Raw genomic sequence first — 57,671 nt, 5'->3', positions numbered from 1 at the left:
GATCGATCATTTATTATTGTAAATCCGTTTGATTTTTATAAAGATTATGAATTTGAATTGTCTGAGGATAATCTCGGAGAATTAGGGATTTCCTCAAGCACTCAGGTAGGAGTAAGATGCATTGTAACTTGGCACACTAATTTTGAGAAAGCCTCTATAAATTTGTTGGCCCCTTTGGTGTTTAACCTGGAGTCTAAGCACGCAAAGCAGCTTGTTTTGCAAAATACCAAGTATACCACGAAGCATTCACTGTGGGATTTGAAAGGGGTTTCTGATAGCCAAGAGGGGGATGATAAATAATGCTGGTTTTATCTCGTAAAAAGGGCGAGTCGATCGTAATTCAGGATAATATCACTATAACTGTACTTTCTGTAGATGGAGACAATGTAAGGATAGGGGTATCCGCCCCTAGAGATATCGACATCTTTAGAAAAGAAGTCTATGAAGTAATCCTTCAAAATAATCAAAACGCTTTGGTAAAACCCGCAGATATGGAAGACATCATGCTGCAGATCGATAAAATGAAAAGATCTTAACGAATTTTCTATTTTTTTTATATTTCGCTATAAATAAAATTTTGGTATCTGACGATATATATTATTGTAGAGGTTTTCCTGGGCGGCCGACCTGCGAAAACTCCAATTTACCACATGGATGTGGGATATTATATTTCAGGGAGGAAATAATCAATGATTATCAATCATAACTTGCAAGCCGTAAATACTCACCGCAACATGGGACTTAACAGTGCAGCAACTAGCAAAAACATGGAAAAGCTGTCCTCCGGTCTTCGTATTAACCGTGCAGCTGACGATGCTGCTGGTCTTTCGATTTCCGAGAAAATGCGCGGTCAAATCCGCGGTTTGGAGCAAGCACAACGTAACGTTCAAGACGGTATCTCCTTCGCACAAACTGCTGAAGGCGCGATGAACGAAGTCAGCTCCATGCTGGGCCGGATGAAAGAACTGAACGTTCAAAAGAATAACGGAACTTATGCTACCGCAGACAAATCCAACATCAACGCTGAATTGAGACAGCTCGGCAAGCAAATCGACAACATTATGTCGAATACGAACTTCAACGGCATCAAAATTAAGGGAGCGGCCGGATCGAACGTTTCTATCCAAGCTGATGATAAGGCCTTTAAGATTGATATCGCTAAGGTCGTGACTACTGGTTTCTCCAACCTGAGTGCTGGGACTTCGCTGGACAACATTAGCGCAGCAATTGAGAAAGTTGCAACACAACGTGCTAACCTCGGTGCTATCCAGAACCGCTTGGAGTACACTTCCAACAACTTGGGAACCACTGTAGAGAACCTGACAGCTTCCGAATCCCGTATTCGTGATACTGATATGGCTAAGGAAATGGTTGCTCTGTCCAAGAACAACATCCTGCTTCAAGCTTCCCAATCGATGTTGGCTCAAGCCAACTCGGCTCCGCAAGGCGTTCTGTCCTTGCTTCGTTAATTCCAGAAGTAATATAGTCTTTATAAGACTCCGCTTATTAAGCGGAGTCTTATTTTTTTATCCAGATGGCATAAAAATTCCGGTTGTAAAACCGATATATAAACTAACAGCAACTGAGAGAAGCATGATGGCCGGAAAAAAGTAGACTAATTGGAGGTTGGCCATGGAATCTATAAATGTTACTCGAAGCGGGGGCGCGCACTCATTACACCAGTCCCAAATTGTGAAGAAAGTTGAAAACACAAACAGTGCTACAGCCGTACAACACGGCTCGCCTTCAGCATCAATAAGTATCTCCGAGATTCATCAGGCCCAAGAGGAAGCAATTAATGAATTGCAAAAAGCAATGGAGGCGATCCAAGGGCCGCAAAAAACATTACAGATATCCGTTCACGATAAAACGCAAGCCATTGTTATCAAGGTGCTGAATAAGGAAACCGGTGATTTGATTCGAGAGGTGCCCTCGGAAAAATTGTTGGATATCGTATCCAATATGATGGAAGTGGCCGGGATCATTATCGATAAAAGAGTATAAACGGGAGGGTTAGCATGGTTACCAGAATAACAGGTTTAGCATCAGGCATGGATATTGATTCGATCGTCAAAAATTTAATGAAGGCCGAAAGGGCGCCGCTGAATAAGCTGAACCAGCAAAAACAGCTGATGGAATGGAAGCGCGAAGGATATCGCGAAACAAGCACGAAGTTGGTATCATTCCTTCAGGACAAGCTCTCTAAGCTGAGCTCGAACGCGGTGTTGAATGCACAGAGTGCAAAGATAACGGGGGATACTTCGGCTGTAACGGCAGTTGCTTCGTCATCAGCCAGCGGAGTACTTGATGTGAAAGTAAATAAGCTCGCGACTACATCCACTGCAGTTTCGGATAGTGCTGCTTGGAAGACTATTGGAGCAGGAAAAACCACAATGGGTGATTTTGGGTTCGCGGATGGTAAAGTAAGAATTGGCATGGATGAGATCGATGTTCAAGCAACAGATACAGTCGAAGTATTCGTTGCAAAGATTAACACAAGTAAGACAGCCGGCGTCACAGCGATATACGATCCAGAGAATGGACTATCCCTGTCCAGTAAATCAACCGGTAAAGCAAACAGTTTCGTGACTGCCAGCACTGCTACGGCCGACTCAACCATGATTATAGCTGATGACATTGTAAATAAATTCAAACTTAAACTAACGGATGGGGAGGACGCAGAGGCTGTCATTAACGGCCTCACCGTAAAAAAATCCTCTAATACCTTCGATGTGAACGGTATTATGCTCACATTGAACTCTGCCACTCCAACGGGTGGAGTTGCTGCACATATCGAGGTTACCAAAAATACCGAGAAAATTGTAGAGGCCGTGCAGAGTTTTGTCGATGCTTATAACGATTTGCTCTCGAGTTTAAATTCCAAGGTCCGGGAAGAAAGATATAGAAAATATTCACCTTTGTCGGATGAGGAAAGGTCCGCAATGAGCGACGACGAAGCGAAATTGTGGACGGATAAAGCGAAAAGCGGCATGTTGAAAAACGATAGTATTCTCCAACAGACTATTACTGACATGAGAACGGCCATTATTCAGGGTGTGGATATCGGTAGAACGGTTAAAGAGAATGGGGTTGATGTTAACAAGCCATTGATGTTGACGGAGCTTGGGATAACGACCGGTGTGTATCAGACGAACGGCAAGTTGGAATTAGATGTGGAAAAATTGAAGCAGGCACTGGATAAGGATCCGAGCATCGTATCCAGCTTCTTTGGTCAAAATTATTCTGCTGCATTTTCTGATAACGAGTACAAGCCCACCGATGGCGTGTTTGCTAAGATGCTTAAAATTTCAAATGCTGCCTTGGAGCAGATGACCCAAACGGCGGGTACTTCTAAGGTTAGCAAAGATCTGACTGCAGCTTTCCAATCCAACAGTACGATGGGGACGGAGCTTACCAACCTTGATCGTAGAATTAGTGAAATGGTTGCCAAGTTGAACCGAATCGAAACAAATTACTTCAAACGATTTACAGCCATGGAAACGGCAATGAATAAATACAATAGTACGGCCTCCAGTCTTTTTGGGATGTCGTAATATTTGGGGGGATGGGAATTGGTTTACTCACCTTATCAGAAATATCAACAGGCACAAGCGCAAACCGCGTCCAAACCCAAGCTCTTAATCATGCTTTACGAGGGTGCAATTCGTTTTACCAAAGCGGGGATCGAAGGAATCGAATCCAGACATTACGATGTGGCAAACAATAACTTGTGCAAAGCACAGGCAATTATACATGAATTGATATCATCGTTAAACTTTGATTACGAGATCTCAGGTGAATTATTGCGGTTATACGAATATTTCTTACACTGTTTAATGCAATCGAATATTCAGAAGAACGCTAGCTTGGCTAAAGAAGTTCTCGGTTATTTGATTGAGATGCGGGAGACTTGGATTGAAGCTAGTCGCATTGCGGGAGTGGGCACATCATGAGAGAAGAGTTGGCGGGATTTGAAGAACTTCTCAATGAATTGCAGCGAGTTACGGATTTGGCCGTATCCCGGTTGGATCAAATGACTGAAGAGGAATTAACCTTCTTGGCCGATCAAAGAGAGTCATTGGTCAAAAGATTAGAAGAATCGGATAGAAGCGAATTGAACGATTCTCATAAGGTTCAAATCAGGTATATTTTGAGTTTTGATGAAGCCATTCAAGCTCGGATGCGTGAGCTAAAGCGGGAAGCTGAAGAATGGCTGCTTAGACAGCGGCAAATCCGTAACCAACAATCTGCGTATCACCAGAGCTACCTGATAGATGGCATGTTTATCGACCATCGTAAATAATAGATCCATGATGACGGAATAATCCAGTTTAAATAAACTGGATTATTTTTCTTATGTTATTTTTATAGTGCGAATGTTCATCTGCTCCTAAAAAGAGCCGATATAGTTAATATAGATAAAAGAATCGGATGGTGAATCAGGACTTGAATATCTTAGAGGCTAATTTGCGAGTGCTTGAGCATAAATTTCCTTCCATTGCCAAGAAGGTGAGTGAAGCAACAAATGTAGTCGACGTTAATGATCATCTTATATATATTGAACAGATCGAAAGGGATCAAGTATGGCTTCAAGCGGTAAAAGGATCCGTAGAAGATATGGAATGCATTTTTGTCTACGGATTTGGACAGGGACTATCCCTTTCCGACTTGCTGGATTTATACTCCAATCGCCTTCTATTTGTGTACGAGCCTAATCTGCATCAGTTTTATCATGCCATCTCAAATTATGATTTACGCCATGTTTTAGCTCATCCTAATTTGTACTATCTGGCCATTGAGGAGGATCAACTAAATAGTTTGTTCTACCTTACATCCGTGCATATGCAGAAAGAGCTGGCTTTTGTGGCTTTACGGTATTATCTAGAGAAGGAGATGGACGTTCTTCGAAAGATAAAGCATGATTTTGAAGAGTTTAACGTCATGTATAATTCGAACCAGAATACTCATCACTTTTTCAGAGAGGATTGGATCCGTAATAGTCTGTACCAGATACCAGGGATGCTATCTTCCGTGCCAATAGAGAAGATAAAGAACATATTTCCGGGGATTACTGCAGTCATCGTTGCTTCTGGCCCTTCCTTGCAGACAGACATGGAATGGGTTTCTCGTTTTGCACCACATGCTTTGATCATTAGTGCGGGATCCAGCATCCAAGCGCTAGTTAATCAGGGGATAAGTCCTCATTTAGCGGTGACGCTCGATGGCGGGCCGATTAATGGCAAGGTGTTTAGCGACCCGAGGACCTTGGAAGCCCCGCTGCTCTATGCATCAACCTCATATTATGAGATAACAGAACGCAAGGATCCTGAACAGACCATTCACGCAGTGATGAGTAATGATCCTATTTCTCAATATTATCTTGAGATCGTAAAGGAACAGACCGCGCTAACGCCGACTCCTACGGTCACCGGAACGGCCATTCAGGCAGCGGTTTGGATGGGGGCAAGGCAAATTATTTTAATGGGACAAGATCTGTCCTTTCCGGAAAATAAGTATTACAGCGATGGGGTTCAGCATATCGATGATGTTACCAATCTTGATATTGTAAATAGGGCTCCCCACCAAATATTAAACGTACACGGTACGTTCAATCGGACAAGTGACAGCTTTTTATATATGAAAGATTCGCTAGAGCAGTTGTTCGAAGCGCTACCAGGCGTGGAATTTATAAATGCAACACGCAATGGAGCTGCATTGAACGGGACGACCTGGATACCGGCGGAAGAGGTGTATGACTTAATCTCAGCAAAGACCGTGCCGAGTGATTTAGTGAAGTCTTTGTTGGAACAGGCTGTCGTCGAAAAAAACTGGGATTACATTCAACGCGTAAAATCGAAGCTGTCGAATACACTGGAAGACTTAGGGTTTTTGAACGCGGAGGTTAAACAAATAAAGAGGCAATTAAATTCGATCCGGGAATGGAGCCGCACCAAACCAGACAAATGCAGACGGTCCATCTATGAGATTGAACAGGCTTGGGGTAAAATCGTTAATCGAGCTTGGTTCCCGGTTATATATGAAATTGTTTTACCACGAGAAATCGCTGATTTTGATCGCCAGCAGCCATTGATGGCTATCGAACAAAACCTGATTCGCAAGTCTACAATGATTTACGAACATCTGGGAACGCTCCTTAACCATATAGAAAGTAAAGTCCCGATGCTAACGGCTTTATTTAAGGAAACTCTCCACAAACTTGACCAATTGCAAACTACAAAAAAGGAAGATACTATATGATAAATCATAATTATACAGGGAAGAAAATACTAATCATAGGCGGAACAGGTACGATTGGTCGCAGTCTGGTCAAGAGATTAATGGAACAAGAACCTAGCGTAATACGGATCTTCAGTCGTGATGAGCACAAGCAATATGAAATGTCTATCGAATTTAAAGAACAACTGCATCGTTTGCGATTTTTAATAGGTGACATTCGGGACCAGCAGCGGCTTGTACGTGCTATGGAAGATATTGATTACGTGTTTCACGTAGCTGCAATGAAGCATGTTCCTTCCTGTGAATACAATCCGTTTGAGGCAGTTCAAACTAATGTAATTGGCACACAAAACGTGATTCATGCAGCGATCCATAACAACGTAAAAAAAGTGATTTTCACTAGTACGGATAAGGCGATTTCTCCTACGAATACCTATGGGGCCTCCAAGTTAATGGCAGAACGATTAATTACCGCTGCTCAGCATCAGACGGGACCAAAAAAAACCAAATTTGCTGCTGTTCGTTTCGGTAATGTAATGGGGTCTCGAGGTTCGGTCATACCTTTGTTTAAACAGCAAATTCAAACACAGCGTAAAATTACTGTAACTTGTAGGGAAATGACTCGCTTCATGATGACATTAAAGCAGGCAACAGATCTTACGATTAAGGCGATGGATGTCGCACAAGGCGGCGAAACCTTCGTGCTTAAGATGCCTGTCGTGAGGCTGATGGACTTGGCGCATGCTGTTATTGAACGAACATCGAAGTCATTAAATATTGATCCGAACCAAATTCGAATCGAAGACATAGGTTTAAGGCCCGGAGAAAAAATGTACGAGGAACTGATGACTGAAGAGGAATCGGCATATGCACTGGAGACGGATGATATGTTCATCGTCCGCAATTCCTATCTCGAGTATCAGCAACAAGAGAATGCTTGGCCGGCAGACATTAAGAGCTATAGTTCTAATGAGGTAGAACCCATAGCAAAAGAAAAATTAAACAGCTTGCTTGATCTGTGAGATTGACAGATGATAAGAACCTTGGTAGGCGAGGGAATGGAGTTGAAGGAAATGAGGGCAATCGCTATTATACAAGCAAGAATGGGTTCGACGAGGCTCCCCGGTAAAGTCATGAAAAAACTTGGCGATAAGACGGTGCTGGAGCACGTGATCCGCAGAGTGAGCAACGTACCGGAATTGGACGGGGTTGTCGTCGCTACTACAACGCTAGAAATGGATGATGTGATTGCTCAGGAGGCTCAAACTTGCGGAGCTAAGGTCTACAGGGGAGAGGAACATGATGTCCTTGGCCGCTTTTATGGGGCGGCAGTTAACGAACAGGCTGATGTTATTGTTCGCATTACATCCGACTGTCCATTGATTGATAGTGGCATTATCTCCAGACTTTTGCAAATTTATCAGAGTCGACAATACGACTATGTAAGCAATACATTGGAGAGATCCTTTCCAAGAGGGCTGGATGCGGAGGTGTTTTCATTCGAAAGTTTGGAAATGGCTTATCAGTTTGCTCATGAGTCATCATTAAGAGAACACGTGACGCCCTATATCTATATGAATAAAGATCGGTTTGCATTATATAGCTATACCCATGAAGCAGATTGTTCTCGATACCGTTGGACTCTAGATACTGATGAGGACTGGCAGTTAATAGAAAAGATGTATAGCTGCTTATACGATCCTGAGGCGATATTTAAATGGCAGGACGCATTGAATTTAATGAATCTGCAACCCGAGCTTGCTAAGATTAATGAACATGTAGAGCAAAAGAAAGTCCAGGTAGACTAATGGTGCGTATCTTTATTAGAGCAGATTCCGCTGAAAGGATGGGAATCGGCCATATTATGCGTTGTTTGGCATTATGTGAGGTATTGGAACATAGAGCAAAAGAGATTGTATTCCTTTGTGCAGAAATTTCCGAGCCGCTATCTTCCTTGATCGTCTTACGGGGATACAAAGTTCTCCGTTTATTTTCTCCTTATGAAATTGGCAGCTTGGAAGATGCCGAATATATAATCCAGCATTTGTTTCAGGAGTTTGGCTCCGCGCCTTTGCAAGAAGATTACCTTATTATTGATCATTACGGAATCGATGCGGTTTGGGAGTCTGTGATGATGCGGTATCTTGCAAGAGTTCTTGTGATAGACGATCTGGCGAACCGACCCCATAACTGCCATCTGTTGCTTGATTCCAATCATTATGATGATATGGAAACTCGTTATAATAAGCTAGTATCGCCTAATACCATACAACTTTTAGGACCGGGATACGCTCTACTAAGACAAGAGTTTGGATGCGAAAGAAACCGGTTAAACATTCGATCCCCGAAAACGCATACCAACATCTTGGTTTGTTTCGGAGGGACGGATCCGACGAACGAAACACTTAAAGTGGTCAAGGCCCTGAGCGGCACGACCCAAAGTAATAAGAAGCCGATGTACCATTTAACCGTAATCTTGGGTGCGTCTAATCCGAATATTGGCATTATATCAGAAGTGTGTAAGGACTTGGATGGCATTCAGGTCTTGGTTCAGCCAAGATCCATGGCTGAGGAAATGAGAAAGGCGGACTTGGCCATCTGTTCGGCCGGAACCATTACTTGGGAACGATATTGTATGGGGCTTCCTGCTCTTCTTATTGCGATTGCAGATAATCAGGTGGCGGTGGCTCAACAAGCGGAATCCATGGGGTTAGACAGATACTTGGGAGAATCTAAGAATGTAATAGATGCTGACATTATGAACGCATTGATTGCTCATATGAATGAAGATCACGACTTCATCAATAGATCAAAGGAAAGGGTAATGAATTTGGTCGACGGTAAAGGGGCGGAGCGCGTGGTTAAAGCGCTTCTTGCTACAGAGAGACCATAAATTTATTGCTAATTAGGCGGCCGACAATGGAGATTAAACTAAGGTATGTGAATGAGCAGGATAAGTGGATAATCTACAATTGGTCAAATGATGTAACAACTAGAAAAATGTCTTTTAACTCGAAAGAGATTTCAAAAGAGCAGCACGATTTATGGTTCGAAAGTCTATTGGCCTCTTCACGTTGCTGGATTGCTGAATTGGCTGAAGGGTCCCTTCCGGTCGGCATGTTCAGAGTAAATGGAGAGGGGATCGTTGGAATCTCCGTATCCGGTGATTACAGGGGTAAGGGAATTGGGACATCAATCTTGGAAGAAGCCATTAAACTATTGGAGAGAGAGAAAGAGATACATCATATCTCAGATTTGGTAGCCTTTATTAAGATAGTCAACGAGCCTTCGATATCCCTATTTAAAAAGGCGGGGTTTGGATGCGAAGGAATTACCGAGTACAGTGGATCTGTATGTTATAAATATGTCTATAAACTATAACTTCTATATTGGAGGTCAATTATGAATTCCCAGGTGTCCATAGACCAGCGTATCATATCTGGAGATACGCCCCCCTTCATCATTGCAGAGATGTCCGGAAATCACAATCAATCCCTGGAGCGGGCCATAAAGATCGTAGAGGCGGCCGCTGAAGCCGGAGCGGATGCTATTAAATTACAAACCTACACGGCTGAAACCATGACGCTGGACTTATCCGAAGACGAATTCTTCATCAATGATAAAAAGAGTCTATGGGAAGGAAAGTCCCTATATCGATTGTATCAAGAAGCATATACACCATGGGAGTGGCATGAGCCGATCTTCAAAAGATGCAAAGAGCTGGGGTTACTGGCATTCAGTTCTCCATTTGATAATACAGCTGTCGATTTTCTGGAGTCCTTAGACGTTCCTGCTTATAAAATAGCATCCTTTGAAAACAGCGATTTACCGTTGATTCGAAGAGCGGCATCTACAGGTAAACCGCTGATCATTTCTACAGGAATGGCCACGCTGGCGGAATTGGATGAGACCGTCGCGGCCGTAAGAGAGACTGGAAATGAACAATTAATTCTTCTAAAGTGCACCAGCACGTACCCTGCGTCTCCGGAAAATACGAATTTAATGACCATTCCGCATCTACAAAAGCTCTTCGGCTGCCAGGTAGGCTTGTCCGATCATACCATGGGTGTCGGAGCGGCAGTAGCCAGCGTAGCTCTAGGAGCAACTGTGATCGAAAAGCACTTCACTTTGTCGAGAGCGGATGGAGGAGTCGATTCTTCTTTTTCGCTCGAGCCTCATGAATTGAAGTCTTTGGTAGAGGAATCCAAAAGAGCTTGGCTAGCTCTAGGACAAGTAAAGTACGGTCCGACAGATTCAGAAAGAGCATCCTTGCAATTTCGACGTTCTTTGTATATTTCCAAGGATATGAAAAAGGGCGAGGTATTGACGGAAGAGAACGTGAGGATTATTAGACCTGGATACGGCCTGTCGCCTAAATACTTCGAATTTGTCATAGGTAAACCGATCACGAAAGATTCGAAGAAAGGTACACCCCTTAGCTGGGATTTGATTTAAACTCAAGTAGGATGGGAGAGTTGCAATATGAATATTTTACTAACTGGCGGGGCTGGATTTATTGGTCGTTGGGTTGCAAAAAGACTTTTGGATGAAGGCTATAACCTGTGGGTGCTGGATGATCTATCTAACGGGAGGGAAGAGAACCTTACTGAGATTATTAATCATCCGGGATTTAAACAGTTCATTAAGGGATCTATCTTAGATGAAAGCTTGCTTTCCTCTTTATTTGACGCTCATAGATTTGAGATTTGCTATCATTTGGGAGCCTCCATAAACGTTCAGGATTCAATTGACGAACCTAGAACCACCTTTAATAACGATACGATTGGTACATTCTACGTTTTAGAGCAGTGCCGCAAATACAACACTAAAGTTGTCTTCATGAGCACTTGTATGGTCTATGATCGTTGCAATGATGAAACGGGCATTGATGAGAACCATCCTACTAAGCCGGCTTCACCTTATGCGGGATCAAAAATAGGCGCAGAAAATATGGTTCTATCCTATTACTACGCTTACGGTCTTCCTACGGTCGTCATTCGCCCGTTCAACACTTACGGCCCCTTCCAAAAAACCGGCGGAGAAGGCGGCGTGGTGGCTATTTTTATCAAAAATGAGTTGGAAGGTAAAACGCTAAACATATATGGCGAAGGTACTCAAACGAGAGACCTTCTCTATGTTGAAGACTGCGCCCGTTTTGTCGTGTCTGCCGGCTTTGATGATCGTGTAAATGGAGAAATCGTGAATGCTGGTCTGGGTCGCGATATATCCGTAAATGATCTGGCGCTCTTAATCGCAGGAGATTCTTCTAAGATTCTACATGTACCCCATATTCATCCTCAAAGCGAAATTCAAAAACTTCTATGTAACTACGGTAAAGCCAAGCATTTGCTGGGATGGGAACCGCAAATTTCGTTGGAAGAGGGCATTCAAAGAACAAGAAAATGGATTGTTGAGGGCGGGCTTGCTTAAGGCTTTCTAAAGGAGGGGTACCGATGAAACCAGAAATCCGATCAAGTATGTTACCTTATGGACAACAATGGTTGGACGAAGATGATATTAATGCTGTAGTGAAAGTTCTTCGAAGCGACTTTATTACTCAAGGACCGGCGGTTAGGGAGTTTGAGGCAAAGGTAGCGAATTATGTGGGGGCTAAATATGCCGTGGCCTATGCCAACGGAACGGCTGCGCTTCACGGGGCATGCTACGCGGCTGGCATTGGTCCGGATGACGAGGTCATCACCAGCCCCATTACTTTTTTGGCAACGAGTAACTCTGTACTCTATCAAGGAGGTACTCCGGTTTTTGCGGATATTGATATGAATACCTACAATATTTCACCCGATAAGATCCAAGCTGCAATCACAAACAAAACAAAAGCTATCATTGCGGTCGATCTTACGGGGCAACCGGTAGAGGCGGATCGGATATCTATGATAGCCCGGAATCATAATTTGGTGTTTATCCAGGATGCCGCTCACTCTTTGGGTGCCAGCTATGACGGTAAGAAAGTCGGCACATTAGCGGATATGACCATGTTTAGCTTCCATCCTGTCAAGCATGTAACGACTGGAGAAGGGGGAGTGATCGTTACTGATGACGAAACCTACTATCGTAGACTCCTTCAGTTCCGAAATCACGGAATGACTAGAGAACCCGAAGAAATGATGAGGAATGATGGTCCTTGGTATTATGAGATGCAGTCTCTTGGTTACAATTACCGGATGACGGACATGCAGGCAGCACTTGGTGTATCGCAAATGGATAAACTAGATGGCTTTATAATGAGAAGAAGAGAAATTGTTAAGGCATACAATGAGCAACTTTCGGATATTAAAGGGTTAGTTCTTCCTCAGCAGCACCCTAAGGCAGATTCGAGCTGGCATCTATATGTCGTTCGATTTCTAGCTGATTGTTTTGATGGGTCAAGAAGAGAAATATTTGAAGCGCTACGACAGTACAACATTGGTGTTAATGTTCACTATATACCTGTTTATTTGCAGCCGTACTATAAAGGCTTAGGATATACGGAAGGCATTTGCCCGAATGCCGAGGCGTATTACGAAACAGCCATAACACTGCCACTTTTCCCTAAGATGAGCGACAAAGATGTGTCTGATGTTATCGCGGTGGTAATAGAGGTGGCCCTCCGTTATGCAAGGTAAAAGCTATAATGGAGCCTGAGATGATTAAAGTTTATAGCCTTCCTAGCACCATATAAACACCCATTTGTTTATGAAAATATATTTTACGATCTATTTCGCAAATGATAAGTTCAAAGATGCATAATATTCATTCTCTTGTTTCACCACCGCTCTCCCTGGTTAATGAATAAGGAGGGCTCTTTTTTTCATCCCGCCGCTAACTAACTTTCCTAGACACGCCAGTTTTTATTCGACAAGGATTTACAATATTTTTACAGGAAAACCTAATCCTTGGTAATTGACACTGGTGAAGTTTGGGTGGTATAGTCAGAAATGTGGGCTTGGTCACAGGGTCACACTCTTATTTGATAATGAAGGGAATGTTAGTGCATGCAAGGTAAAGTGAAATGGTTCAACGCAGAGAAAGGTTATGGCTTCATCGAGACTGAAGAGGGCGGCGACGTATTCGTACATTTCTCCGCAATCCAATCGGAAGGTTTCAAAACTCTGGAAGAAGGACAATCCGTCGAGTTTGAAATCGTTGAAGGCGCTCGTGGACCGCAAGCCGCTAACGTAATCAAATTATAATCATCCCGGCACAGCCGCGACCTACATATAACGGTATGATGGTTAAGAATTGAAGATTCGCTAGCAACAGACCCTGGGAACTTACCCGGGGTCTTATTTTGTTGTTTCGGTGAGGTTTCGGGGAAGGGCGCAAGTACCTTCGCGTCCATGCCTTTTGAATCCGCACCAATGCTTCAACATAGCAGATTCTAAACGAGGTGAGTTCATGAATTTCCGTAAGCTTCTCAAATGGATTCCAGCATTAGCTATCATGATACTGTTATTCGCTCTTTCGGCCCAGTCATATGAGGAGCAGAACCTGCAGCCCGAAATCGAGAGGAAGGTTACTCATACCTCGGCCTCCGAATGGTTGGATGGAATCTCCTTTACTTATGCAGGACGGGAGATTAGTGCCGAGAGTTTGGGAACAGCAGGCTTTATCGAATTTTTCATTCGCAAGGGCGCCCATTTTTCGGTGTATGGATTGCTAGGGTTATTTGCGGCATTTGCCTTGAATTCCGGACGAAGGGGAAGGGACTTTGGCTGGACTTTGGCTATCTCCTTTCTCTATGCCTGCTCGGATGAACTGCATCAGACCTTTATGCCGGATCGGACCGGACTGGTGGAGGATGTGTTGCTGGATACGACGGGCGCAGCATTCGGTGCTCTTGTTATGCTCCTGATCTGGAGGATCGTTGAACGAAGGAAGGCCAAAGCCCGGCACGATTAGCGTTAAAGCAAAAGCACAACTTGAACTAAAGAATGGGATGCAGTATCCTTGCTCAACTTATGGTCATAAAACATTCAAAATTACCGCAGCTCCAGCACCCGGGCACTCTGCGGTTTATTGAGCTGAAACAGCGCTGTTAGCTTAGTTAGGCAGCACTTTATGCTGGATTTACAATTTTTACTTTGGGCTAACATCGTGGTATAATGAAGGTGTAAAGCAAAGGAGGAGTGCCCAATGAATTATAGTATTCGTGGACAACAAATTGAAGTGACTGAGGCCTTGAGAGACTATGTTGACAAGAAGCTCAGCCGGCTTGACAAGTACTTTGATGCACCCCTTGCTTCCGAAGGTCACGTCACTTTAAGTGTCGTGCGCGGCTTGCACGTGGTTGAGGTAACGATACCACTTTCCGGCGGCGTTGTGCTTCGTGCAGAGGATCGCAGCGATGATATGTATGCATCGATGGATGCGGTTGCGGACAAGCTCGAACGCCAGATTCGCAAGCACAAAACGAAGATTAACCGTAAGTTCCGCCAAGAGGGCAGTCTGAAGACGTTGTTCGTTGAGAATACGGCCGGTAACGGCAACGTAGCTACGATGGAAGACATTGACGACGATTTGGAACTGGTCCGCACCAAGCGCTTTAATCTGAAGCCGATGGATGTGGAAGAAGCAATTTTGCAAATGAACATGGTTGGCCACAATTTCTTTGTTTTCTCCAACATTGATACGCAGGAAATTAACGTGGTTTACAAACGGAATGACGGGAAATACGGGCTGATCGAGAAAGAATAGATACCTATTTTTTGTTAATCTCGTGATCCATCATTTATTTTTAGAATAATTATTAACGTATCCAATCATGACGATTGTTTGAATGAGAGTGGTAATTCTTGCAATTGAAGTAAAAGGAACGAGCCTTTACCCGTGCGCGGGTAGGGCTCTTTATTCGTATAGATGGGGTTTTGACAGTGCCCCGGCGGTGATACCGTGTGTTGCGGCATGCCTTACAAACTGTTACAATTTAGGCAAATCATCTGTTTATGCATGAAAGGGGTAAACCATGCTGGGATTAATGAAGAAGATTTTTGGCGACACGAACGAACGTGATGTCAAACGTCTTATGAAGACGGTAGATTATATTAATACATTGGAACCACAATTCGAAGCTCTTTCGGACGAGCAGCTGCAAGCGAAAACCGCCGAGTTCCGTGAACGGATCGAAAAAGGCGAAACGCTGGATGAGCTTTTGCCGGAAGCTTTTGCAACAGTAAGAGAAGCGTCCAAGAGAACGCTGGGTATGCGCCATTTTAACGTACAGCTGGTGGGCGGGATGGCCCTTCATGAAGGCCGGATCGCTGAGATGAAAACCGGTGAAGGTAAAACCCTGGTCGGGACCCTGCCGGTTTATTTGAATGCGCTCCTGGGCAAGGGAGTTCACGTCGTTACCGTCAACGATTACTTGGCCCAGCGCGATAGCCAGCAAATGGGACAAATTTATAATTTCCTAGGAATGACCGTAGGGGTCAATCTGAACGGCATGGAGCATCATGAGAAGCAAGAAGCTTATGCCTGCGATATTACTTATGGAACGAACAATGAGTTCGGTTTTGACTATCTCCGCGATAACATGGTGCTGTACAAGGAACAAATGGTACAACGCCCGCTCTACTTCTGTATCATTGACGAAGTGGACTCCATCCTGATTGACGAAGCACGGACCCCGCTGATTATTTCCGGACAAGCCCAGAAGTCGACGGAGCTGTACTACGCCGCTGACCGTTTTGTGAAGCGCCTGGTTGCCGAAGAAGATTATACGGTGGATATTAAGGTAAAAGCGGTATCCCTTACCGAAAAAGGGGTAGCGAAAGCCGAGAAAGCGTTCGGCATCGAAAACCTCTATGATCACAGCCACATTACTTTGAATCACCATGTCGTACAGGCGCTTAAAGCGAACGTAATCATGCGTCGTGACGTAGACTATGTGGTGACTGAAGATGAAGTTCTGATCGTCGATGAGTTTACGGGCCGGATTATGCAAGGCCGCCGCTATAGCGACGGATTGCACCAAGCGATCGAAGCGAAGGAAGGCATCGAGGTTCAAAACGAATCTATGACGCTCGCTACGATTACGTTTCAGAACTACTTCCGGATGTATCGCAAACTGGGCGGGATGACCGGTACGGCCAAGACGGAAGAAGAGGAATTCAAGAAAATTTACGGCCTTGAAGTGCTGCAGGTGCCGACGAACCGGCCGAACCAGCGTCAAGATTTGCCGGATGTTGTATATAAGAGCGAAAGCGGCAAATTTAAAGCTGTGGTTGACGAAATCGTCAACCGTCATAAGCTGAACCAGCCGGTGCTTGTCGGTACGATTTCGATCGAGAACTCCGAACTGGTCTCCGAAATGCTGAAGCGCAAGGGCGTACCTCATAAAGTCCTGAACGCGAAGTATCATGCCGAAGAGGCCGAGATCATTTCCCGTGCCGGTGAACCGGGCTCCGTGACGATCGCCACCAACATGGCGGGACGCGGGACCGACATTTTGCTGGGCGACGGCGTATCCGAGGTTGGCGGCCTGCATATCATCGGTACGGAGCGGCATGAATCGCGCCGGATCGATAATCAGCTGCGCGGCCGTGCCGGTCGTCAGGGCGACCCGGGTTCGACCCAGTTCTATCTGTCCCTTGGCGATGAACTGATGAAGCGTTTTGGTGCCGACAATGTTCTGAACATGATGGATCGTTTGGGCTTTGAAGAAGATCAGCCGATCGAGAGCAAAATGATCACACGTGCGATCGAATCCGCGCAAAAACGGGTAGAAGGCAATAACTTCGACGTTCGTAAAGTCGTTCTTCAATATGACGATGTCATGAATCAGCAACGCGAAATTATTTATAAACAGCGCCGCGAGCTGCTGGAATCCGAAAATATCAAGCAAATTATCGTAGATATGATCAAGCCGGTCATCGAGCGAGTTGTCGAAGCGCACACCAGCGATGAGATTCCGGAGAACTGGGAACTGCAAGAAATTGCCGATTACGTCAACAGCAAGCTGTTGGATGAAGGCGCAGTTACCAAGGATGAGCTCTGGGGTAAAGAGTCGAACGAAATGGTGGATTATATTTTTGACCGTGTCATGGTAAAATATGATGCACGCGAACAAGCGCTGGGCGAGGAAATGGTCCGCGAGTTCGAAAAAGTAATCGCCCTTCGTTCGGTTGACAGCAAGTGGATGGATCACATCGATGCCATGGACCAATTGCGCCAGGGGATTCACCTTCGCGCCTACGGCGGCACGGATCCACTGCGTGAGTACCAGTTCGAAGGCTACGAGATGTTCAATCAGATGGTTGCCAGCATCCAGGAAGAAGTGGCCATGTATATCATGAAAGCCCAAGTGGAAACGAACCAGGAACGTCAAGCGGTCGTGGATGAGGATAAGATCTCTACCAGCGGTGAACCGGCCGAGAAGCGTCCGGTCAAACGCGGGGAAGAAATCGGGCGTAATGACCTTTGCCCTTGCGGCAGCGGCAAGAAGTACAAACATTGCCACGGGCAGAACGCATAAGAGAGCCGAGAGATCAGGAAGCTCTGAAAGAAAGCGGGGGGCCGTCCGTGTCGGATGGCATCCCGTTTTTCGCTTGCATATTATTAATTTGAGAAAGGTGGTATTACAGCATGATCGATCCGAGCGTAAAACAGGACATGCGAGAAATAACCAAGAAATTATCCAACCTTAGGGGGTCTCTTTGACTTAGACCTCAAGCAGGAAATGATCGCGAACTATGAGGAAAAGATGGCGGCTCCCGATTTTTGGGACGACAACGATAAAGCACAAAGCTTAATTGCCGAGCTCAACGCCGTCAAATCTTCCGTGGATCAATACAGCGCGCTGCAGCAGGAGTACGACGATGCTGAAATGATGGCGGAGCTGGCCGAGGAAGAGGGCGATGAGTCGCTCGCCGCGGAGATCGGCGCATCGGTGGCATCGCTGGTGAAGAAGCTGGAGGAATTCGAGCTGCAGCTGCTGCTGAACCAGCCTTACGATAAGATGAACGCGATCCTGGAGCTGCATCCGGGCGCCGGCGGCACCGAGTCCCAGGACTGGGGCCAGATGCTGCTGCGGATGTACACTCGCTGGGCAGAGAAGCGCGGCTTTAAAGTGGAGACGCTCGACTATCTGCCGGGCGACGAAGCGGGGATCAAGAGCGTCACCTTGCTGATCAAAGGGTATAATGCATACGGCTATTTGAAGGCGGAAAAAGGCGTGCACCGCCTGGTGCGCATCTCCCCGTTCGACTCTTCCGGCCGCCGTCATACTTCTTTTGTCTCCTGCGACGTAGTGCCGGAAATTACGGAGGACGTGGAAGTCGATATCCGGACGGAGGATCTCAAGATCGATACGTACCGGGCCAGCGGCGCGGGCGGCCAGCACATTAACACCACGGATTCGGCGGTGCGGATTACGCACTTGCCGACGGGCGTTGTGGTGACGTGCCAGAACGAACGCTCGCAGATCAAGAACCGGGAGCGCGCGATGACGATGCTCCGTTCCAAGCTGTACGAGCGCAAGCTCGAGGAGCAGCGGAAGGAGCTGGATGAGATCCGCGGCGAGCAATCCGATATCGCCTGGGGCAGCCAGATCCGTTCCTATGTCTTCCACCCGTACAGCATGGTCAAGGACCATCGCACTTCGGTGGAGACGGGCAACGTTGGCGCCGTCATGGACGGCGATCTCGATGCCTTTATCGACGGATACCTGCGGAGTCAGATTCAGAGCGAAGCGCAATAATGCAATACTCCCGGCATTTGTCACTAGGCAAGCCGGTAGAAAAAGGATAGAACCGATTCCTGCACCGCGGAAGTCCGGTCAGGAAGGGACGCTGTCTTCCCCCTAGGAAGCAAGTATCTCTTCCAGTGCCGGTCGCATCCGCCAAGGTGCGGGAATTTTTTTGGATCAGTGAGGAGGGGCAAGCGGTGCCGCCGAAAACCCGCAAACGCAGAATTAACGAATACATTCCATTAACCGGACCCGCCCGGCATACGATCGACACCCTGATGATTATCGTGGGGTCTTTCATCACCGCGTTGGCCTTTAATTTATTTTTGGTGCCGAATCACATCGCTTCCGGCGGGGTGTCCGGCTTGTCCGTCATCGCGCAGTCGCTGTTCGGCATTGAACCCGCCTACACGCAGTGGGCTCTGAATATTCCGCTCTTTATTGCGGGATTTATGCTGCTAGGCCGGGATTACGCGATCCGTTCCCTGCTTGGAACGGTGGTACTTCCGTTGTTTGTCTTTTTAACCAAGGATTTTCCCGTGCCGACTACAGATCCGCTGCTGGCTTCTTTATATGGCGGGATCGGCGTTGGCCTCGGTCTGGGCATCGTGTTCCGGGGCAGAGGCTCTACCGGCGGATTGTCTACGCTGGCTCAGATTATTCAGAAGTACAGCGGCCTGAGCCTTTCCGTATGCGTAGTGCTTATGGATGGCATGGTGATCGCTCTTGCCGGCTTCATTCTTTCACCTGAAAAAGCGCTGTACGCGCTGATCGGCCTGTACATTACAGGCAAGATTATCGATGCCATTGAGCTAGGCTTCAATTATACAAAGGTGGCTTATATCATCGCGGATAATACCGAAGCGATCTCTAAGGCGGTGCTATCCGAGCTCGACCGCGGGCTGACGAAGCTGAATGCGCAAGGCGGCTACACGGGGGATAATCGGACCGTGCTTATGGTCGTCGTCGGCCAGAGCGAAGTGACCCGGCTTAAGACGCTGGTGCAGACCTTGGAGCCGACGGCTTTTGTCATCATCACGAACGCCCATGAAGTATTGGGCGAAGGCTTCAAGCGAACACCGTGACGCTTCTACCATCTACCGAGTAATAAAAAAGCAACAAGGGCGAGCTCCGTATCCGGGAGTCTCGCCCTTGTTTTTTTACATCATTAATTCTTCGGTATCCGCATTATTAAAATAATATTCATCATAGAAGTCCGTTACGATCCATTGCCCATCCTTATACGTCAGCTCGCAGGCCTGATTAAAGATGGTGTCTTCGGAGGCGGAATTACTCGGATCCTCAGAAAGACTGAAGGATTGGCTGAAATGAGCTTGAACGCTGACATTGGCCCGTAAATCCTCGCCCCATTCCAACAGCTCGATGCTGCTCATATCGAAGACGACTTTGTTTACTTTGCCATCATATACAATATTCTGTGCCTGCATTTCCTGAATCAAGTAATCTACGGCCTGCTTAACTTCACCCGACATATGGGAAGCGGTTGAAGTATCCTGCGAACTCAGTGCAGTCGCCAACTCCTGGAAGAAGCTCTGGGTCGCGGATTTAACCGATTCCCGGAAATCCTCGTTTTCCGGTTCAAGATCCGCTTGGATATAATCCGTGTCGATCGGGAAGACCTCACTTTTTATAACGCCCCAAGGGAATTCTTTTTCCACATAAGCCTCGCTGCTGCCGTCTACAAGAATTGGTCCGATGTCCGCATAGTCCCCATGAGTGAGGCCGGTATCTTTACCATCGATAAAAATAGCCGCATCTTCATAGTTGGAAGCTATCCGTATATAATTGCCGTCCAAATCCAGATCCACGTCGTAGTAAGCAATGGGGTCGCTCAAGGTTAATGTCTTTTCGGCTTCCATGGAGGCGTAATCCCCGGTGTACTTTGCTTTGAACGTGTGTTTGCCAGGCATTACGGGGCCGACTTTATCTCCGTAGTATTCCTCTTTGGAGGTAACCAGTTCTTTTCCGTTTACCGTAATTTTGGTTCCGGCATAGGTGGTAGTGACATAAGGGTAAAAAGGCGTAACTACCAGTGCGTAATCATTGTAAAAAAGGAGCCGTTTGCCGGTCTTCTTGACTTTGACGATGGAATCGTCATAGCTTCCCATGGCCAGCATGGCATCTTTTTTCTGTTTGTACAATTTGACCTGGGCCCGCAAATCTTCAGCGACGGCAGCCCGGTTAAAGGTGTCGTCCTTGAGATAATCCAGCAGCGGTTTCACGCTGTCCTTGTCAACGACCAGACTCTTTTCCCCCGGTTGAAGCATCGACGCGAGGGTTTCGGCATCGCCGTCTTTCAAAGCTTTTTCAAATTTGGCAATGAGCCGGTTTCCGTCGGTCAGATAGGCACCGGTGGCATAAAGGCCGCCAAGGATAACAACGAAGGCAAGCACCCCGATCACAATCCACTTGCGACGCTTGATCCAGGACAGGAAGGAGCCTGCTCCTTTCTTCCATTCGATTTTGGCCTCCTGCTCGGGAAGGGACTGGGCAGGTACGTAAGCCGGAATATTTGCCGGTTCAACTACCTGACTAGGTGTTGCTGCTGCCGGTTCAACCACCGGAGTAGGTGCTGCCGCTACCGGTGCATTCGCCGGTTCGATCTTCTGTTCAACCGGGGCCCCGCATTCCGGACAGAATTTGACCTGGGCCTCAAGTTTTGTTCCGCATTCAATACAATAACTCATAGATTATTCCTTAACCTCCCAAAAGTGAATTTAGAACAACCCGCCGAAGCCAAAGCCCAAGCTGGAATTTGCAAATTTGACGAGAATGTATCCGAAGGCCAGGTTCGCAATGACGGCTCCGTAGAGCGGATCCAGTCCATTCATGCTCTCTTTGCGGAAGCTGAGCACGGTTGCGGTGATGGACCCAAAAATCAAGGCCAGAGAAATCATAAACAGGAAGAGGCTGAATTTGTCTCCCAACTCAAGCACGAAACTTAGTATGCAGAGCAGCAAGGACGCCGTTGCCGGAACGAGCATCGTTCCGAGCTTTGCGGTGACGGCCATAAAGTCGGTAGCAATACGTCCGAGCCGGATGGCTGCAAAAGCAAGCGCGCTGGCCAGAATCAAGGCGATCCAGATCAGCAGGAACGGCCGGAGCACTCTTTTTCCGAAATATTCGCCATATCCGTCCAACAGGTTAGGAATATAAAAGACCAGCGGAAGCAATAACGAAGTTAAAATAATGGTCAGCAGCCCGTTCGTGAAATGCGGCTTGCCGACATTTTTGGCCGTCATGAAAGGATGCATTAAAGCCTTGATGTAAAAATTGCCGAACTGCTTGCTGATTTGGGAGCCCTGCTGCACGAATTGGCTCTGTTTCACCTGGTCCCAGCCTTTGGCCATGGAAGGCAGTGCGGGAACTTCCTGAGGTGTATGTGCCGGTGGTGCCGAGGCAGAAGCTGCCGGCTGTATCTGTGGTGGTGCAGAAACTGGTATGTATGCCGGGGCCGGAGCCGGGGCGGGCGAATTGGCTGGTGTCATCGTCGGAAACGAAGCCGCCTCGGGCGCCGATGCCGATGCTGATGCCGATGCAGACGTGAAATCCGGTCCTATGTGGCCTTCCATAGCTGCGGCGGATTCAACCGGGGCCTCCTGCACAGATTGCTCAGTCAGCGGCACTCCGCATTTCACACAAAATTTTCCTTTCTCATAAACCTGACCACACTGCATACAAATCATATGTAATCCAACCTCCTAAAGTTATGTAAAAGCACAGATACTTCCAGAATAGTTGTTAAACAATCACTGCGTCAAACCATTAATTGGTATATAATCAAAAAAGGCTGACATAAATCAAAATTATTTCATTGTATATATATAAATGTGAATGTATAATAATACGTAATTGCAATTAGGAATGCATCAGACGGAATTTATAGAGCCGTAAGAGGGGAAAGAGAGGTAAGCTTGTGAGTGGAGAAAAATTAAAAGTCGCTATTGTCGGTTCCACCGGATATGGAGGGGTGGAGCTGATTCGTTTTTTATTGGGGCATCCGGAGGTGGAGATCACATCCGTCATCTCGTCATCAAGCTCGGGTTTACCGATTACGGACGGATTTCCGCATCTGAGCGAAATTGTGCTGCAAAACCTGGAGGCTGTTGATCCGCAAGCGATTGCTGAAAAAGCGGACGTTGTATTCACAGCCACGCCGTCGGGCGTCAGCGGCAAGCTGGTTCCAGAGCTGTTGGCAGCCGGACTTAAAGTGATCGATCTCTCGGGAGATTTTCGGATCAAGGACGGGGCGGTTTACGAAACCTGGTATAAGCATGAAGCTCCCGCCGCTGAACTGTTGGAACAGGCGATTTACGGATTAGCTGAGCTGAACGGCGATGCCGTTAAGGGTTCGGAGTTTATCTCCAATCCAGGCTGTTACCCGACCGCAACGCTCCTGGGCTTAATCCCTGCACTCCAAGCAGGCTGGATCAATCCCAAGTCGATTATTATAGACGCTAAATCAGGGGTATCCGGAGCGGGCCGGGGCACGAGCCTAATGACCCATTATGCGGAAATCAATGAAAACCTGAAAGTATATAAGGTCAATAAGCATCAGCATATTCCCGAGGTGGAACAATGCCTTTCGCAGATTGCCGGCGAACCGGTAACCGTTACGTTTACGACCCATCTGGTACCGATGACCCGGGGGATTATGACCACGATGTATGCGGGGCTGATTGGGACCCACACCGAGGCGGAGCTTGTGGAGTTGTATCGCCACTATTATGAGGGTCGGCCGTTCGTACGTGTTCGTGAAGCCGGGAAGTGGCCGGCTACGAAGGAAGTGTTCGGTTCGAACTATTGCGATATCGGCTTTGCCGTAGATGAGCGGACCGGGCGGCTGACCATCGTATCCGTCATCGACAACGTAGTTAAAGGTGCCGCAGGCCAGGCGATTCAGAATTTGAATCTGATGATGGGCTGGGACGAAACGACAGGGCTTTTGTTAAGTCCGGTATATCCATAGATTAGCCATTATAAAATGAACTGAAATAAATTCAACTGATATTGCAAGTTCAAAAAGTCGGCTTTTCAGCACCGAGAAGGTTGCGAGAATCCGAAGAAGGAGGAACGGAGTGTAGGCAAAACCTACATGAGTACCGGACTTCGAGGGTGAACGCAAGATTCGATGTCGAATCAACCACTTGAAAGACCTCGTGATCAAAAGATGGCTTTTTGACTACCTCGAATGATTATATAAGTGTGAGTTCAAAAAGTCAGGTTATCAGGACCAAGAAGGTTGGATGAAGCTAGGGACTGAGTAGCGGAGCGTACATGGGTACGTGAGCAACGGAAGGCCCGACTGAATTCAAGATTCGACGTCGAATCTGCTTCATGATCCCCTTCGTCGTGGAAAGATGACTTTTTGAACAACCTCTAGATTTGTTCGTCAAAACGAAAGGAGAAGGTCATGGGAGTAGTTAGTTTGTTTAGCGTGGCGCCGGAGGGCTCCATTACCTCGCCGAAGGGATTTCGGGCAGGAGGGCTGCACTGCGGCTTGAAAAAAACGGCGCGCAACGATCTCGGTGCGATCGTGTGCGAGGTGCCGGCGGTGGCGGCGGCCGTTTATACGACGAACGTGTTCCAGGCCGCCCCGTTGAAAGTGACGCGTGAGAGCATCGCGTCAGGCGGGCGGCTGCAGGCCGTCGTCGTCAACAGCGGCAACGCCAACGCCTGCACCGGGAAGCAGGGCGAAGCCGATGCTTACGCCATGCGGGCCGCCGCGGCAGACGCCCTCGGGCTGGCTGAGCACGACATCGCCGTCGCTTCGACCGGCGTCATCGGCGAGTTGCTGCCGATGGACCGGGTCTCGACGGGGATCGCCGGTCTGCCGGCTGTGCTGTCGGCTGAGGACGACGGGGCCGAGCAATTCTGCCAGGCGATTCTCACGACCGACCTCGTAAAGAAAGAGGTCTGCGTCCGGCTGGCGGTCGACGACCGTGAAGTATTGATCGCCGGGGCCGCCAAAGGCTCCGGCATGATCCATCCGAACATGGCGACGATGCTCGCCTTTGTGACGACCGACGCCGCTGTGGAGCCGCAGGCGCTGCAGCAATTGCTCGGCGCTACGACGGACGTGACCTTCAATATGATCACGGTCGACGGCGATACGAGCACGAACGACATGCTGGTCGCCATGGCCAGCGGCCTGGCCGACAACCGGCCGCTGGCGCCGGGCCATCCCGACTGGGAGGCCTTCGCGGCCGCATTCCGGCACGTGTGCGAGACGCTCGCGCAGGCAATCGCCCGCGACGGTGAAGGCGCCACGCGCCTGGTCGAGGTGACGGTGGAAGGCGCCGTCACCGAACAATCGGCTCGGGCGATCGCCAAGACGGTGATCGGCTCGAGCCTGGTGAAGTCGGCCGTATTCGGAGCCGACGCCAACTGGGGCCGCATCATCGCGGCGGTCGGCCGCGCCGGGGAGCCGGTGAACCCGGAAACCGTCGATATCAAGCTTGGCGATATCGTCGTATTATCCGGTTCCCGGCCGATTCCTTTCGACGAGGAGGCAGCCCTCGTCTACCTGCAGGGCGACACGGTAACCATCCATGTCGACCTGCATAACGGCAAAGGCAGCGCCACTGCGTGGGGATGCGATTTGACCTACGACTATGTAAGAATCAATGCGGCTTACCGCACTTAACCATAATAGAGGATAAGATAGCTACCGATTTGACGGAGAGAGGAGCGTTAAGATGAGAATCGTATTGGAAGGCGGCCAGCTGTCCGCCGCAGGCCTTGGCCTCGGCGCGAAGCGGACGTTTGTCATGAAATGTGGAGGAAGCACACTGGAGGAATTGCCGGATTCGTTTTATAAAGATCTGGCTGAACTGCAGGAGAACGGAACTCAGCCTGTGATCGTGCATGGCGGCGGACCGGCTATCTCGGACAACTTGGGCAAACTCGGGATCGACACCCATTTCGTGAACGGGTTGCGTTATACCTCTGAAGAGGTGCTGGACGTAGTCGAGATGGTACTGGCGGGCAGCATCAACAAGAAAATCGTTCGCCGGATCGGTCAATCGTCAGGCAAGGCAGTCGGTTTGTCTGGCGTCGATGGTGCTCTGATTCAGGCGAAGCCGGTGACAAACTCAGCCGAAGTTGGCCTCGTGGGCGAAGTAACCGGCGTCAATGCGGCGCTCATCGAAGGCGTAGTGAAGCTCGGCTTCATGCCGGTCATCGCTCCGGTCGGCATCGATGCGGACGGACAGCGTTACAATATTAATGCCGACACCGCTGCGGGAGCGGTGGCTTCCGTGCTGGGGGTTCAGCAGATGATCGTGGTTACAGACGTGCCCGGCATCTTAAAAACGGTCAACGGTGAGAAAAGAGTACTTCAAACGGTGACCGTCCAGGAAATCGAAGACATGATTCAGACCGGTGAGATTTACGGCGGAATGATCCCTAAGGTACGGGCGGCGATTGCCTGCATCAGCGGCAAAGTTAATGAAGTCGTCATCGTGGACGGCAGCGAGCCCGGCGTCTTGCGCAAGGTACTGGCAGGCGAAACGATCGGCACAAAAATCGTGCGCATGTAGTGGCACGTCCTTCATTTAATGCGTTATAGTAAAAGAAGAATATCGCGTTGCATCGAGAAAATGTGATTGGATTTAATCCAATTAAACGTTAGGAACTTTAGGGAAACTGGCTCTTCATTGTATAAAATCCAACGAAAAAGCCGGAAAAGCACAGCTTTCATAGTTTTTTGGGGAAGTCATTGGATATTATCCAATGACTTCGTCCGAAAAGCAGATAAATCGCTAGTTAGTTGGAAAATCTCCAATGAGTTCGGCCGATGCGCTTGATGATAGGTTTGCAGCTGATTCAGATAGGTGATAGGTAATTGGATATTTCCAACTATAATTTCGATCAAACGCCGTTTGGCGGAGTTTCATTGGAAATATCCAATAGGATAGGGACAAAGATGGGGCTTGTACTGCTTTTTGCGGAAACTCATTGGAAATATCCAATAGGGGTGCTAGGTATGGCGAGAATTCGTTAAATCTATTGGAAATATCCAATGAGATGGGACTTGGAAATGGAATTGGACTTGAATCCAACCTAACCCAATCCAACCCAATCCAATCCAACCCAATCCAGCGAGTGGGGCTTACCCGACAGAAGAAACAAAACGATCCAATTCATAATTAGATTAAATTTTAACCGATAGGAGTGAAAAGGATGGCACAAAGCGATCTTCAGGAGAATAAGACGGCTGCCGGCACAGTTCAAGAGGGGACGGGGGAACGCGGAGGGGCAAGCGCATTGTTTCCTACATATTCACGCTATCCGCTCAGCCTGGTAAAAGGCCACGGAAGCTGGGTCTGGGACGATCAAGGCAACCGCTATCTCGACTTTATGAGCGGGCTGGCCGTGACCAGTTTGGGGCATGCGCCGGAAAAGGTTAGGGAGAAGGTTAAGGCCCAGCTCGACGAGCTCTGGCATGTCTCCAACCTGTTCCAAATTCCGCAGCAGGAAAAAGCGGCTCGTATGCTAACCGAGATCAGCTGCGCCGACGCGGTGTTTTTCTGCAACAGCGGGGCGGAGGCGAATGAGGCCGCTATCAAGCTGGCCCGCCGCTATCACCAGAAGGTGAAAGGGACTGACTGGTACGAAGTGATCACGTTCGAACAGTCGTTTCACGGACGCACGCTGGCGACGCTCACCGCGACAGGCCAGCAAAAAGTGAAGGACGGCTTCCTTCCGCTCCCTGCAGGCTTCAAGACCGTGCCGCTTCACGACATGGACGCTTTGAAGGCAGCGATCGGACCGAATACGGCGGCCGTGATGCTGGAGATGGTTCAAGCCGAAGGCGGCGTGCATCCTGTGGATCGCGGATTTGTGCAACAATTGGCTGAACTGTGCAAGCAGGAAGGTTTGCTGCTGATCATCGACGAGGTGCAGACAGGCATGGCCCGGACGGGAACCTGGTTCGCTCATGAGCAGTACGGGATCGAGCCGGATATTTTCACGGCGGCTAAAGGAATTGCCAGCGGACTGCCGGCAGGAGCCATGCTCGCCAAGGAATACCTTCGTGAAGCCTTCACGCCGGGGACGCATGCGTCGACCTTTGGCGGCAACCCGGTTTCAGCTTCCGCTGTGGTGGCGACGATCGAGACGATGAAGGAAGAAGAGATTCCGAAACGGGCGGCCGAGATGGGCAAGTACCTGAGTGATCGACTGCGGGAGTCGCTAGCCGATAACCCGTTCGTGAAAGAAATTCGCGGACTCGGGCTGATTATCGGCATTGAATGCGCGGAGCCGGTAGGCGATATCGTGACAGCTGGACAGAAGAACAAATTGCTGTTCGTAACAGCAGGTCCGAACGTAATTCGGCTGCTTCCGAATTTGAAGGTGACCCATGAAGAGGTCGATCAGGCGGTCGATACGCTTGCGGCTCTGATTGCGGCCCATACCGCGAAGGAGGATAATAATCAATGAGCCTAACCGAATCAACTAAAGACACAAGCATAAGCATCGGCCTCAAGGGACGCGACCTGCTTGAACTGGACGATTATACAACGGAAGAGATACAGTATTTGATCGACTTGGCGATCGAGATCAAGGCCAAGCAGAAGAACGGAGAGGTTTACCAGCCTCTGAAGGGCAAGACCATCGGACTTATTTTTGAAAAATCGTCGACCCGGACCCGCGTGTCCTTCGAAGTCGGAATGTTCCAGCTTGGCGGACACGCGCTGTTCCTGAGCAAGAACGATATCCAGCTCGGCCGCGGCGAGACGATCGCCGATACGGCTGGCGTGATGTCGCGTTACCTCGACGGAATCATGATCCGTACGTTCGGTCATGATAAAGTCGTTGATCTGGCCAAATACGCAAGTATTCCCGTAATCAACGGTTTGAGCGATCTGGCCCATCCGTGCCAGGTGTTGGCCGATTACCAAACCATTTATGAGCACAAAGGCGTCCTGAAGGGCTTGAAGCTGGCCTATGTCAGCGATGGCAACAATATGGCGCACTCGCTCATGATCGGCGGAGCCAAGCTTGGCGTTCATGTGTCGGTGGCGAGTCCGGAAGGCTATGAGCCTGATCCGCAAGTCGTCGCGAGCGCCCAGGAAATCGCTAAGTCTACCGGTGCGATCATCGAAGTGGTCCGCGATCCGAAGGACGCGGTGAAAGATGCCGACGTCATCTATTCGGACGTATGGGCGAGCATGGGCTTTGAAGAGGAGCAAAAGGCGCGCGAAATCGCATTTGCATCCTATCAAGTCGATGAAGCCTTGGCCGCACACGCGAAACCGGACTATTTGTTCATGCACTGCCTGCCGGCACACCGCGGTGAGGAAGTCAGCGAAGGCGTCATCGACGGCAAGCATTCGGTTATTTTTGATCAGGCGGAAAACCGGCTGCACGCGCAAAAAGCGCTGATGGCAGCTTTAATGGGATAATTTTTTAGGAGGCTTCGATTATTATGGCAAAAGAAAAAATCGTACTGGCGTACTCGGGCGGACTGGACACGTCGGTTATTCTGAAATGGCTCAAAGAAACCTATGACGCTGAAATTATCGCCTTTACGGCGGATATCGGCCAGAAGGAAGAACTGGACGGACTGGAGGAAAAAGCGCTGGCTACCGGCGCCTCCAAGGTGTACATCGACGACCTGCGCGAGGAGTTTGCCAAGGACTTCATCTATCCGATGTTCCAATCGGGAGCCCTGTATGAAGGACAATACCTGCTCGGCACAAGTATTGCCCGTCCGCTCATCGCGAAACGCATGGTGGAAATCGCCCGCGCCGAAGGCGCTACGGCCATTGCCCACGGCGCTACGGGTAAAGGCAACGACCAGGTGCGTTTTGAGTTGGCGGCGGCTGCGATCGCGCCGGAAATCTCCGTTATCGCCCCTTGGCGTTTGAGTGAATTCCGCGACCGTTTCCCGGGCCGCGCTGAAATGATCGCTTACGCGGAAGAGAACGGCATTCCGGTTACCGCTTCTGCGGCTAAGCCTTACTCCATGGACCGCAACCTGCTGCATATCAGTTACGAAAGCGGCGTGTTGGAGGACCCTTGGTTCGATGCTTCTGCACCGGAAAACAAAGGGATGTTCCTGCTTAGCGCATCGCCGGAAGATGCTCCGGATCAGCCGGAGTACCTGGAGCTGACTTTTGAGCAAGGCAATTGCGTCGCATTGAACGGCGAGCAGCTTGATCCGCTTCGTGTTATGGAGAAGCTGAACGAGCTTGGCGGCAAGCACGGCATCGGACGGGTAGACATGGTCGAGAACCGCTTCGTCGGCATGAAGAGCCGCGGCGTATATGAGACGCCAGGCGGTACGATTCTGTTTACGGCTCACCGCAAAATGGAGTCGCTCACGATGGACCGCGAAGTGATGAACCTTCGCGACAGTCTGATCACCCGTTACAGCACGCTCGTGTACAACGGGTTCTGGTTCGCTCCGGAACGTCTCGCCTTGCAGGCCCTTGTCAACGAGAGCCAAAAGAACGTAACGGGAACGGTGCGAGTGAAGCTGTACAAAGGTAATATTATCGCGGCCGGCGTCAAGAGCCCGGTAAGTTTGTACAATCCGGATATCGCGACCATGGAAGCTGATCCGACGCAAGCTTACGACCAGGGAGACGCTACCGGATTTATCCGGCTGAACGCGTTGCGCCTGAAAGTGGGTTCTGGAGTAGAGCAAAACAGTAAGTAAGTCTTCTTAAACGCAATTAATCATTCACAAGATTAACGGACCGTCTGGCCGTTTCCTTACGCGGAGGAAGTATCCCTGCCGCCGGGAAACGGCCTGTGGTTTGATTCAGATAAGGAGTGAACCAAGGTGAGCAAGCTGTGGGGTGGACGCTTTACGAAACAGACCAACCGATTGGTGGAGCAATATACCGCTTCGATCGGATTTGATAAGGCGCTGGCGGAGGAAGATGTGCAGGGAAGCCTAGCGCATGTGACGATGCTCGGCAAGTGCGGCATTCTGCCGGAAGAGGATGTCGAGAAAATCAAGGACGGGTTGCATACCGTGCTTAACAAAATCAAACGAGGCGAGTTGGAATACTCCGTTTCGGATGAAGACATCCATATGAATATTGAGAAGCAATTGATCGATGAAGTCGGCCCCGTCGGAGGCAAGCTTCATACCGGACGCAGCCGGAACGATCAGGTTGCGACGGATATGCATCTGTACCTGCGCAAGCGGGTTGTGGAATTTGTAGGCTTGCTTCATGATCTTCAGGAAGCGCTGATCGGACAGGCCAAAGCCAATCAGGAAACAATCGTGCCCGGTTACACGCATCTGCAGCGGGCGCAGCCGATCTTGTTCGCCCATCATTTGATGGCTTACGTCTCCATGTTCCAGCGGGATATCGAGCGCTTGCAGGATAGTTACAAGCGTATCAATGTATTGCCGCTCGGCGCGGGCGCGTTGGCGGGAACCACATTCCCGATCGACCGTCACTTCGTGGCGGAGCAGCTCCATTTTGACGCGGTATACGAGAATAGCTTGGATGCGGTGAGCGACCGCGACTTCATCCTTGAATTTTTGGCTGACGCTTCGATCCTGATGATGCATTTATCGCGTCTCAGCGAGGAGCTCGTGATGTGGAGCAGCACGGAATTCCGGTTTGTGGAGTTGGATGATGCTTTCTGCACAGGCAGCAGCATTATGCCGCAAAAGAAAAACCCCGACGTCCCGGAACTGGTCCGTGGCAAAACCGGCCGTGTCTATGGCAATCTCATGGGTCTGCTCACCGTGCTGAAATCCTTGCCGCTGGCGTATAACAAAGATATGCAGGAAGACAAGGAAGGCATGTTCGATACCGTGGAGACCCTTCAGGGGGCTTTGCAGCTGTTTGCACCGATGATCGCGACGATGAAGGTCAACAGCGTGCGCATGCGCGAAGCGGTCAACAAGGACTTCTCAAATGCGACGGATATCGCCGACTTCCTGGCGAACAAAGGTCTGCCTTTCCGCCAGGCGCATGAAGTGATCGGCAAGACGGTACTGTACTGCATCCAGAACGACAAGTTCCTGCTTGATCTCACCCTGGATGAATTCAAACAATTCTCACCGTTGTTCGACGAGAGCATTTATAACGTGCTTCAACCGGAAACGGTGGTAAACGCACGGAACGTATACGGCGGTACGGCCTCCGGCCAAGTGGCCGCGGCGATTGCCCGGGCGGAAGCCAAGCTTCAGACTTCCGGCGAATGGGTGAAGGAATTTACGGAAAAGAGCAAATAGTGGATGAACCGCTAATAAGTTTGGAACAGCCTTCGATTTTGACGAAGGCTGTTTTTTTGTTTTCTTTACATGGTTTTACGGAAGATGAGTGGAAATATTGAACATTTTCATACAATTTCAGAAAATATATTAAAAATTCGTCGTAAATTGTCGAAATATAAGTTAGATCATTCCTTGCAATGATTAGAAGTCGCAATTTTCGAAATGTTGTTTTTGTTCACCTCACCTTAGATCCCTCACCTCATGTACATACATATTGAAAAGGAGATAAACCCATGAAAACCTTTTTTGCCAGCGTGGGGCGATTACTGGAAGTCCGGACGCTGCGCAACCGCATGTTATTCCTCTTTGCTGTCCTGCTGATTATCCCTAACTTAGTTATCGCATACTCGAATCTGGATAGTGCCAAAGGGCAGTTGCGTGACAAGATGAAAGAGAGCACCCGGTCGAGCGTCAATTTGTTGAATGATTCACTGAATCATATTGTAGAGGCGGAAGTTCGGAACATTGAGCAATTAGTGATGGAAATGGATTCCCAGAAGATTGACGCAAAATCTGCGGAATTGCGGACGCTCCTCGAACTGTTTATGGAGAAGCACCCCGAATTGGAGATTATTACGGTAGGCAATCAGAATGGAGCTTGGATGAAGGCTCCGGATCCAGGTAAGCAGGATTACGATCCCAGAGAAAGAGACTGGTACAAGGCAGCTTTAGCCAAGCCGGATCAGACCATTATTTTAGATCCGTTCAAATCGGCGACAACGGGGAACTACAACCTGTTCATCAGCCGGGCGCTGCCAGACGGTCAGGGAGCGATAACGGTATCTCTGGATCTGGCCAACGTCAATGAAATGGTCAAAAAGGTCAAACTTGGATCCAGCGGATACATTTATTTGCTGGACCGGACCAACCACTTCACTTCCCATCCGATGCAACCTGTAGGGGCGGAGGCGGTTGGAGACCATCTGGTCAAAATTCAGGGCGAGGAATCGGGATTTTTGGATTACAATAATCCGGATACCGGAAATGCCCAGACAGCTTATTTTACGACAAACGACTTAACCGGTTTTAAGATTGTCGGCGTACTGGAAACGAATGAATTTAGTAGAGCGTTGGCGCCTATTTTTTGGTCAGCCCTGATCGTATTAGGTATCTCCTTGGTAGTCGCCGGCGTACTGCTGTTCTTCTCGATCCGCAGCATCACACGCCCGATTGAGCGGCTGAACCAATCCGCGAAACGCGTAGGCGAGGGATTCCTGAATGAGGAAGTGATCATCACCCGGCGTGATGAGATCGGTGAACTGGCTGGAAACTACAATGAGATGGTAGGCTCGATCCGGCGAATGGTTCAAGGCATTTCTGAAGTTTCCAGCCAGCTTGCCGCATCAAGTGAAGAACTGACGGCCGGAACCGAGCAGAATGCCCGAGCGGTTGAGCATGTGGTCGGTCTGGTGCAGGAAACCGCAGCCGGCGCGGAGATTCAGGCGTCCGTTTCGGCGGAAAGCGCTAAGACCATGGAAGAGATGTCCATGGGCATTCGCAAAATCGCGGAAGCTTCAGGCACGATTGTGGAGTCCTCGCTTCAGACTGAACAGGATGTAAGGTTCGGAAGCGAGAAGGTTCTCCATGTTAGCCAACAGATGGAAGAGATTCACCGGTCAACCCGGGAATCTGCGGAACTGATGCATCAAATGAACGAACTCAGCGCTCAGGTGGCGGGAATGAGCAGCGCGATTTCGGACATTGCGGTACAGACTAATCTTCTTGCGCTGAATGCGGCGATCGAGGCTGCCAGAGCGGGAGAAGAGGGCCGCGGCTTCTCGGTCGTTGCCGGAGAAGTTCGGAAACTTGCGGAACAGTCCCGGACAACGGCGGAAAGAATTCAGCTGAGCATCGGACAGATGTCCGAGCTGACGGAAAAGGTCTATGAGGTAATGAACCGGGATGTCACCGAAAGCGTGGAACGCGGTATTTCCGTTACAAGTGAAGCCCAGAACGCATTCCGCCAAATTGAAGGCTCCACGCGGCGGATTTCCGAGCAAATTCACGAGGTTTCAGCGATTACCGAGCAGATGTCGGCCAGTGCCGATGAAATCGCCGAGTCGGTTACCCAAATTGCCCAAACCTCCTCAAAGAGCCTGGATTCTTTCCAGAGCGTAACCGCAGCAACACAAGAACAGCTGGCTTCAATGGAGGAAATCTCCTCGGCTTCGGAAGCATTGGCCCGGATGGCCACAGAAATGCATGGTCAGATTGATCGTTTCAAAGTATAAGGTTGGTTCATAGAAATAATAGTTCGGTCGTGCCGGTCGCGTATCTTTTCTGGATACGGGGTCGGCACGATTTTTTATTTTCCAGAAAGACTTCATGATGTTGTGATTATTTACAACGTAACAATGTTATGTTACATTATTCCGGTAAGAAAGGAGCAGGGCCAATGAATGAGGATTTAATCTCCAAAAAAGAACTGCTGGATATGACGGGCATTTCCTATGGACAGCTATACCGCTGGAAGCGAAAAAATCTGATTCCGGAGCAATGGTTTATCCGCAAGTCTTCCTTTACGGGACAAGAGACTTTTTTTCCGCGGGATAAAATGTTGCAGCGAATTGATCGTATTCTCAACATGAAGGATGATTTGTCGCTGGACGCTTTGGCGGATGTATTTTCTCCAAATACGGGAGAGTTGAGCTTGAGCGTGGGTGAGATTTTGGAGCGAAACATTGTTTCATCTACCTCGTTGAATTTATATATTGAAACAATAGGGATTACGGAGCAGCCCCAATTCAGCTTTGAGCAAATTTTGATCATCTACGTGCTCGACAAGCTGTTACGCAGCGGAGATATTTCGCTGGAAGAAGGGCGTTTGTTGGTTCGGACACTGGAGTCCTATTTTCCCGAGCAAACAGGAAGGGAAGTCGGCGTAAGATTAACCAGAAAGATGGGGGTTGGCGCCTTCTTGCTGGTACCGGGAGACGTGGATATTTTTATGGACAGTGAGGTTCGAACGGTAACGAGACTGGCGATGGCGCAGTGTACGGAAGAATTGAAATTATTAATAGGCGGGGGCGACGCATAAGTGGAAGATCAGAAAATAAAGAATTTGCGAATCAACGGAATGGGGCAGGCTGCGGGGGGCACCTACGGAAAGATCGGTACGGACGGAATCGCCACGTTGAACGGAGACACCGTATGTACGACGCTTACCTCGAACGGAACGCTTAAAGTGAAAGGCTCTCTTCAAGGGGAGCAGCTGCGGGCGAACGGTAAATTTAACGTGGAAGGATCTCTCGCCGGAGAACAGCTCCGGGTAGACGGGGGGATGAAGATAGAAGGGGATCTACGGGCTGAGCATGTGGATATTCACGGGATGCTGACCGTAGGCGGCAGCGCGTTCGGGGAAACCCTGGAGACTGACGGAGGACTGAAGCTGGGGGGAAATGCGGAATTTGAAACGTTTAAAGTCCATGGCGGCTTCCAGGTCGGCGGGATGCTGAATGCGGGTAATTTGGATATATTCATGGCTGCTGTCTGCCGGGCTAAAGAGATTGGAGGGGAACGGATTCAGGTTCGCAAAAAATTGAGCACACGGAATCTTCTAGCCTTGTTCTCACCTTCCCTAGCGGTGCGTTTGACAGCGGATGTGATTGAAGGAGACGACATTGATCTGGAGGAAACCAAGGCGGAAGTTGTCCGTGGCAACTCGGTCCGGATCGGACCCGGGTGTGAAATCGGGCGTGTTGAATATAAAGATCATTATGCGGTCGATCCAAAAGCCACGGTGGGAAACTCAATACAAGTGTAGCGGTGGAGGCTATTTTTTAGGAGGTGAAGAAAAATGAATCAACAAAATAATCCGAACATGACCCGCCATAATTTGCGGCTTGTCGGCGAAAGCTCCTCTAACGGCGGCTTCTTTGACGAGGTTCGCGTGACCGGGGATGCGGAATTTAACGGAGACGTCGACTGCCAGTCTTTTAAATGTACCGGGAATTCAGCAGTGGATGGAAGCCTAAGTGCCGATTTATTGAAGATTACAGGTAATTTGGGGGTTGAGGGCAACCTGAACGTTGCCAATATGCAATTAACGGGCGAGCTTAAGGTGAACGGGCATATTACGGGCGGAAAAGTTCAATTATTTGGAGAATGCGCAGCGAATGGCGAAATCCGGGCTGAACATTTTCTTATTAAGGGAGTCGTTCAAGCCGAAGGGATGCTGAATGCGGAACAAGTTGAAATTCGCATGCTCGGCAGCAGCAGAACCCGTGAAATTGTCGGAACCCATATTGAAGTTAAGCCATACGAACCCGGTAAATGGATGCCTTGGTTATGGCACGGGTCAAAGAAGGAACTGGAGGCAAGCATCATCGAGGGAGACGTCATTCGGTTGAGGAATGTTACGGCGGATGTCGTGCGTGGAGGAGACGTCGAGATCGGGCCGGGATGCCGCATACGTCTTGTGGAGTACAGCGAGGCTTTGCGTCAGGATGAACAGTCGGAAGTGGGACAGAGCGTGAAGCGAACGGTAGAATAGGCTGTTCTTTGGAATAGGAAAAGAAAAGGAATAGACACCAAAAAAAGAGCCCTGCTCCGAAAATAAACTCAGGTTCTACTCCCGGATTCGGGAAATAGAATTCATAGTTTATCGGGCAGGGCTTTGCGCTGCGAGAAGATAAGCTTATTGTTCGGGTCCGATATGTCCCTTACGTCCGGCTGTGTAGCCCATGATGATGGTGATCAAGGACACACCGGTGATGGTAGCCAGCGGCATTGCCCAACCGCCGCTACGGTCGTGAATGAAGCCGAACAAGGTCGGTCCGACTGCGGCCAGCAGATAACCGACGGATTGCGCCATCCCGGACAATTTGGCAGCCTGATCGGCCGTTCGCGAACGCAAGGCGAAGAACATAATGACCAAGCTGAAGGTCGTGCCGCAGCCAAGACCGATCAGCAGAATAAACAATAGCGCCAGATCCGGCGAGCCGAGCCAGACACCGCCGTACCCGAGCAGGAACAACGCGGAGGAAACGGCGGCTAGCCCTTTTTGGGACTGGGCGCGTGCGGCTATTAATGGCATAAGGAATGAGCCGCCCATGCTGGCAAGCTGCATCAGGGAGAGCATCCAGCCTGCCTGATCCATGCTCAATCCCCGTTCATGGAGAATTTCCGGCAACCAGGAAATGCCGACGTAAAACATAACGGACTGGCAGCCCATAAAAATCGTTACCTGCCAGGCTATAGGAGACCGCCAGACGGAAACGGAGCGCTGCGAGGTTGTGTTGCCTTCCGGGGCGGTTGCGGCGGTGTCCAGGCCGGAAACCTTGATCGCGCCGCCGGATGCAAGAGCTGCTGCAGTCCGGGTATTGCTGCGGCTGGCGCTATGGCGCCGGGCCAGCGGCAGCCAGATCAAGGCGGTTGCCGCCGACAGAACGAGCCAGCAGGCCAAGGCCCCGCGCCATCCGAGACCGGTGCGGGAGATCGGCATGCTGATTCCCGAAGCGATGGCGGACCACATATTCATGGATGACGTGTACAGGCTCGTCATCAATCCGAGCCGCAGCGGGAAGTCCCGCTTGATCAGGCTGGGAACCAGCACGTTGGCGATAGCGATAGCGCTTCCGACCAGGGCGGTTCCTCCAAAGAGGGCCGGAACGGCGGGCATGGAGCGGAGCAGGATTCCTCCTGTCATCAGGATCATGCAGTATAGCAGCGTCCGCTCTATACCAAAGCGGGATGATAGCTTGGGTGCGGCGAGCGCGAACACCGCGAAGGCGATGAGCGGCAAAGTCGTCAGCATGCCGGCGAGCGTATGGGACAAGCCGGTTGAATTCTGGATCTCGCCGATCAGCGGCCCGACGCCGGTGAGCGGAGACCGCAGCGTCGCCGCGGTCAGCATTACGGCAATGATTAACAGCGTTGCCGCCGCTCCGCCGGCCACTGTATTTTCAGAAGTAGTCCGTATTTCAGTATTTTGCTTCATGATGATTATGAATCCTCTCTAGTCTGCGTTTTCCATGGCTAAGCTGTATGTTCAACTATTACTGTCTACTTTCCACTCTCTATCCAGGGGAACACAGTATGTTTCGCTATTAGGCTACACGTTTAGTCAGGTGGCTCTACCTTATCATATGAAAACTTTTGCAGGCAAGAGCAGCGGATGGAGTTTGTTGGGCACGTCGCTTGTGGTACAATCTGGATAGTGTTATTGCAGTAATTAATAGTCGTGAAGCACACGTCTTTTTGCCGTGGCCCCTTTGGGCCTATAAGCGAAAAGGCGTTTTTTATTTTGAATAGGAGGAATCGGCATGGGATTTTCAGAAGCTCACACCCTTTTTGTGAACGGGCATTTGACTGCTAGGCAGGGGGAACGTCTCCGAAGATTGAAGGAAGGGCATGGGCATGCGGAAAAGTTGTTCTTGGAGCTGGTTTGGTGGCCTGCTTTTGGACAGTTTCAGCATTTGCATCCGGAGTATGAGGTGAGTGATTTTAAGGATGGTTACAGGTATTTGGACTTTGCTTATATTCGGACAGGTATGCGGTTGGCAATCGAAATTGACGGTTTTGGTCCGCATTGGAGAAATATTAGTCGCCACCAATTCTCAGACCACTGCCGGAGACAAAACGATCTGGTTACGGACGGATGGAAGGTACTACGCTTTACGTATGACGATGTTAAAGAGAGCCCCCGTTACTGCCAGTTAAAGCTACAGCAATTTATTGGAAGATGGCTGGGGGAGGAGAAACATGTTTTGGACGCTGATTGGATCGAAAAAGAGGTTGTTCGTCTGTTTATGCGTGAAGGACGGCCGCTTACCCCCACAGAAATATGCAACTATATGGGATTTCAAAATAAGAAAGCCCGCAGGTTGCTGTGGAGAATGAGTGAAAAAGGTTGGATTCGGCCCGCCAGCGGGCAAGAGCGGGTGCGTTCTTATTGTCTTGATTTAGAGGGCAAGGATTATCAGTTGTAATATTGATAATGGAAATAAGGCCTTTTTAGGGCCTTATTTCGAGGGTTGGGGCAGATAATATAAAAATAGGGGACAAATGAGGTCTTATTTTAGTTTTATTGGCGGATAAAGGCCCATTCTGAGCAAAAACAGCAGAATAAGACCCCAAAAGTCCTCTATTTTTGAGGGAGGAACGAAACTAGTACAAATAGCGCCCCAAAAGACCTCTATTTTGAAACAATCATCTAGAAAACTTGGGCCCGTTCACTCCGTCTTCCAGCACTCGGGGGGTATCCTGTTGCGCCGGTGCTTTGCCGTCTGCGCCGCCCGGGACGGCAATGACGTTAGGCTGCGCCGGGTAGGTGTCACGCGACAGCCGGGTTTTAGCCGCGGCCTTGCCGTCAATGTACTTGATCCGATACGTCTCCACGATGTAACCGGGCTTGCCCAGCAGCACGACCTCCTGGCTTCCGGCGGAAAGCCCCGGGTTAGCGACGAATTTGTCGGGAACGGTGAGGATGCCGGTCGTCCGGGACTCAATATCGTAGGTCACATTGTCCGGCATGTCGCCGAACAGCTTGATTGTCAATTGCTCTTCCTTCACCTGAGCGGTGATGAGCAGATGCTGTCCGCTTGTATTTTTGAAGCGGAAGTTGATGTAGCCCTGAGCGAAGGTGGCATCCTGCCCCAGCGGGACATAGCTGACAGGCAGGGAGTGGTTGCGGCGCTCGACGATGTCGAGACCGGCTCGGATGGCTGCATTATATAGAGTGCTTGACACCTGGCAAATGCCGCCGCCGACGCCGGGGACGAGCTTGCCGCCGAAGATAACCGGCGCTTCGCGGAAGCCGTAGCTCTGCTCGGCCGCTTCGACCACTTTGGCGTAGTCGAAAATACCGCCAGGCGGCAGCACCATCCCGTCGATGCTCCGTGCAGCGGCTTCAACGTTATGCAGCCTTCCTTCTCCGCTGGTTTGCAGCCCGGTCGAAAACTCGGCGATTTTGCGGCGGATGCCTTCCCGCTTCAGGCTCTCGACCGTTACGGCAGGCTGCATCAACGCCAGCGGAATCTCGACCTGGTCAGCGCCTAGATGCCCGCTGCCGCTCCCCTTATTGGCCTCAACACTGGAGCGTCCTGAAGACGGCCCCGGAATCGCCGCCTGTATCAGCATAACGAGCGATTCCCAATCGATCCGCTTAGCCGACTTGCCGGGTAAATAACGGATGCTATCATCCGCTGCGATCGACCGGACGGCATTGACGGGGCTGCCGAAATGATCCTTTTCCCATTCGGGGTTAAAGGTCTTTTTCAAAACTGAGGGATGAAATGAGGCGTGCAGCCTCCAGTTTTTTGCAAAATTTTTGCGTGTCTTCGCCCTCTCCCACACACTCCCCGCAGAAAGCGACAAAACTTCACTTCGGAAATCCGGCGCATCCCACGCAGCTCCGGCTTCCTCCCAGGTCAGGGTTAGTTCGGTATCTTTATTTTCTGCATTCCTAAAGGAGAATCTGATGTTTCGCTTCCTAAGTTCCGCGATCATGTCATCCAGTTTGTCCAGCGCCTCTTCCGCCGCCACCCCTCCGACCTCCAGCCCTCCCACGACGGTACCGGAAGGAACCGTATTCCCGGAAGTATAGAGCAGCAGCCCTCCATAGATGAAGGAAGCGGTAAGCAACACAGTCAGAACCCCTATGACGAGAAAATGAGCTACTGACAATCGATACTCTTTTTTTCGCATACCCTGCTCCTTATCAATTGGAAAAATATTATGTACAACCATATATATGATGAAATTCTGGAAACTTTCGGGTACTCAAGAGGTAACATATTTGTTACAATAAGTATCGGACTGATGAAATACCTCATCTTTTAAAGGATTTAAAGAGAACATGTCGAAAGTAAAATTGCAGACAACCCAGTCATTGGAATCAAGGTTTAGGACGTGATGAATTGATAGAAATGCAGGATATCTGGAAGACGTACCCGAATGGAACGCATGCACTCAAGGGCGTCTCGGTCAAAATCGACCGCAATGAATTTGTTTATCTCGTCGGCCCGTCAGGAGCGGGTAAATCGACTTTTATGAAGCTTATCTACCGTGAGGAGGTGCCCACCAAGGGCCAAATTTCCGTCAACGGTTTTAATATCGGCAAGCTGAAGCCTCGGAAGATTCCTTATGTGCGCAGAAATATCGGCGTTATTTTTCAGGATTTTCGATTGCTTCCCAAGCTTACCGCCTATGAAAATGTCGCATTTGCGCTAGAAGTTATCGAAGCGCCTAAGAAAGTGATTAAGAAACGCACGCTTGAAGTGCTGGAACTGGTCGGGCTGAAAAATAAAGCCAACCGCGATCCTTCCCAGCTATCGGGCGGGGAGCAGCAGCGGGTCGCGATCGCCCGGGCGATCGTCAACAATCCGTCGGTCATTATCGCGGACGAGCCTACAGGGAACCTGGACCCCGAGACATCATGGGGAATTATGCAACTGCTGGATGAGATCAATTTTCGGGGCACTACCATCGTAATGGCAACCCACAACCGGGATATCGTAAACACCATGCGCAAACGCGTTATTGCTATAGAGCACGGCAACATCGTTAGAGATCAGCTGAGAGGGGATTACGGTTATGAGTTTTAGTACCCTCCTCCGGCACCTTAGGGAAGGCGTCAAAAACGTGCTCCGCAACGGCTGGATGTCGGTGGCGTCCATTACGTCGATCATAGTTTCCTTATTCATCTTGGGCGTGTTTATTTTACTCGTGCTTAATGTAAACTCTTTTGCGGATGATGCGGATAGTCAAGTACAGATCAGTACTTATCTGTCATCCAACGTGGATGAAACGATGCTGGAGAAGATTCGCAGCGACATCGGGTCCATGGAGGAAGTCAGCCGGGTAACCTTGATCCCTAAGGCTGAAGGATTGAAGGATTTCAGAGAGAAGCTGGGGGAAGAAGGCAAGGATTTGCTGGAAGGGTACGACGAAACGACGAATCCGATTCCCGATACGCTGAAGGTGGAGGTCGTTGAACCGACCACGGTTCCTTACGTGGCAAGCAAGATCACTGCTCTCAACGAAAAATACCAGGACAAGCCGATTTATAAAGTCAACTACGGTCAAGGTACGACCGAGAAGTTGTTCAAGATTACAAGAGCGGTCCGGAATATCGGATTCGCCTTCGTGGCAGGTCTCGGCCTGATGGCCATGTTCCTGATCTCGAACACGATACGCGTTACGATTTTGGCCCGTCGCCGCGAGATCGGCATTATGAAGCTGGTGGGCGCAACGAACATGTTTATAAGGTGGCCTTTCTTCGTGGAAGGAGCCTTGATCGGATTCATTGGATCGGCCATTACCGTTGGAGCATTATTTCTGGGATACAATCAACTGGTCGATTCCGTTAAAGCGGATATTACGCTCGCCTTCCATCTGATTCCGGTAGGTGAGATCGGCCTTCAATTGGCAGTTCTTCTAGTAGGTCTCGGCCTGCTGATCGGGATTTGGGGCAGCACCATGTCCATCCGTAAATTCCTGAAAGTCTAGTGTCAATGTCGTGTAGAAATGTCAAAAGCCAGCATGTTGGCTACCTATTTAGAAGAAGGATGGGGAAGCGAAGTTGAAAAGATGGATATCCATTGTTGCCGTTGTCGCTTTAGCCGCTGCTATTTTTCAGCCTACCGAAGGATTTGCGAAGTCAAAAACGATCAGTCAGATCGATAAGGAGCTGAAGCAGCTCCAAGAACAAGCCAAACAGGCCAAGAAGCAGCAGGAAAAAGCCGCGGATCAGAAGCAAACGGCTCAGCATTATGTGAACAAGAACACCAATTATTTGAAAGAAGTTATGGCGCAAATCGATTCCGTCAGCAATGAATTGGCCAAAATTTCGGTCGATATCGAAAATACGGAGCAGAGCCTCCGGGATACCGCAGTTAAATTGGAAGAAACCAAAGCACGGATTTCCGAGCGTTCGGATCTTCTGGATTCGAGAGTTCGTTTGATGTACACCGACGGGGCCGTGTCCTATTTGGACGTGCTGCTGTCATCTACCAGCTTTACCGATTTCCTGGAGCGTGCCGATTCTTTACAAGCGATCGCAAACCAGGACCATGTTCTGTTAGAGGAACACAAGCAGGACAAAACGCTGCTGGATGAGCAGCAGAAGCAACTGGAAGCTGATTACGCCAAAGTGAAGACATTGTATGCGGATGCGGAATCGCGCAAGAGCATTTTGGAAGAGAAAGAAGTCGAGAAGCAGCAGCTTATCGCAAAATACTATGCGGAGATTGAAGAATCCGACGATATTAGCGAAGAGCAGGAGAATCTGCTCATAGAGCTTGCGACCAAGCGGGCTGCATTGGAAAAAGAGAAGAACAAGCTGAAAGCAGCTCAAGTATATACGTATAAACGCAAGACTTCTTCCTCTGGTGGTTTTAAAGGAAGCGGCGGTTCGATGGGCCTTCCGGTTACGGGTGCCCGCTTGTCCTCCGGTTACGGTTCACGGATTCATCCGATTACGGGCAAGAAGAAGACGCATACCGGCGTCGACCTGGCGGCTCCGCAAGGCACGGATATTCACGCGGCCGAAGGCGGCGTTGTCATCGTTGCCGAGTGGTGGAGCGGTTACGGTAACACCGTAATCATCGATCATGGGGATAATGTCTGGACTTTGTACGGACATATCCGCAACGGCGGCATCAAGGTGGAAAAAGGGCAGAAAGTGAAGAAGGGCGAAAAGATCGCCGAGGTCGGTAGCACCGGCAACTCGACGGGACCGCATTGCCACTTCGAAGTTCGGATCGACGGTAATCCTGTGGACCCGATGCCATATTTATAATAAAATAGGAATGTCGATGGAAACGGATAGCCGTCCGCGAAGACGGGTTATCCGTTTTTCGTTCATGAAATGGATTAATATTCTTTACATGCAGGACATATACTTAGGAGACAAACATAGGCGGTGAATTCATTAAATGTATAAAAAACGTACAATCGCTTTACTCGTAGTTGTGGCCATGGTGGCCAGCTGTTTGCTTACTCTGACATTGACCGGACAGTGGAGCTTTGCGGGTTCGGGACCGCTGCGCAGCGGAATTTTTGCCGATAATGTTGGGACGGGCTCCAAAGAAGGCATCAAGAAAATCGAGACCGCCATGCAATTGGTCAAAAATAATTACGTGGAAGGCGTCGATCAGCAGAAGTTGGTTGACGGTGCCATTGATGGGATGATGAACGCGCTTGGAGATCCTTTCTCCTCTTACATGGGACCTGAAACGGCGCAGCAATTTTCCGAGCAGATCGAAGGCTCGTTTACCGGGATCGGCGCGGAGGTGTCGATGGAGAACGGCAACGTGGTCGTCGTTTCTCCTATCAAGGGATCGCCAGCCGAAAGAGCCGGGATTAAGCCGAAGGATATTTTACTGTCGGTGAACGGGGAGTCCTTTGAGGGACTCAGCCTGAATGAGGCGGTGGCCAAAATCCGCGGCCCGAAAGGGACCAAAGCCAAAATCAAGGTGAAACGGGCAGGATCCACGAATACTTTGGAATATACGATTGTTCGTGATGATATCGCATTGGAAACGGTATATGCCCGGATGGAAGAGGGTAAGGTCGGCGTCATCGAAATTACCGAGTTCTCGATGAATACCGCGGAACGCTTTAAGCAAGAGTTGGCTAACCTGGAGAAGCAAGGAATGAAAGGTCTGGTCATCGACGTGCGGAACAATCCGGGAGGCGTGCTCCAGATCGTTATCGAGATGGCGGAGCATTTCGTACCGAAAGGCAAGTCGATCGTTCAGGTGGAAGATAAGAACAAGCAAAGAGAAAAGACCGTATCCAAGGGAGTCGGTAAAACCTATCCGATTGCCGTGATTACGAATAAGGGAAGCGCCAGCGCCTCCGAAATTTTGGCCGGCGCACTGCAGGAATCGGCGGACGCCAAGCTGATCGGTGAAGCTACCTATGGTAAGGGTACCGTACAAACGAGCTTCAGCCGGGAGATGGGAGACGGCAGCCTGCTGAAAGTAACGATTGCCAAATGGCTGACCCCGAACGGCGAATGGATTCACAAGAAGGGGATTGAGCCGGATGTCGCGGTGTCTCAGCCGGGTTATTTTTCGGTAGCGCCGATCAATAAAGAGAAAACTTACAAATACGACATGCTGGGTGAAGATATCAAGAGTGCGCAGACGATGCTGCAAGGGCTTGGCTATGATCCGGGACGCACGGACGGGTATTTCAGCAAAGCTACGGAAACCGCGTTGAAGAAATTCCAGACGGACAAGAAGCTGCAGGCTACAGGCGTTCTTGACGAAAAAACGGCGGAAGCGCTCGAGGCGGCCCTCATTGAGCAAATCCGGGATCCGAAGCACGATAACCAAATGAACCGGGCTATTGAGGTCATCCGGAAGGAAATTACCTCCCCGGTGTCGAATAAATAAGAAGGCTGATTTTTAGCCTTCTTTTTTTCTGTGCTGGCTGGGGGATGAAGGCAACCAACTGAGGGGATAGGAGCGTGAGCCGGAATTGGATCTCTTGCTTGAAGGATTGTGGAATGTGGCGGAAGCGGTAGGGCAGTTGTTTCTGCAGCCGTTTTATTATATTTCGATTATTTTGATTATGCTGCTGTATCGTAGACAAGTGCTGCTTGAACGTAAATTGTTCCATGTCAGGCTGCACGGCTGGCTGGCCCAAACCTGGCGCACCGTTTTAGGCGGATTGCTGGCAGGGGTGGGAATTTCGCTGGTATCAGCGTTTATAGGGATGACGCTGACGGTTGAAGGTATTTTATGCATCTGGATCGTGACCGTCCTGCTGTTGTTGATTCGGGTCCGTTATTTGTGTCTGGCCTATTCGGTCGGACTTCTGGGCGTGATCCAGTTCGGATTGAATTTGTTTCCTGCGTTCACCGGCAGCGGCTGGTTGGCCGAGTGCGTAAGTGCAGTGAGGGAATTAAATATACCGGCTTTATTGTGTCTTGTTGGACTGCTTCATTTGGCGGAAGGACTACTTGTCCGGTGGCAGGGGGCCTCTTTTGCGGGACCGCTCTTCTTCGAAGGCAAACGGGGTAAGCTGGTGGGCGGTTATCAAATGCAGAGCCTATGGCCTGTGCCGCTGCTGTTGTTAATTCCGGCGGATACGACGGGCGGGGTGCTGCCATGGACGCCGCTGTTCGGGGGAGACGCCTGGCAAGGCGGTTTTGGACTCATGGCGCTCCCGATCGTCATCGGCTTCTCGGAAATGACGACCGGCATGCTGCCTAAGGCGAAGGCCAAGATCACATCCGGCCGTTTGCTCGGATACGGCATCGTCGTTATTGCGTTGGCGCTGCTTGCCGGCTGGTGGTCTCCTTTGATGCTGTTGGCCGCGTTGGCGGCTGTCCTTCTGCACGAGGGACTGGTCTGGTTCAGCTGGTTCGAGGAGCAGCAGCGTAGTCCGCTGTTCGTGCATCCGCAGGGCGGAGTGAAGGTGCTGGCTGTGCTGCCGGGCAGTCCGGCGGAGGAGCTGGGTATCCTGCCCGGCGAGTCCATTGTCCGTGTGAACGGCGTGCCGGTTCCCACGAAAGAGGAACTGCATGCCGCGCTGCGCATCCAGTCGGCATTTTGCAAGCTGGAGGTTCGCAATCTCGCAGGCGAGAGCAAGTTCCTCCAGCGCGCGATCTACGCCGGCGAGCATCACCAGCTCGGCGCCATTCTGGCGCCGGACGAGTCGGCGCCGGCGGCAGTGAAGCTGCAGCCGTTATCGCTGCTGCAGCTGCTCAAGCCGCGCCGCGGCGCGCACAACGTGCGTCGCGGCGCGGACGCGGGCACGCCCGCCACCTCCGGCGAGGCGGGCGTGAGCAGCGACGCCGCGCATTAGGGCGGCGTCGGGCTGGGCGCATGGGTGCGCCCAACTGCTGCGCACCTGTGCGCCTCGCTGTGCCCTGCTACGCGTGGGCGGCGCGTTCGTCAGGCCCTTCACGCGTAAGAAACTCAGCAAACCTTATTTGGCCCAAAACTCGCAGTTTGAGATCTTAACGAACCCCAGTAATCTTATTTCGAGCAAATTGCTACTTTTACTTCAAAATTTACTCAATAACGCCGTTGGGGTTTCTTAGATCCGGTACAAGTCCATTTTTCTGCAAATAAGCGCTGAACGGTTCGTTAGCTGGAACTCTTCGTCGTGCAACGAACACTAGGCGAGCATCATTAGCCTAACTTCCTATACGCGTAACAAACTTATTGAGACTGTCTATTAAGGCCTGATATTGAAGAAATAGAGCCTAAATAGTCTACTGTTGAAATAACCTAAACAGGTCAATTATGGTGATATTCCACTGTGATTGGCCTTTTTTTTGTTATATGCGCTTTCGTATAGCGTGGGGGATATCAGATAGCCTGTGGAAATATTTTGATATATTGGATATTGCGTAAAATAGATTAATTTAATAAAATCCCAATAGACATTCTAAATTGGAAAAAATTATTATACAGGGGAGATGAAGCATTGCAGCAGAGGGTAGAACCCGGCAAAGTGGAGAACTTGTCCCGTAACCTGGAGCATTTGAGACAAACGATAGAGCATTCGCTTACGGGCTTATCGAATGAATTGACGCGACTGCTCAGCAGTGTGGAATCCGCCTACCCGGAGTCCTACGTGCGTGCCGCGGCTAGGGAAGTTAGCGAGCAGCTTCATGAGATCATGAAGTTTGCAGAAGCGCTGGATGAACGGATGAGGGATAAAGTTAAGGTGTTAAACTATGCAGCCAATGAATATCTGCAAATTGAGAAGAAGGCCGTCGGTTTAGCTAAGGCAAGCCAGCCAGCTTATTTTACCTTGAAGGGTGCGGCTCAGGCCTTGCTGAAAGGATTCAAGGATAGGGCGTTGCAGAATATTGGCGACTCCGGAGATCCTTCTTCCAAGTCGAAGCTCTCTCTTGTGCAGATCGCCAAGGGTGTGTTGCTGGAATTCCGGGAGATGAGTTTGGAGAGCCGAGTCGCCCCGGTAAAAGAAGATGCGAGAATTGCCGCACTTCTGCTGATGATGGAAACGGGAACTGTAGAGGATCAGGCATGGGCGAGAGAGAAGCTGGATGAGATTGCGAAGGCTTTTGAAGAGCTAGCCCGCCAACAGGCAGCATATCAAGTTTACGAGATTTATGGCAATGAAATGTATACGGGTTACGTACATAAGCTGGCGGACAAACAGAGAAGCATTCTGGCGGATTTGGGCATATCGGAGGAATGGTACAAGACGGGAGTGAGCCTCGCGGCTTTTTACAAAGGTTCCCCTCTCACGGCTTGTGATTATAACCCGCTAAAACATGATTTTTCGACTATGCCCTCAGAGAGTGAACTCCGTATGGTGATTGCCGTCGGACTATATAACGAGGTTTACCGGAATTGGGCGAGGAATAGCTATAGCCGGATTGAGGCAGCCGTGCATCAAGCTGCTGAACAGCAGCGGAAACTGGAGGAACAGCTGGAGGAATATAACCGCCTGGTACCTGAAGAGGATATCCGGAAGATGCAGCAGGTTTTGAAGGATTTGAATATTTACCAAGGAGAGGTCACGGGAAAATATAACGAGGAACTTCTAATTGCGGTCGCAGGATACCAGCATATCTCCAATACTATCAGTTTAGTTGCCCAGAAATGGAGGGATCAGTCCGCCCCAGGGAAGTATGATTTTGAAGTGAACGGAAAGATCACCAAAGAACTGATCGAGCTTGCTCTGGCGGAAAAAGGTATAGGGAGACGAAACAACCCGGATCTGGTTATAAATAACGGAGCAACGATCACGGCGGTAACCATGGTGGGTGTTGGAAATGGTATCGTCAGTCAACTGAAGGAGGATATTGGGGAAGCTGTGAAAGGGGGCTGGGCCAATAACACGAATAACATTGAATTCTGGACAAAAACCCTACCGCACTATTATGATTTGGCTAAAGCCATAGAGAATGGCACCATTGACTATAATTCTATTAAAGAAATGTTTGGTGAGGCAATTGCCCAGGAGTGTATCGTTCCGGTTGAGGTAGTCATGGAACAGACCGGTAAAGTACTGAGCGGCAAAGCTTCCTATGAAGAAAGTGTCAGCTATGGTCGGGCTCTAGCCAAAGTGGCTTCATTATTAATGCTAGCGAAAGAGGGCGCCGTTCTAGGCGCGAAAGGTGCGAAGCTTGCCTCCAAATCCTCCAAAGAGCTTCTGGAGTCCATGCCAAAAATAACGGAGCAATTTAGGAGATATGAGTTCGTGACACCCGAAGGGATTAGAGTGAAGATCCCTGCCTGGGAAGCGGATGGCACGATTTCCTACTCTAAGAACCCGAACCCAACCCAGCAGAATTTTATTGAAAATTATTTGAAAAAACGGGAAGGGAAGGGTGGGGTTGAGGGGACGGTTAAAGATAATAAAATTGACCTTTATGATAAGAACGGAAAATATACTGGAGGAAGAACTCAAGAAGAGTTGGATGACTTGGCTCGGGATCCATCTCATGCTGGTAGAATCGAAGAGCAAGGAATTAAAGAAAGAAAAGTTGGACTTGATTTAGAAGAGCAGGGTGTTTTAGGGCGCATTGTTCGTGATCCTCAAGCCGATAAAGGTAGCGATCTTATTGACATCACTACCGAAATAAAGTGGGACGTTAAGAGTTTTGAATCGTATCCCCATGGTCATACTAGCCCTAAAAAAGGAGCGTTTACAGTTAAAAGAGCAATGGACAAGATTTATGGTGAGATTGAAAAAGGGAATAGTGTCATAATTGATACGAGAGAGTTAGTACCGGAACATATTCAACAATTGAGAATGGCGATTGAGGAAGATGGAATTGTTGATCGTATTATATGGTATCCTACGTGAGGAGGCATGTTCATTTTGGAGAGTGATTTTAAAAACATTATTGACCAACTCCAGCAACATAAATTATGGGTGGAAACTGTCGGAGAACAAGGGAAGAAGTTGGGGTTAGATGAAATTGATCTAAGGAGCATTGATTTAAGTGATTATTCATTAGATCAAGCATATTTTACAGAATGTATATTTAACTCTATGAGTTTACAGAGCAGTGATTTTCATAATTCAGTATTATGTTCTTCGGAGTTTATCTCTACCAACCTATATGGAGCAAATTTTTACAAAGCAGACCTTTCGTATACTAATTTTTCAAAATCTTATATGCAGAGTACAAAGCTAGCAAAGGCAGATTGCTATGAAGCAATTTTCCGTGATACTGATTTAACAAATGCTAACTTGGTAGCTTGTCTATTTTATGACACCAATTTTCATAATGCCATATTAAAAAATGCGGATATCAGTGTTGCTTCATTTAAAAATGTAGTACTACATGGAGCAGATTTATCAGGTTTAAGAGGGGTAGAAGAAGCAATTATATCTAGTATTAATATTGGTACTCTTGATGCTCCAGTTATTCTACGTGAAGAAGAAGCTAAAAGATGGATACAATCACAGGCAGAAAAGTAAGAGGAATTACAATAGTTATGAGCATGTTAAGAGTTGTTTACAGAGTTACAGTAAAATCTCTTACTACTAATCTTAGTAATAACGAAATCAGCTATTAGCATAATATTAGACTCCCCAGTACCAAATGAGTCTGGTGGTTGTTTTCAAGTAGAAATAACCCATGTAATACCCGTATGAGGATTTCTCCATTTCTGTTGTGCGCATCAAATGCTTTATTTTTTGAATTTAATAACACTATTCCGATACATTTAGCAGGTTGATTATGGTCAGAGACCACCATGATTGACCTGTTTTTTGTTAGAACTTAACGCGAAGACTTGCGAAGGCTTTTGAAGAGCTAGCCCGCCAACAGGCAGCATATCAAGTTTACGAGATTTATGGCAATGAAATGTATACGGGTTACGTACATAAGCTGGCGGACAAACAGAGAAGCATTCTGGCGGATTTGGGCATATCGGAGGAATGGTACAAGACGGGAGTGAGCCTCGCGGCTTTTTACAAAGGTTCCCCTCTCACGGCTTGTGATTATAACCCGCTAAAACATGATTTTTCGACTATGCCCTCAGAGAGTGAACTCCGTATGGTGATTGCCGTCGGACTATATAACGAGGTTTACCGGAATTGGGCGAGGAATAGCTATAGCCGGATTGAGGCAGCCGTGCATCAAGCTGCTGAACAGCAGCGGAAACTGAAGGAACAGCTGGAGGAATATAACCGCCTGGTACCTGAAGAGGATATCCGGAAGATGCAGCAGGTTTTGAAGGATTTGAATATTTACCATGGAGAGGTCACGGGGAAATATAACGAGGAACTACTAATCGCGGTCGCAGGGTACCAGCAAATTGCTAATACGATCAGTTCAGTAGCTGCGGTTTGGAGGTCACAATCCAAATCGGGGAAATACGAATTCGAAGTGGACGGTAAAGTAACGAAAGAGTTGCTTGAATTGGCTCTGGCGGAAAAAGGCCTGGGCATACGGAACAACCCTGATCTGGTTAATAACGGAGGAACGATCACGGCGATAACCATGGTGGGCGTCGGAGATGGTATCGCCAGTCAACTGAAGGAGGATTTTGGTGATGTTTTGAAAGGGAGCTGGGCCAATAATCCAAATAACATAGAATTCTGGACAAAAACCCTCCCGCACTATTATGATTTGGCTAAAGACATTGAGAATGGCAACATTACCTATGATTCCATTAAATCGATGCTTGGTGAAGAACTTGCAAAGGAGTTTATCGTTCCTTTTAAAGATATTAAGAATCTCTCGGGCAAAGTACTAAGCGGCAAAGCTTCCTATGAAGAAAGCGTCAGCTACGGCCGAGCTTTAGCTAAAGCGGCTTCAGCAGTCATGCTAGTGAAGGCGGCCGCCACAGCAGGTGCGAAAGGTGCGAAGCTTGCCTCCAAGTCCTCCAATGAGCTTCTGGAGTCCCTGCCTAAAATAACGGAGCAATTTAGAAGATCTGAGTTCGTGACACCCGAAGGAATTAGAGTGAAGGTTTCTGCCTGGGAAGCGGATGGCACAATTTCATACTCTAAGAACCCAACTCAGCAGAATCTTATTGAAAATTATTTGAAAGAACGAGAAGGGAAGGGAAGGGTTGAGGGGACGGGCAATCTAATCTTCAAATCAGATTATGATGACCATTTAGTAAACGTTAAGAAATTTGATCGAGATCCATCCAAAGGTATTACAGGCGGTCACAATATGGATGAGTTCTACAAATATTTTAGAAACGTTTTGAAGTTAGATGATGTGGATTTTATTAACAAGGTAACACCCCACCCCACGATTGATGGAATTATTCAAATTAATTACAAGATACCTAAACTTGATAATAAGGGCAACTTGACTGGAGAGTATAAGTACTTCAAAAATCCCAAAACTGTGTATGACCCATCCAAAATTTCTGAGGTAACAATAATCGAATGGGGTAAAGCTGCTATGCAACAAGGAATTGATGCTGGTAGTATTGTCGGAAGAAGAATAACTGGTATTGCCCCGAATGGATTGAAATTCGAAGGGTATATGGATGAAAGTGGTGTCATTACAAACTTCTATCCAAAACTCGATTAAAGGAGATTAGCTATGAAAATAGATAAGAATTTTGATGAATTAACGGCAATGGAACTATATTTCCTCTATCTTGATGAAGATAAATTTATAGATGCCCTTGAAGATTTTTCGAATAAGGTAGGTTATGGTATTTCAGAGTTTATCTGTTGTGCATTTCCACCTGAATATGAATCATGGGAAGAGGGGTATTTTGGAGATACGGGCGTGAAGTTTGAAGTTGAACCGCCAGCAGTTGATGGAATTAAATATGAAATAGTATCAAATACAGACTTCATTGATTTTCTTGATAATTTAACACATCAGTACCTTGTTTCATATCCTATGGAACAATCTAAAGTTGAACTGCTTTTAAACCAAATTAAAACTAAATTGCTTTAATAAGCGAGGGCTACCCTCTCCGAATGAACTCATCATTCAACCAATAACACATATAACCGATGTAAATCGAATTGAACTACTTCCACATGCGGGTGTAACAACTCAATGTGGTTTTTCTTTTTGCCTAAACAAATAGAAGACGATGGTTTTTAACAAAATTAACATTGTTGTCATTGAGCTTTTCAAGTTCAAATTCATAAGAATCAACTCTGATGAATTGGAGGGTACTTTAATAATCATAAAATATAAATATAAATTGAAGTATATGGATGAATTTAATATGGTTGTATTGGATTTCGACAAGGAAAAAACACTAGAGTTCGCCAATATGATAAGTGATCCCTTAGGATCTGATATATCTTGGAGATTCAAAGATTTGAAAAAAGATATTGAGAATTATGTTGATTTATTAAAGGGAAATATACCCGAATATAGACATGGAGGAAATGCATCCAGTGTTATATCTTATAAAGACTATACAATAATTGAAGATCCATTTTATGATGAGGAAGAAGATGAAATTGAACCGATTTGTAAATTAGAGACAGTTGAATTTGTGAAAATTATATTACTTTGGGCTTACGAAACTTATAAATATAAAAGCGAGAGGGGAGTGATTGCTCTAGATGAGGCAGATATGGTTATGAAGTGGATTAAACAAAAAATGTTAGAAGTTGAGAGTATAGAAAATAAATCTATAAAATAGCTTGTATAAAGCCATTTATAACCTTAGCAACAAAATCGTACAATACAACCAACAGACCAAACGCTAAACAATTATCGTCTCGTTTTTAGAACTATTGGTGAAGTTGAATTAGAGGGATCGAAGAAAAACAAAGCGCCCTCCGAATATCGGAGGGCGTTTCTTTTATGCTGCAATGTTACCTGCTCGCATTTCACTCACTGCTGCAACTGGCGCAGCACTGTGATCTCTACGCGGCGGTTTTTTTGGCGTCCTGCGGCGGTGGAGTTATCGGCGGCGGGACGAGTGTCGGCGTAGCCGGCATATTGGAAGCCTTCCGGATCGAGCTTTTCCTTATCGATGAAAAAGCGAAGGACGGATAAGGCTCGCGCGCCCGACAGTTCCCAGTTATCCTTAAACTCGGAGGCGCGGACGATCGGAAGATCGTCCGTATGCCCTTCGATGCTGATGACGGTATTGAGTTGACTGAACAGGCTGGCTAGTTTGGTCAGTGTTTTGGCGGAACCGGATTTCAGATCGGCCTTGCCGGCATCGAACAGGAAGCGGTCGCTTAACGTGATCGAAATGCCTTTAGGCAGATCTGCGACCTTGATCTGATCATCAAGCTGATTGTCCTTGATATAAGACTCGATCCGGCTCATGAGCGTTTGCAGTTCTTCTTCCTGCTTGCGGAAAGCCAGCTCGCGTTCGGTCATCGGCTTTTGCGAGGCATCGTCGCTGTTTATAACGGGCTGGTTTGTGCCGTTTGGAACTGCAGTCCCGTTCTGGCCGGCCTGTCCTCCCGATGCTCCGTTCTTATCATCTGCGGCAGACGGAGGGTTCTTGGAAGTGTGGGGGCCGTCGCTGCCGAGAATGCCGCTTCCTTTTTCCAGCAAGGAGTCACCGCTCTTGAACGTAAGCTGGAGCGACTGGGTGACGACTTCGTATTTTTCCACATCCAAACGGCTCATGGCATACATCACGACGAAAAAAATGAGCAGCAGCGTAATTAAATCGGCATAGGTGATCATCCACCGGTCTCTCGTATCCTTACTTTCCTGGCGATGCCGGGAACGTTGGCCGGGGTTCTGGGTTCTGTTTCTCCGGCTCATAAGCTCTCATTCTCCCCGGATACGGGCAAATCCCGGCGCGTTTCAGCCGTGAAAGATTCCAGCTTGCGCCGTACGAGCAGCGGGTGATCTCCGTTTTGAAGGGAGAGTATTCCCTCCAGCATCATTTCCATTCGGCCGACTTCATCTTCCCCACGCGCTTTGATTTTGGAGGCGATCGGGAGAAAGATAAGGTTGGCGCTGGCTACCCCGTAAAGGGTTGCCGTAAAGGCGAGCGCAATGGACGGGCCGAGTGCGGTCGGCTCGGTGAGGCTGCCAAGCACATGGATAAGACCCATGACCGTACCGATAATTCCCATGGTCGGGGCATATCCGCCGGCCGATTCGAATATTTTGGCATAACCTTCATATTTTGTTTGGATGGCGTCAATTTCTAAATCCATGATTTGTTCGACCATGCTTTGCTCTGTACCGTCAACGACGAGTTGGATGCCTTCCCGCAAAAAAGGGTCTTCATGCTCCGCGGCCCGCCTTTCCAGCGCCAAAACTCCTTCGCGCCGCGCTATCGTCGACATGCTTACGATATCTTCTATCAGTTCATCCGGTTTCTGTTGTCCCGAGGTAAAGGCCAGGGCCAGCGCCCGCGGGACGGTCTTCAATTTTGCCAGAGGAAAGCTCACCATGACCGCGGCCAGCGTACCGCCAAATACAATTACGGCAGCCGCAATTTGCATCAAGCCCGCCAATTCCCCGCCTTCCCATAAAAAGCCGCCGATCAACGCGGTCAATCCAATAATGATGCCTAAAATTGTTGTGATATCCATCAGTAATTTTACAACTCCTATTCACGACTTATCGTTTGCATCCCAACTGCAAAAAAGGTATAATCAATGGGAACACCCATTCCTATTTTGGAGTGGTGATATTAGCGCTTCTCGTCTTACTTACATTTAAAGCAGAAGAATTAAGGTTAATATAGATAATAGTAGCTTCATGATCAAAAACTGACTTTTAATCTATTTAGAAGTACAGTTTCCATTTTAGACGATAAGGGTGATGTTGGACAATGAGTGATATTGTCTTTAGTAACAATAAATTCGAGCTGATTTCCGAATTTTCGCCGCAGGGCGACCAACCGGCCGCGGTGGAACAATTGGTTGAAGGCGTAAAAATGGGTAAAAAGCACCAGACGCTTTTGGGTGCGACCGGAACGGGGAAGACCTTTACGATTGCCCATACCATTGCCAAGCTTGGAAGGCCCACGCTCGTCATCGCCCACAATAAGACACTGGCTGCGCAGTTGGCCAGCGAATTCAAAGAGTTCTTCCCGAACAACTCCGTAGACTACTTCGTCAGTTACTATGACTACTACCAGCCGGAAGCATATATCCCATCCTCCGACACCTACATCGAGAAAGATTCCAGTATCAATGAAGAGATCGACAAATTGAGACACTCTGCGACGAGCTCGCTGTTCGAACGGCGCGACGTCATTATTGTTGCGAGCGTATCTTGTATTTACGGTCTCGGTTCACCGACTGAATATGGGAATCTGGTGTTGTCGCTGCGGGTTGGCATGGAAAAATCCCGGAATCAGATTCTGAGCCGACTGGTGGATATCCAGTATCAGCGGAACGATATCAACTTCGTTCGCGGGACCTTCCGTGTGCGCGGCGATGTATTGGAGATTTTTCCGGCTTCCAAAGGGGAACAGGCCGTTCGGATTGAGTTTTTTGGTGACGAAATCGAACGGATTACCGAAATCGACGTTTTGACCGGCGAACTGGTCGGGGAACGCGAACATGTGGCTATCTTCCCGGCTTCTCACTTCGTTACCCAGGAAGAGACTATGCGAGTTGCACTGGTCAATATAGAAAGGGAGCTTGAAGAACGGCTTGAGGTGTTCCGCTCCCAGGGCAAGCTGCTGGAAGCACAGCGTTTGGAACAGCGCACCCGGTACGATATTGAAATGATGAAAGAGGTCGGCTTTTGCTCGGGGATCGAGAACTACTCGGGACCGTTGACCTTCCGTGAGCGCGGGGCTACGCCTTATACGCTGATGGATTATTTTCCGGACGATATGCTCATCGTGATCGACGAATCCCACGTTACGCTGCCGCAAATCCGCGCAATGTACAACGGGGACCAGGCGCGCAAAAATGTGCTCGTCGACCATGGCTTCCGTCTACCTTCGGCGCTGGACAACCGGCCGCTCAAATTCGAAGAATTTGAGGAGAAGGCGGATCAGCTGATTTATGTGTCGGCTACGCCCGGACCTTATGAAATCGAGCATTGCGATACGATGGTACAGCAGATTATCCGGCCGACGGGCCTGCTGGACCCAATCATTGAGGTTCGTCCGACGAAGAGACAAATCGACGATTTGATCGGCGAGATTAACGACCGGATTGCTAAGGATGAGCGAGTGCTCGTGACGACGCTGACGAAGAAGATGGCGGAAGATCTGACCGATTACCTGAAGGAAATCGGAATCAAGGTCCGGTATCTTCACTCCGATATTAAGACGCTGGAGCGTATGAGCATCCTTCGGGATCTGCGATTGGGAACCTTCCACGTGCTGATCGGGATTAACCTTCTGCGGGAAGGCCTGGATCTTCCGGAGGTCTCCCTGGTGGCGATTCTTGATGCGGATAAAGAGGGCTTCCTGCGTTCCGAGCGATCGCTGATCCAGACGATCGGCCGGGCAGCGCGGAACTCGGAAGGGCGCGTGTTGATGTACGGTGACCATATCACCGAATCCATGGACAAAGCGATCAAGGAGACCGAGCGGCGCCGCAGCATTCAGATTGCATATAACGAGAAACACGGCATAACGCCGCAAACGATCCGCAAGAAAGTGCGGGATGTCATCGAAGCGACTCGGGTGGCCGAAAGCAAGAGCGATT

At 48.9% G+C, this 57,671-nt stretch carries 50 protein-coding genes (2 of these 50 cut by a window edge); 44 read left to right on the top strand and 6 right to left on the bottom strand.

The annotated features are described in order from the left end of the window. From fliW to KB559_RS14340, 21 genes are all read left to right on the top strand, one after another. Nucleotides 1-300, top strand: partial view of a flagellar assembly protein FliW gene (gene fliW, locus KB559_RS14440; protein WP_211022633.1) — the 3' portion only. The gene continues 159 nt to the left of window position 1, outside the view; the window shows 300 of its 459 coding nt (coding positions 160-459); the start codon falls outside the window, past its left edge; the stop codon is at nucleotides 298-300. Further along, complete coding sequence (csrA, locus tag KB559_RS14435; protein ID WP_211022632.1) at nucleotides 300-536, top strand: carbon storage regulator CsrA; 237 nt, start codon at nucleotides 300-302, stop codon at nucleotides 534-536. The genes fliW and csrA overlap by 1 nt, the downstream gene beginning before the upstream one ends. Before the next feature lie 153 nt (nucleotides 537-689). Continuing rightward, on the top strand, nucleotides 690-1,469 hold the full coding sequence (locus tag KB559_RS14430; protein ID WP_211022631.1) for a flagellin N-terminal helical domain-containing protein: 780 nt from the start codon (nucleotides 690-692) through the stop codon (nucleotides 1,467-1,469). Between the two features lie 163 nt (nucleotides 1,470-1,632). Then, nucleotides 1,633-2,004, top strand: coding sequence for a flagellar protein FlaG (locus KB559_RS14425; protein WP_211022630.1), 372 nt, complete (start codon nucleotides 1,633-1,635; stop codon nucleotides 2,002-2,004). Nucleotides 2,005-2,018: 14 nt separating this feature from the next. Further along, nucleotides 2,019-3,554: a flagellar filament capping protein FliD gene (gene fliD / locus KB559_RS14420; RefSeq protein ID WP_211022629.1), complete on the top strand. Its 1,536-nt coding sequence runs from the start codon at nucleotides 2,019-2,021 to the stop codon at nucleotides 3,552-3,554. An 18-nt stretch (nucleotides 3,555-3,572) separates the two neighbouring features. After that, the gene (gene fliS / locus KB559_RS14415) at nucleotides 3,573-3,953 is read left to right on the top strand and encodes a flagellar export chaperone FliS (RefSeq protein WP_211022760.1); all 381 of its coding nucleotides are present in this window, start codon (nucleotides 3,573-3,575) and stop codon (nucleotides 3,951-3,953) included. Continuing rightward, nucleotides 3,950-4,303, top strand: a complete 354-nt coding sequence (locus KB559_RS14410; RefSeq protein WP_211022628.1) for a hypothetical protein — start codon at nucleotides 3,950-3,952, stop codon at nucleotides 4,301-4,303. Before fliS ends, KB559_RS14410 begins: the two co-directional genes overlap by 4 nt. Before the next feature lie 143 nt (nucleotides 4,304-4,446). After that, entirely contained in the window at nucleotides 4,447-6,258 is a 1,812-nt protein-coding gene (locus tag KB559_RS14405) for a motility associated factor glycosyltransferase family protein (protein ID WP_247681835.1), read from the top strand. Further along, the gene (locus KB559_RS14400; RefSeq protein WP_211022626.1) at nucleotides 6,255-7,259 is read left to right on the top strand and encodes a UDP-N-acetylglucosamine 4,6-dehydratase family protein; all 1,005 of its coding nucleotides are present in this window, start codon (nucleotides 6,255-6,257) and stop codon (nucleotides 7,257-7,259) included. Before KB559_RS14405 ends, KB559_RS14400 begins: the two co-directional genes overlap by 4 nt. 36 nt (nucleotides 7,260-7,295) lie before the next feature. Beyond that, a complete protein-coding gene (locus tag KB559_RS14395; RefSeq protein WP_247681834.1) occupies nucleotides 7,296-8,045 on the top strand; it encodes a cytidylyltransferase domain-containing protein in 750 nt (249 codons plus the stop codon). Continuing rightward, complete coding sequence (gene pseG / locus KB559_RS14390) at nucleotides 8,045-9,130, top strand: UDP-2,4-diacetamido-2,4,6-trideoxy-beta-L-altropyranose hydrolase (RefSeq protein WP_211022625.1); 1,086 nt, start codon at nucleotides 8,045-8,047, stop codon at nucleotides 9,128-9,130. The genes KB559_RS14395 and pseG overlap by 1 nt, the downstream gene beginning before the upstream one ends. A gap of 26 nt (nucleotides 9,131-9,156) precedes the next feature. After that, nucleotides 9,157-9,618, top strand: a complete 462-nt coding sequence (locus KB559_RS14385; RefSeq protein ID WP_211022624.1) for a GNAT family N-acetyltransferase — start codon at nucleotides 9,157-9,159, stop codon at nucleotides 9,616-9,618. A gap of 21 nt (nucleotides 9,619-9,639) precedes the next feature. Next, nucleotides 9,640-10,692 carry a pseudaminic acid synthase gene (pseI, locus tag KB559_RS14380; protein ID WP_211022623.1) on the top strand — a complete coding sequence of 351 codons (1,053 nt, stop codon included), beginning with the start codon at nucleotides 9,640-9,642 and terminating at the stop codon, nucleotides 10,690-10,692. A 27-nt stretch (nucleotides 10,693-10,719) separates the two neighbouring features. After that, complete coding sequence (locus KB559_RS14375; protein WP_211022622.1) at nucleotides 10,720-11,667, top strand: dTDP-glucose 4,6-dehydratase; 948 nt, start codon at nucleotides 10,720-10,722, stop codon at nucleotides 11,665-11,667. Nucleotides 11,668-11,690: 23 nt separating this feature from the next. Then, entirely contained in the window at nucleotides 11,691-12,860 is a 1,170-nt protein-coding gene (gene pseC, locus KB559_RS14370; protein ID WP_211022621.1) for a UDP-4-amino-4,6-dideoxy-N-acetyl-beta-L-altrosamine transaminase, read from the top strand. A gap of 369 nt (nucleotides 12,861-13,229) precedes the next feature. Next, on the top strand, nucleotides 13,230-13,427 hold the full coding sequence (locus KB559_RS14365) for a cold-shock protein (protein ID WP_007132290.1): 198 nt from the start codon (nucleotides 13,230-13,232) through the stop codon (nucleotides 13,425-13,427). 205 nt (nucleotides 13,428-13,632) lie between these two features. Further along, nucleotides 13,633-14,136 (top strand): VanZ family protein, encoded by a 504-nt coding sequence (locus KB559_RS14360; protein ID WP_211022620.1) that lies wholly within the window; start codon nucleotides 13,633-13,635, stop codon nucleotides 14,134-14,136. A gap of 234 nt (nucleotides 14,137-14,370) precedes the next feature. After that, nucleotides 14,371-14,931 (top strand): ribosome hibernation-promoting factor, HPF/YfiA family, encoded by a 561-nt coding sequence (gene hpf, locus KB559_RS14355; protein WP_211022619.1) that lies wholly within the window; start codon nucleotides 14,371-14,373, stop codon nucleotides 14,929-14,931. Nucleotides 14,932-15,199: 268 nt separating this feature from the next. Beyond that, nucleotides 15,200-17,707, top strand: a complete 2,508-nt coding sequence (gene secA, locus KB559_RS14350) for a preprotein translocase subunit SecA (RefSeq protein ID WP_211022618.1) — start codon at nucleotides 15,200-15,202, stop codon at nucleotides 17,705-17,707. 110 nt (nucleotides 17,708-17,817) lie between these two features. Then, nucleotides 17,818-18,931 (top strand): peptide chain release factor 2 gene (gene prfB / locus KB559_RS14345; protein ID WP_211022617.1). Its coding sequence is split into 2 segments (ribosomal slippage): nucleotides 17,818-17,889 and nucleotides 17,891-18,931, totalling 1,113 coding nucleotides; the frame shifts between segments, so codons are not numbered across the junction. 185 nt (nucleotides 18,932-19,116) lie between these two features. Further along, nucleotides 19,117-20,004 carry a YitT family protein gene (locus KB559_RS14340; protein WP_211022616.1) on the top strand — a complete coding sequence of 296 codons (888 nt, stop codon included), beginning with the start codon at nucleotides 19,117-19,119 and terminating at the stop codon, nucleotides 20,002-20,004. A 75-nt stretch (nucleotides 20,005-20,079) separates the two neighbouring features. Here the strand turns inward: KB559_RS14340 and KB559_RS14335 are convergent, their stop codons facing one another. Together KB559_RS14335 and KB559_RS14330 are read right to left on the bottom strand one after the other, a co-directional pair. Then, nucleotides 20,080-21,627: a zinc ribbon domain-containing protein gene (locus KB559_RS14335; protein WP_211022615.1), complete on the bottom strand. Its 1,548-nt coding sequence runs from the start codon at nucleotides 21,625-21,627 to the stop codon at nucleotides 20,080-20,082. A 30-nt stretch (nucleotides 21,628-21,657) separates the two neighbouring features. After that, the gene (locus KB559_RS14330; protein WP_211022614.1) at nucleotides 21,658-22,578 is read right to left on the bottom strand and encodes a hypothetical protein; all 921 of its coding nucleotides are present in this window, start codon (nucleotides 22,576-22,578) and stop codon (nucleotides 21,658-21,660) included. Between the two features lie 278 nt (nucleotides 22,579-22,856). Between KB559_RS14330 and argC the strand changes: the two genes are divergently transcribed. The 11 genes from argC (at nucleotide 22,857) to KB559_RS14275 (ending at nucleotide 36,684) form a co-directional block, all read left to right on the top strand. Next, nucleotides 22,857-23,909: an N-acetyl-gamma-glutamyl-phosphate reductase gene (argC, locus tag KB559_RS14325; protein ID WP_211022613.1), complete on the top strand. Its 1,053-nt coding sequence runs from the start codon at nucleotides 22,857-22,859 to the stop codon at nucleotides 23,907-23,909. A gap of 444 nt (nucleotides 23,910-24,353) precedes the next feature. Beyond that, nucleotides 24,354-25,586: a bifunctional glutamate N-acetyltransferase/amino-acid acetyltransferase ArgJ gene (gene argJ / locus KB559_RS14320; RefSeq protein ID WP_211022612.1), complete on the top strand. Its 1,233-nt coding sequence runs from the start codon at nucleotides 24,354-24,356 to the stop codon at nucleotides 25,584-25,586. A gap of 52 nt (nucleotides 25,587-25,638) precedes the next feature. Continuing rightward, nucleotides 25,639-26,481 (top strand): acetylglutamate kinase, encoded by an 843-nt coding sequence (argB, locus tag KB559_RS14315; protein WP_211022611.1) that lies wholly within the window; start codon nucleotides 25,639-25,641, stop codon nucleotides 26,479-26,481. 643 nt (nucleotides 26,482-27,124) lie between these two features. Further along, nucleotides 27,125-28,384: an acetylornithine transaminase gene (locus tag KB559_RS14310; protein WP_211022610.1), complete on the top strand. Its 1,260-nt coding sequence runs from the start codon at nucleotides 27,125-27,127 to the stop codon at nucleotides 28,382-28,384. Next, nucleotides 28,381-29,349, top strand: a complete 969-nt coding sequence (gene argF, locus KB559_RS14305) for an ornithine carbamoyltransferase (RefSeq protein WP_211022609.1) — start codon at nucleotides 28,381-28,383, stop codon at nucleotides 29,347-29,349. Before KB559_RS14310 ends, argF begins: the two co-directional genes overlap by 4 nt. A gap of 23 nt (nucleotides 29,350-29,372) precedes the next feature. Beyond that, the gene (locus KB559_RS14300; RefSeq protein ID WP_211022608.1) at nucleotides 29,373-30,608 is read left to right on the top strand and encodes an argininosuccinate synthase; all 1,236 of its coding nucleotides are present in this window, start codon (nucleotides 29,373-29,375) and stop codon (nucleotides 30,606-30,608) included. Nucleotides 30,609-30,734: 126 nt separating this feature from the next. Then, nucleotides 30,735-32,150: an argininosuccinate lyase gene (argH, locus tag KB559_RS14295; RefSeq protein WP_211022607.1), complete on the top strand. Its 1,416-nt coding sequence runs from the start codon at nucleotides 30,735-30,737 to the stop codon at nucleotides 32,148-32,150. 275 nt (nucleotides 32,151-32,425) lie between these two features. Beyond that, the gene (locus KB559_RS14290) at nucleotides 32,426-34,423 is read left to right on the top strand and encodes a methyl-accepting chemotaxis protein (protein ID WP_211022606.1); all 1,998 of its coding nucleotides are present in this window, start codon (nucleotides 32,426-32,428) and stop codon (nucleotides 34,421-34,423) included. Nucleotides 34,424-34,587: 164 nt separating this feature from the next. Next, nucleotides 34,588-35,229, top strand: a complete 642-nt coding sequence (locus KB559_RS14285) for a YhbD family protein (RefSeq protein WP_211022605.1) — start codon at nucleotides 34,588-34,590, stop codon at nucleotides 35,227-35,229. Then, nucleotides 35,230-35,955, top strand: coding sequence for a bactofilin family protein (locus KB559_RS14280; RefSeq protein WP_211022604.1), 726 nt, complete (start codon nucleotides 35,230-35,232; stop codon nucleotides 35,953-35,955). Between the two features lie 33 nt (nucleotides 35,956-35,988). Next, nucleotides 35,989-36,684: a polymer-forming cytoskeletal protein gene (locus KB559_RS14275; RefSeq protein ID WP_211022603.1), complete on the top strand. Its 696-nt coding sequence runs from the start codon at nucleotides 35,989-35,991 to the stop codon at nucleotides 36,682-36,684. Nucleotides 36,685-36,828: 144 nt separating this feature from the next. Here KB559_RS14275 and KB559_RS14270 read toward each other — a convergent pair whose 3' ends face one another. Beyond that, complete coding sequence (locus KB559_RS14270) at nucleotides 36,829-38,130, bottom strand: CynX/NimT family MFS transporter (RefSeq protein WP_211022602.1); 1,302 nt, start codon at nucleotides 38,128-38,130, stop codon at nucleotides 36,829-36,831. A 325-nt stretch (nucleotides 38,131-38,455) separates the two neighbouring features. On the opposite strand from KB559_RS14270, the gene KB559_RS14265 reads away from it, so the two are divergent. Further along, entirely contained in the window at nucleotides 38,456-39,121 is a 666-nt protein-coding gene (locus tag KB559_RS14265) for a PDDEXK family nuclease (RefSeq protein WP_211022601.1), read from the top strand. Between the two features lie 220 nt (nucleotides 39,122-39,341). On the opposite strand, the gene KB559_RS14260 is transcribed toward KB559_RS14265, so the two are convergent. Further along, the gene (locus KB559_RS14260; protein ID WP_211022600.1) at nucleotides 39,342-40,838 is read right to left on the bottom strand and encodes a VanW family protein; all 1,497 of its coding nucleotides are present in this window, start codon (nucleotides 40,836-40,838) and stop codon (nucleotides 39,342-39,344) included. Between the two features lie 212 nt (nucleotides 40,839-41,050). On the opposite strand from KB559_RS14260, the gene ftsE reads away from it, so the two are divergent. The 10 genes from ftsE to KB559_RS14210 all read left to right on the top strand — a co-directional run bounded on the left by ftsE (nucleotide 41,051) and on the right by KB559_RS14210 (nucleotide 53,719). Continuing rightward, entirely contained in the window at nucleotides 41,051-41,737 is a 687-nt protein-coding gene (ftsE, locus tag KB559_RS14255; RefSeq protein ID WP_211022599.1) for a cell division ATP-binding protein FtsE, read from the top strand. Continuing rightward, on the top strand, nucleotides 41,727-42,641 hold the full coding sequence (ftsX, locus tag KB559_RS14250) for a permease-like cell division protein FtsX (RefSeq protein ID WP_211022598.1): 915 nt from the start codon (nucleotides 41,727-41,729) through the stop codon (nucleotides 42,639-42,641). The genes ftsE and ftsX overlap by 11 nt, the downstream gene beginning before the upstream one ends. A 73-nt stretch (nucleotides 42,642-42,714) precedes the next feature. Beyond that, nucleotides 42,715-43,932, top strand: a complete 1,218-nt coding sequence (locus tag KB559_RS14245) for a murein hydrolase activator EnvC family protein (protein ID WP_211022597.1) — start codon at nucleotides 42,715-42,717, stop codon at nucleotides 43,930-43,932. A gap of 136 nt (nucleotides 43,933-44,068) precedes the next feature. Next, a complete protein-coding gene (locus tag KB559_RS14240) occupies nucleotides 44,069-45,535 on the top strand; it encodes a S41 family peptidase (RefSeq protein ID WP_211022596.1) in 1,467 nt (488 codons plus the stop codon). 85 nt (nucleotides 45,536-45,620) lie between these two features. Further along, nucleotides 45,621-46,952 (top strand): PDZ domain-containing protein, encoded by a 1,332-nt coding sequence (locus tag KB559_RS14235; RefSeq protein WP_211022595.1) that lies wholly within the window; start codon nucleotides 45,621-45,623, stop codon nucleotides 46,950-46,952. 627 nt (nucleotides 46,953-47,579) lie between these two features. Then, entirely contained in the window at nucleotides 47,580-49,937 is a 2,358-nt protein-coding gene (locus tag KB559_RS14230) for a hypothetical protein (RefSeq protein WP_211022594.1), read from the top strand. A gap of 15 nt (nucleotides 49,938-49,952) precedes the next feature. Next, nucleotides 49,953-50,558 (top strand): pentapeptide repeat-containing protein, encoded by a 606-nt coding sequence (locus tag KB559_RS14225; protein ID WP_211022593.1) that lies wholly within the window; start codon nucleotides 49,953-49,955, stop codon nucleotides 50,556-50,558. A gap of 388 nt (nucleotides 50,559-50,946) precedes the next feature. Next, nucleotides 50,947-52,635, top strand: a complete 1,689-nt coding sequence (locus KB559_RS14220; RefSeq protein WP_211022592.1) for a CdiA family toxin C-terminal domain-containing protein — start codon at nucleotides 50,947-50,949, stop codon at nucleotides 52,633-52,635. A 12-nt stretch (nucleotides 52,636-52,647) separates the two neighbouring features. Next, nucleotides 52,648-53,013, top strand: coding sequence for a ribonuclease toxin immunity protein CdiI (gene cdiI / locus KB559_RS14215; protein ID WP_211022591.1), 366 nt, complete (start codon nucleotides 52,648-52,650; stop codon nucleotides 53,011-53,013). Between the two features lie 235 nt (nucleotides 53,014-53,248). Then, nucleotides 53,249-53,719: a hypothetical protein gene (locus tag KB559_RS14210; RefSeq protein ID WP_211022758.1), complete on the top strand. Its 471-nt coding sequence runs from the start codon at nucleotides 53,249-53,251 to the stop codon at nucleotides 53,717-53,719. Between the two features lie 194 nt (nucleotides 53,720-53,913). On the opposite strand, the gene KB559_RS14205 is transcribed toward KB559_RS14210, so the two are convergent. Both KB559_RS14205 and KB559_RS14200 read right to left on the bottom strand, forming a co-directional pair. Further along, a complete protein-coding gene (locus KB559_RS14205; RefSeq protein WP_211022590.1) occupies nucleotides 53,914-54,807 on the bottom strand; it encodes an OmpA/MotB family protein in 894 nt (297 codons plus the stop codon). After that, on the bottom strand, nucleotides 54,804-55,589 hold the full coding sequence (locus tag KB559_RS14200) for a flagellar motor protein (protein WP_211022589.1): 786 nt from the start codon (nucleotides 55,587-55,589) through the stop codon (nucleotides 54,804-54,806). Before KB559_RS14200 ends, KB559_RS14205 begins: the two co-directional genes overlap by 4 nt. 242 nt (nucleotides 55,590-55,831) lie before the next feature. Here KB559_RS14200 and uvrB point away from each other — a divergent pair, with 242 nt between their 5' ends. Further along, a protein-coding gene (uvrB, locus tag KB559_RS14195; RefSeq protein WP_211022588.1) for an excinuclease ABC subunit UvrB crosses the window boundary here: on the top strand, nucleotides 55,832-57,671 show its 5' portion. The gene runs 155 nt beyond the window's last position; only the first 1,840 of its 1,995 coding nucleotides appear in the window; it begins with the start codon at nucleotides 55,832-55,834; the stop codon falls past the right edge of the window.

It is taken from the genome of Paenibacillus sp. Marseille-P2973 (assembly GCF_018101095.1).
GTDB classification, from domain to species: Bacteria; Bacillota; Bacilli; order Paenibacillales; family Paenibacillaceae; genus Fontibacillus; species Fontibacillus vini.
Note: the sequence above shows the minus strand (reverse complement) of the source record. Positions and strands in the feature narration are given on the sequence as shown.

What these genes read in the sequence shown, in the direction of transcription:
- csrA (WP_211022632.1), top strand. Translation starts at nt 300, where the DNA reads ATGCTGGTTTTATCTCGTAAAAAGGGCGAGTCGATCGTAATTCAGGAT.
- KB559_RS14430 (WP_211022631.1), top strand. Translation starts at nt 690, where the DNA reads ATGATTATCAATCATAACTTGCAAGCCGTAAATACTCACCGCAACATG.
- KB559_RS14425 (WP_211022630.1), top strand. Translation starts at nt 1,633, where the DNA reads ATGGAATCTATAAATGTTACTCGAAGCGGGGGCGCGCACTCATTACAC.
- fliD (WP_211022629.1), top strand. Translation starts at nt 2,019, where the DNA reads ATGGTTACCAGAATAACAGGTTTAGCATCAGGCATGGATATTGATTCG.
- KB559_RS14410 (WP_211022628.1), top strand. Translation starts at nt 3,950, where the DNA reads ATGAGAGAAGAGTTGGCGGGATTTGAAGAACTTCTCAATGAATTGCAG.
- KB559_RS14400 (WP_211022626.1), top strand. Translation starts at nt 6,255, where the DNA reads ATGATAAATCATAATTATACAGGGAAGAAAATACTAATCATAGGCGGA.
- KB559_RS14395 (WP_247681834.1), top strand. Translation starts at nt 7,296, where the DNA reads ATGGAGTTGAAGGAAATGAGGGCAATCGCTATTATACAAGCAAGAATG.
- pseG (WP_211022625.1), top strand. Translation starts at nt 8,045, where the DNA reads ATGGTGCGTATCTTTATTAGAGCAGATTCCGCTGAAAGGATGGGAATC.
- KB559_RS14385 (WP_211022624.1), top strand. Translation starts at nt 9,157, where the DNA reads ATGGAGATTAAACTAAGGTATGTGAATGAGCAGGATAAGTGGATAATC.
- pseI (WP_211022623.1), top strand. Translation starts at nt 9,640, where the DNA reads ATGAATTCCCAGGTGTCCATAGACCAGCGTATCATATCTGGAGATACG.
- KB559_RS14375 (WP_211022622.1), top strand. Translation starts at nt 10,720, where the DNA reads ATGAATATTTTACTAACTGGCGGGGCTGGATTTATTGGTCGTTGGGTT.
- pseC (WP_211022621.1), top strand. Translation starts at nt 11,691, where the DNA reads ATGAAACCAGAAATCCGATCAAGTATGTTACCTTATGGACAACAATGG.
- KB559_RS14365 (WP_007132290.1), top strand. Translation starts at nt 13,230, where the DNA reads ATGCAAGGTAAAGTGAAATGGTTCAACGCAGAGAAAGGTTATGGCTTC.
- KB559_RS14360 (WP_211022620.1), top strand. Translation starts at nt 13,633, where the DNA reads ATGAATTTCCGTAAGCTTCTCAAATGGATTCCAGCATTAGCTATCATG.
- hpf (WP_211022619.1), top strand. Translation starts at nt 14,371, where the DNA reads ATGAATTATAGTATTCGTGGACAACAAATTGAAGTGACTGAGGCCTTG.
- secA (WP_211022618.1), top strand. Translation starts at nt 15,200, where the DNA reads ATGCTGGGATTAATGAAGAAGATTTTTGGCGACACGAACGAACGTGAT.
- KB559_RS14335 (WP_211022615.1), bottom strand. Translation starts at nt 21,627, where the DNA reads ATGAGTTATTGTATTGAATGCGGAACAAAACTTGAGGCCCAGGTCAAA.
- argJ (WP_211022612.1), top strand. Translation starts at nt 24,354, where the DNA reads ATGGGAGTAGTTAGTTTGTTTAGCGTGGCGCCGGAGGGCTCCATTACC.
- argB (WP_211022611.1), top strand. Translation starts at nt 25,639, where the DNA reads ATGAGAATCGTATTGGAAGGCGGCCAGCTGTCCGCCGCAGGCCTTGGC.
- KB559_RS14310 (WP_211022610.1), top strand. Translation starts at nt 27,125, where the DNA reads ATGGCACAAAGCGATCTTCAGGAGAATAAGACGGCTGCCGGCACAGTT.
- argF (WP_211022609.1), top strand. Translation starts at nt 28,381, where the DNA reads ATGAGCCTAACCGAATCAACTAAAGACACAAGCATAAGCATCGGCCTC.
- KB559_RS14300 (WP_211022608.1), top strand. Translation starts at nt 29,373, where the DNA reads ATGGCAAAAGAAAAAATCGTACTGGCGTACTCGGGCGGACTGGACACG.
- KB559_RS14290 (WP_211022606.1), top strand. Translation starts at nt 32,426, where the DNA reads ATGAAAACCTTTTTTGCCAGCGTGGGGCGATTACTGGAAGTCCGGACG.
- KB559_RS14285 (WP_211022605.1), top strand. Translation starts at nt 34,588, where the DNA reads ATGAATGAGGATTTAATCTCCAAAAAAGAACTGCTGGATATGACGGGC.
- KB559_RS14275 (WP_211022603.1), top strand. Translation starts at nt 35,989, where the DNA reads ATGAATCAACAAAATAATCCGAACATGACCCGCCATAATTTGCGGCTT.
- KB559_RS14270 (WP_211022602.1), bottom strand. Translation starts at nt 38,130, where the DNA reads ATGAAGCAAAATACTGAAATACGGACTACTTCTGAAAATACAGTGGCC.
- KB559_RS14265 (WP_211022601.1), top strand. Translation starts at nt 38,456, where the DNA reads ATGGGATTTTCAGAAGCTCACACCCTTTTTGTGAACGGGCATTTGACT.
- KB559_RS14260 (WP_211022600.1), bottom strand. Translation starts at nt 40,838, where the DNA reads ATGCGAAAAAAAGAGTATCGATTGTCAGTAGCTCATTTTCTCGTCATA.
- ftsX (WP_211022598.1), top strand. Translation starts at nt 41,727, where the DNA reads ATGAGTTTTAGTACCCTCCTCCGGCACCTTAGGGAAGGCGTCAAAAAC.
- KB559_RS14240 (WP_211022596.1), top strand. Translation starts at nt 44,069, where the DNA reads ATGTATAAAAAACGTACAATCGCTTTACTCGTAGTTGTGGCCATGGTG.
- KB559_RS14220 (WP_211022592.1), top strand. Translation starts at nt 50,947, where the DNA reads ATGTATACGGGTTACGTACATAAGCTGGCGGACAAACAGAGAAGCATT.
- cdiI (WP_211022591.1), top strand. Translation starts at nt 52,648, where the DNA reads ATGAAAATAGATAAGAATTTTGATGAATTAACGGCAATGGAACTATAT.
- KB559_RS14205 (WP_211022590.1), bottom strand. Translation starts at nt 54,807, where the DNA reads ATGAGCCGGAGAAACAGAACCCAGAACCCCGGCCAACGTTCCCGGCAT.
- KB559_RS14200 (WP_211022589.1), bottom strand. Translation starts at nt 55,589, where the DNA reads ATGGATATCACAACAATTTTAGGCATCATTATTGGATTGACCGCGTTG.